Source organism: Streptomyces sp. CNQ329 (assembly GCF_000482585.1).
Window position 1 is genome coordinate 1 of record NZ_AXVU01000012.1, and the last position, 57,671, is coordinate 57,671.

A 57,671-nucleotide genomic window follows, 5' to 3' on the forward strand; every position below is an offset into this window, starting at 1 on the left:
GTGTTACTCACCCGTTCGCCACTAATCCCCGGCCGAAACCGGATCATCGTTCGACTTGCATGTGTTAAGCACGCCGCCAGCGTTCGTCCTGAGCCAGGATCAAACTCTCCGTAAATGCATACATAAGGACCCAGAAAAACCAGGCCCCCGTAGCAGCATCACAGAAACGAGTCTGCCTCGCTTACTGCTGTGTCACTACATCAAACACTTGGCATCGACTACTTGGCACACTGTTGAGTTCTCAAAGAACGGACACTTCCATCAAAACCCTCACCGGGCTTCTCCGGGCGTTTCCCTTCGGTGTGTTCCAACCCTAACAGCTTCTCCGGGTTGAAATGACCGCCCCTCGGGCCCAGTTGAGTGGGCACGAAAGCCCTCGGGCTCATCGGGCGGTGACGTCAACCTACTGGACCGTCCGCCCCTCGTGCAAATCGGCCCGGCCCCAACCCCCGCCTGGGGCAACGTCCGAGGCGGGAGTGGGGGCCGGGGCGGGGGGGTCGGGCCCGGTCGGGGCGGCGTCAGACCTCGACGACGACCGGGAGGATCATCGGACGACGGCGGAAGGTGTCAGAGACCCACTTGCCGACGGTGCGCCGGACCAACTGCTGGAGCTGGTGTGTCTCGGCGACGCCGTCCGAAGCGGACTTGGCGAGGGCTTCCTCCAGCTTCGGGATGACGTCCCGGAACGCCGCGTCCTCGATGCCCGAGCCGCGGCTTTGGACATGAGGACCGCCGACGATCTTGCCCGTGGTGCTGTCCACGACGACGAAGACGCTGATGATGCCCTCCTCGCCGAGGATCCTGCGGTCCTTGAGCGAGGACTCCGTCACGTCGCCGACGGACAGGCCGTCGACGTACACGTATCCCGCCTGGACCTTGCCGGAGATCTTCGCGACCCCGTCGACCAGGTCGACGGCCACGCCGTCCTCGGCGATGACGATGCGGTCGGCGCGGACGCCGGTCGCCGCCGCGAGTTCGGCGTTCGCGCGCAGGTGGCGCCATTCGCCGTGGACCGGCATCACGTTGCGGGGCTTGCAGATGTTGTAGAAGTACAGGAGTTCACCGGCCGAGGCGTGACCCGAGACGTGCACCTTGGCGTTGCCCTTGTGGACGACGTTGGCGCCCCAGCGGGTAAGGCCGTTGATCACGCGGTAGACCGCGTTCTCGTTCCCCGGGATCAGGGACGAGGCGAGGATGACCGTGTCGCCGGCGACGATACGGATCTGGTGGTCGCGGTTGGCCATGCGGGACAGGGCGGCCATCGGCTCGCCCTGCGAGCCCGTGCAGACGAGGACGACCTCGTGGTCCGGCAGGTCGTCGAGGGTCTTCACGTCGACGACGAGACCGGCGGGCACGCGCAGGTAGCCGAGGTCGCGGGCGATGCCCATGTTGCGGACCATGGAGCGGCCGACGAAGGCGACCTTGCGGCCGTACGCGTGCGCCGCGTCCAGGACCTGCTGGATGCGGTGCACGTGACTGGCGAAGCTCGCCACGATGATCCTTCGCTGCGCCGCCGCGAACACTCCCCGCAGTACGCCGGAGATGTCCTTCTCCGGTGCGACGAACCCCGGGACCTCGGCGTTGGTGGAGTCGACGAGCAGCAGGTCGATGCCCTCCTCGCCGAGGCGCGCGAAGGCGGGCAGGTCGGTGAGGCGGCCGTCGAGGGGCAGTTGGTCCATCTTGAAGTCGCCGGTGTGCACGACGACGCCCGCGGGGGTGCGGACGGCGACGGCGAGGCTGTCCGGGATGGAGTGGTTGACGGAGACGAACTCGCAGTCGAAGGGCCCGATCCGCTCCCGGCCGCCCTCGGCGACCTGGAGGGTGTACGGGCGGATGCGGTGCTCCTGGAGCTTGGCCTCGATGAGGGCGAGGGTCAGCTTGGAGCCGATCAGGGGGATGTCCGCCTTCTCGCGGAGCAGGTAGGGAACGGCGCCGATGTGGTCCTCGTGCCCGTGCGTGAGGACGATGCCCTCGATGTCGTCGAGGCGGTCCCGGATGGTGGAGAAGTCGGGGAGGATCAGGTCGACCCCGGGCTGTTCCTCCTCGGGGAAGAGGACGCCGCAGTCGACGATCAGCAGACGGCCGCCGTATTCCAGGACGGTCATGTTGCGGCCGATCTCGCCGAGTCCGCCGAGGGGCGTGACGCGCAGCGCGCCCTCCGCGAGGGCGGGGGGCGGGCCGAGTTCGGGATGGGGATGGCTCAAAGGTCTCTCCTCACCATGCGCACCGGCCGGGTCCCGGCGGCGGGCCCGGGCGGGGCGCACATGGATGCGTGCGGCGGCGGCTTCTGCGAAGCCGCGCCGCGGGTTTCTCGGTATGCGGTTGTGACGTCTCTGCGGCGGTGAGGACGGCGGGTGTGCGACGTATACGGCCGGGCGCCTACGGCTATACGTGCACGCCTCCGCCCTTGAGGTCGCGCTTGAGCTGCTCGGTCTCCTCCGGCGAGAGCCCGACGAGCGGCAGCCGCAGCGGACCGCCGGGCATCTGCCGCAGGGCGAGCGCCGCCTTGACGGTGATGACGCCCTGGGTGCGGAACATGCCGGTGTAGACCGGGAGCAGTTGCTGGTGCAGTTCGGTCGCCTTGGTCACGTCGCCGCCCGTGTACGCCTCGACGAGGGCGACCAGTTCGGGGGTGACGAGGTGGCCGACGACGGAGACGAAGCCGACGCCGCCGACGGACAGCAGCGGCAGGTTCAGCATGTCGTCACCGGAGTACCAGGCGAGGCCGGTCTGGGCGATGGCCCAGCTCGCACGGCCGAGGTCGCCCTTGGCGTCCTTGTTGGCGACGATCCGGGGGTGCTCGGCCAGCCGGACCATGGTCTCGGTGTTGATCGGGACGCCGCTGCGGCCGGGGATGTCGTAGAGCATCACGGGCAGGTCGGTGGCGTCGGCGATGGCCTTGAAGTGGGCGTAGAGGCCCTGCTGCGGCGGCTTGCTGTAGTACGGGGTGACGGTCAGCAGGCCGTGGGCGCCGGCGTCCTGGGCGGCGCGGGCCAGCTCGATGCTGTGCCGGGTGTCGTTCGTCGAGGCTCCGGCGACGATGTGGGCCCGGTCGCCGACGGCGTCCACCACGGCCCGGACGAGCTGGGCTTTCTCCGCATCGCTGGTGGTGGGGGACTCACCGGTGGTGCCGTTGAGTACCAGCCCGTCGTTGCCTGCGTCGACGAGGTGGGCGGCGAGTCGCTGGGCGCCGTCGAGGTCGAGGGCGCCGTCGGGGGTGAACGGCGTGACCATGGCGGTCAGCATCCGTCCGAAGGGCGTCTGCGGGGTGGATGTCGGAGCCATGAGTGACACGCTACTCGTAAGAATGCCCGGAGTGCGCGCTTGGGTGGCCTGCGGTGCGGCAGGCACGGGAGAACCCGGCACTGCCTGCTCGGGGGTTCAAGCAGTACCGGGTTCGTCTCCTCAGCCTAGGCGAACATCGCAATAACCACCATTCCAGACATTTCACGGCGGTTTCCGCGTGCCCGGCGACCGCACCGGCACCCCGGGTGCCGTCGGCGCCTTGGTACCTTTGAGGGGTATTCAGCACATGGCCCTGGATCTGGGCACTTTGCGGGACGTTCCGACGTTGACCGGACGGCAGGAGCCAAGTCGACAAACCCCAGGAGCCCCGAGGTGGTGGACCAGCATGCTTCGCCGTCGGCGTGAGCCCGTTCCGTTCGCCTTCATAGCGGAGGCCGACCGCTTCCGCAGCGACGTCCCCGTGCCGCCGCCCGTGCCGCGCGCCGGGATCGGGGAGATCGCCGGGCGCGTGCTGGTGGGCGTGCTGATAGTGGCGGGGCTGGTCGGCGCCGTGGTGTTCGGCGTCCCGGCGATGCAGCTCACCGACGACCCGGGGTCCGCGCAGGACAAGGAGACCGTGCAGACCCCCTGACGCCGCGCGTGTCAGGGGTCACAGCAGTCTCGGGTGCCTCGTCCGCACCCCCGGGGTGGTGGCCGCGCCGGGGCCTCGCTAGCCTCGCAGGCGTGCCACTGCCCTTTCTGACCGCCGACCGCGACTTCGGAGACGTCGCCGGCGACGCCCCCCTCCCCTACGCCGACCGTGACCGCTGGCGCCGGCCGTACCGCCCGGGGCCCTGGCGGGTGCTCATGGCCGCCGTCGAGCTGCTGCTGGCCTCGTATCTCCTCTTCGCGACGGTCATCATGCTGCTCGCCGACTCGGTCACGGGCGCGCTGACGTGCGCGGGCGTGGCGGTGGCCTTCATCGCGGCGGCGCTGCGGCTGCTGCGCGTCGGGGTGTGGGTGAGTGCGCACGGGCTGCGGCAGGTGCATCTGTTCCACACCGTCACGCTGGCGTGGGACGAGATCGCCGCCGTACAGACCGTGCAGCAGCCGGTGAAGTGGCTCGGTATGCCGCGTACGGTCCAGGGGCAGGCGCTCCTGGTGACCCCGGGGGCGCGGCGGCGCGGGCGGGGCGGCGCGCCGGCGCCGCTGCGGCCGCTGCTGACGGACAGCAACGCCGACTTCCTCAGCCGTCCCGAGGCGTTCGACCGGGCGGCCGACACCGTCGAGGCCTGGGCGACGGAGCTGCGCTGACACGCCCGGTGCGCTGCCCGGGCGTGTGCCCGGCTAGCCCGCCGCCTTGTGCAGCGTGATCGCCCGCTGCATCGCCTTGCGGGCCCGCGGGGTGTCGCGCGCGTCGTGGTACGCGACCGCCAGCCGGAACCAGCACCGCCAGTCCTCGGGCGCCGCCTCCGTCTCCGCCTTGCGCCGGTGGAAGACCTCGTCGGCCGAGTCCCGGTCGATACGGCCGCTGGGCATGCGCTTCAGCTCGTCGACCGGCAGGCCGCCCTCGGCGTCCAGCTCCCGCGCCAGCGCGTTCGCGGCGCGCGCGAAGGCGGTGGTCTGCCACAGGAACCAGATGCCGATGGCGGGGAGCACCAGCACGGCGATGCCGAGGGCGACGGTCACCGGTGTGCCCTCGCGCACCAGGTACCAGCCGCGCGTGCCGGCGAGGAAGAAGTAGACGGCCAGCACGGCCGACAGAACGATGTAGGTGATCTTCGAGCGCATCGGCGGGCCCCGGACGGCGTCAGCCGAGGTCGAGGAAGTGTTCCAGGCCGACCGTCAGGCCCGGGGTCTCCCGCACCCGGCGGGCGGCGAGCAGGATGCCCGGCATGAAGCTGCTGTGGTGCAGCGAGTCGTGCCGGATGGTGAGGGTCTCCCCCGTGTCGCCGAGCAGCACCTCCTGGTGGGCGAGGAGCCCCCGCAGCCGTACGGCGTGCACGGGCACTCCGTCGACGTCGGCGCCGCGGGCGCCGGGCAGGGCGGTGGCGGTGGCGTCGGGCTGCGGCGGCAGGCCGGCCTCGCGGCGGGCCTCGGCGATGAGCCGGGCGGTGCGGGTGGCGGTACCGGACGGGGCGTCGGCCTTGTTCGGGTGGTGCAGCTCCACGACCTCGGCGGACTCGTAGAACCGGGCGGCCTGCCGGGCGAAGTGCATGGTCAGGACGGCCCCGAGGGAGAAGTTGGGGGCGATGAGCACGCCGGTGCCGGGGCTGTCGGCGAGCCGGGCGCGCAGGGCGTCGAGCCGCTCGTCGGTCCAGCCGGTGGTGCCGACGACGGCGTGGATTCGGTGGCGTACGCAGAAGTCGACGTTGGCGGGGGCGGAGTCCGGATGGGTCAGCTCGACGGCGACCTCGGCGCCGGCCTTCGTCAGCTCCGCGAGGTCGTCGTCGCGGTCGACGGCGGCGACGAGATCCATGTCGTCGGCGGCCTCGACCGCCCGCGCGGCCTCGGAGCCGATACGGCCGAGGGCGCCGATGACGCCGACCTTGAGCGGGGTGGTCATGCGCGTACTACCTCCGGTGTCGATGGGATGTCGGTCCCGCTCAGGCCACGGCCTCCTGGAGCGCCGTGGCCTGCCGGTCCGTCACCGGCCCGATGACGGAGAGGGACGGGCGGCGGCCCAGGACACTCGCCGCCACCTCACGTACGTCGTCGGGGGTGACGGCGCGGATCCGGGCCAGGATGTCGTCGACGGACATCTGCTCGCCCCAGCACAGCTCGCTCTTGCCGAGGCGGTGCATCAGCGCGCCGGTGTCCTCCAGCCCCAGCACCAGGGAGCCGCACAACTGGCCGACGGCGCGGGAGACCTCGTCGTCGGCCAGGCCGTGCCGGGCGACGTGCGCCAGCTCCTCGCGGCAGAGCTTGAGCACGTCGGCGGCCTGCCCGGGGCGGCAGCCGGCGTAGACGCCGAAGAGGCCGCAGTCGGCGAAGCCGGAGGTGTAGGAGTACACGGAGTAGGCCAGGCCGCGCTTCTCCCTGATCTCCTGGAAGAGCCGGGAGCTCATGCCTCCGCCGAGCGCCGCGGACAGCACGCTGAGCGCCCAGCGGCGCTCGTCGTGCCGGCCGACGCCGGGGGCGCCGAGGACGAGGTGGGTCTGCTCGGTGCGGCGCTCCTGGAGATCGAAGCGGCCCGCGGTACGCAGCGCGCGGCTGCCGGCGCGGGGACCGTGCGGGGCCGCGTCGGCGGCGTCGAGGGCGCCGGCCCGGTCGAAGGCGGCGGCCACGCGGCGTACGACGTCGTCGTGGTCGACGTTGCCCGCGGCGGCGACGACGAGCCGGGTGGGCACGTAGTGGCGCTGGTAGAAGCGGGCGACGCGGTCGCGGGTGAGCCCCGTGACGGTCTCGACGGTGCCGAGGACGGGGCGGCCGAGGGGAGTGTCGCCGAGCATCGTGCGGGCGAAGAGGTCGTGGACGCAGTCGCCGGGGTCGTCCTCCGTCATCGCGATCTCTTCGAGGACGACGCCGCGTTCGGCCTCGACGTCCTCCGCGCGGATGACGGAGCCGGTGAGCATGTCGCAGACGATGTCGATGGCCAGCGGCAGGTCCGTGTCGAGGACCCGCGCGTAGTAGCAGGTGTACTCCTTGGCCGTGAACGCGTTCATCTCGCCGCCGACCGCGTCGATGGGCGCGGAGATGTCGAGGGCGGAGCGCGTCCTGGTGCCCTTGAAGAGCAGGTGCTCCAGGTAGTGCGTGGCACCGCCGAGCGCGGGGGTCTCGTCACGGGAACCGACGTGCGCCCAGATGCCGAAGGTGGCGGAGCGGACGGCCGGGAGGGTCTCGGTGAGCACGCGCAGCCCGCCGGGCAGCACCGTCCTGCGTACGGTGCCGGTGCCGTCGGCGCCGGCGGTGCCCTCCGGGGCCGTCGCTGCGGTGGAGCGCGGACGGGGGACGGCCCGCCCCCGGTACGGGGGGCGGGCCGCCTTCCGCATGCTGCGGGGAAGGGTCACTTCTCGGACTCGTCCCCGGACTTCCCGGCGTCGTCGCCGCCCTTGTCCTCGTCCTCCAGGACGGGGATGAGGGACAGCTTGCCGCGCTGGTCGATCTCGGCGATCTCGACCTGGACCTTCTGGCCGACGCCGAGGACGTCCTCGACGTTCTCGACGCGCTTGCCGCCGGCGAGCTTGCGGATCTGCGAGATGTGCAGCAGACCGTCCTTGCCGGGCAGCAGGGAGACGAAGGCGCCGAAGGAGGTGGTCTTCACGACCGTGCCCAGGTAGCGCTCGCCGACCTCCGGCATCGTCGGGTTGGCGATGCCGTTGATGGTCGTGCGCGCGGCCTCGGCGGCGGGGCCGTCGGCGGCGCCGATGTAGATCGTGCCGTCGTCCTCGATGGTGATCTCGGCGCCGGTGTCCTCCTGGATCTGGTTGATCATCTTGCCCTTGGGGCCGATGACCTCACCGATCTTGTCCACGGGGATCTTGATGGTGATGATCCGCGGGGCGTGCGGGGACATCTCGTCCGGCCGGTCGATGGCCTCCATCATCACGTCGAGGATGTGCAGCCGGGCGTCGCGGGCCTGCGTCAGGGCCGCGGCCAGCACGGAGGCGGGGATGCCGTCGAGCTTGGTGTCGAGCTGCAGGGCGGTGACGAACTCCTTGGTGCCGGCGACCTTGAAGTCCATGTCGCCGAAGGCGTCCTCTGCGCCGAGGATGTCGGTCAGCGTCACGTAGCGCGTCTCGCCCTCGATCTCCTTGGAGATCAGGCCCATGGCGATGCCGGCGACCGGGGCCTTCAGCGGCACACCGGCGTTCAGCAGCGACATCGTCGAGGCGCAGACGGAGCCCATGGACGTCGAGCCGTTGGAGCCGAGGGCCTCGGAGACCTGGCGGATCGCGTACGGGAAGTCCTCGCGGCTGGGCAGCACCGGCAGGATGGCGCGCTCGGCAAGCGCACCGTGGCCGATCTCGCGCCGCTTGGGAGTGCCCACGCGGCCGGTCTCGCCGGTGGAGTACGGCGGGAAGATGTAGTTGTGCATGTAGCGCTTGCGCGTCACCGGGTTGAGGGTGTCGAGCTGCTGCTCCATGCGCAGCATGTTCAGCGTCGTCACGCCCATGATCTGGGTCTCGCCGCGCTCGAAGAGCGCCGAGCCGTGCACCCGCGGGATCGCCTCGACCTCGACGGCCAGCGGCCGGATGTCGGTGACTCCGCGGCCGTCGATGCGGACCTTTTCGCGGATGACGCGCTCGCGCACCAGTTCCTTGGTGAGCGCGCGGTACGCCGCGGAGATCTCCTTCTCGCGGCCCTCGAACTGCGGCAGCAGCTTCTCGGCCGCGACGTCCTTGACGCGGTCCAGCTCGGCCTCACGCTCCAGCTTGTTGCTGATGGTGAGGGCCTGGGCCAGCTCGTCGCGGACGGCCTGGGTGAGCGCCGCCAGCACGTCGTCCTGGTAGTCGAGGAAGACGGGGAACTCGCCGGTGGGCTTGGCGGCCTTGGCGGCGAGGTCGGCCTGCGCCTTGCAGAGGGTCTTGATGAAGGGCTTGGCGGCCTCCAGGCCGGCGGCGACGATCTCCTCGGTCGGCGCGGTGGCGCCCCCCTTGACCAGCTCGACGGTCTGGTCGGTGGCCTCGGCCTCGACCATCATGATCGCGACGTCGCCGTCCTCGAGGACACGGCCGGCGACGACCATGTCGAAGACGGCCTCCTCCAGCTCGGTGTGGGTGGGGAAGGCCACCCACTGGCCGCGGATGAGGGCGACGCGGGTGCCGCCGATGGGGCCGGAGAAGGGCAGGCCCGCCAACTGGGTGGAGGCGGAGGCGGCGTTGATGGCGACCACGTCGTAGAGGTGGTCGGGGTTGAGCGCCTCGATGGTGGCGACGATCTGGATCTCGTTGCGCAGGCCCTTCTTGAACGAGGGGCGCAGCGGGCGGTCGATGAGCCGGCAGGTGAGGATGGCGTCCTCGCTGGGGCGGCCCTCGCGGCGGAAGAAGGAGCCGGGGATCTTGCCGATGGCGTACATGCGCTCTTCCACGTCCACCGTCAGGGGGAAGAAGTCGAGCTGGTCCTTGGGTTGCTTGGAGGCACTGGTCGCCGCGAGAACCATGGTCTCGTCGTCGAGGTAGGCGACGGCGGAGCCCGCGGCCAGCTTGGCGAGCCGGCCGGTCTCGAAGCGGATGGTGCGGGTGCCGAACGAGCCGTTGTCGATGACGGCCTCGCTGTAGTGGGTTTCGTTCTCCACCAGGAAATTCTCCTCGTCTGCACCCACGCCCGTGTGGCGTGGGCAGTGAGCGGTGGAGCACCCGCGCGGCAGGCTCGGGCCGGATGAGCGGCTGTAGGCCGGGCCGGTCTTCGATCGAAGCCACCGGGGTGCGCGCCGTCCGCGTGCTCCGAGGGCCACTACCGAGGACCGGCGCCCGCTGTCGGCACAGGTCCGGCGGCTGCGGGCGGTTGCTCCCCGTATTCACTCTGTGCTGATGTCCTGCCGACCAGAGTACAAGTCACCCCGGCGGCGTCTCGACGGCTGGCTGGCAACCGTTCGGTAAGGGTCCGTACGGACGGACCGGCCCGGCGTCCGGGCGACAACCCGAGCAGTGCGGGCATACGCCGAGGGAGCGGCCCCCTGGGGCGGGGGCCGCTCCCTCGTACGGCGCTAGCGGGCGCCGGCGGCGCCGCGGCGGATGCCGAGGCGCTCGACCAGCGTACGGAAGCGGGCGATGTCCTTCTTCGCCAGGTACTGCAGCAGCCGGCGACGGCGGCCGACGAGCAGGAGCAGACCGCGGCGCGAGTGGTGGTCGTGCTTGTGGGTCTTCAGGTGCTCGGTCAGGTCACTGATGCGCTGGGTGAGCATCGCGACCTGCACCTCGGGGGAGCCGGTGTCGCCTTCCTTCGTGGCGTACTCGGCCATGATCTTCTTCTTGGTCGCGGTGTCGAGCGACATGTCCTACTCCTCGGGTCGGCGCCGCCGAGCGTCCCTGGTTTTGGTCACAGGGAATCTGCGGTGACTCGGCAGGCGGGGCGGTCGCGGCGCCTCACCCGAGGGATACGGGGGCGCTCACGCGAACCGTCCGTCAGCCTATCAGCCGTGCGGCGGCCCGGGGACCGCCGCACGGCGCCGCCCGGCGGAGCCGGGGACGAGGTCAGATCTTGACGCCGTGCTTGTTCAGGAACGCGACCGGGTCGACGGCGGAACCGTAGTCGGGAGTGGTGCGGACCTCGAAGTGCAGGTGCGGGCCGGTGGAGTTACCGGTCGTGCCGATCTTTCCGATCTCTTCCTTGGCGTTGACCGACTCGCCGACCGAGACATCGATCTTGGACAGGTGGCCGTACTGGGTGTACACGCCGTCGCTGTGCTTGATCACGATGTTGTTGCCGTAGGCACCGCCCCAGCCGGCCGTGACCACGGTGCCCTTGCTGGCCGCGTGGACCTTCGTGCCCGTGGGGGCGGCGAAGTCCTGACCGCTGTGCTTCGCGGCCCAGCGGGCACCGCCCTGGTTGTACTTGCCGGTGATGTCGTAGTCGGCCGTGACGGGCTTGACCCAGTCGGGCTTGCTGTCGGCCGTGGCCACCCCCGAGCCGAGGGCGACGACCATGCCGGCGCCGGCGGCGAGCATGGCGGAGGTGGCTATGGGGGCGGTGAGCTTGGCGTGCTTGAACATTCTCGGAATTCCCTCCAGACAAGGTCTCGACCCCGGCTGCGCTCCGAGGTCGCTCCACCTTGGTAACGCGCCGAACCGACGCGGACAAGGACCCTTGGTACGAGCCGGGGTCGTAGTGATGAAATGGTCTTTTCCGCCCCTCGCACACCCCTGCGGACCACCCGCGAGAACCACCCCGGAGGGCACCGAAGAGGACTGAAATCCGTCATATACCCAGGTCAGAGCGGCACGCCTGAGCCGTGTCCATAAGTCCGGCGGAGCCCCCTGCCGAAAGTCCGGCGACCACAGAGGCGAAAGTCCCGGACCCTCGTCCGATGCGCCTACTAATCTGTTTAGGATTCCTTTGGAGGCATGTGGTGGACGCCACTTCCGGATAAGAATGTGCGGCCCTCGCGCGGGGCTTTCTCCTCTGCCGGACGGGACTATTTACCCCCCGCCCGTCCCGGAGCCCCGCTTACCCCCCGCCCGGCCAGGCGCCCCGCTTACCCCCGCCCGGCCCGGACCCCCGCCGTCCCCGGTAGGCTGCGTGCGCCAGTTCCTAGGAGGGGGTATGGAACCGCTGCGACTCGACGACCCCGAGCAGTTCGGGGCGTACCGGCCGGTGGGGCGTCTGGATGCGGACGCCGGCGAGATGCGTGCGCCGGCCGCGCGCTACATCGCGCAGGCGCCGGGGGGTGAACGCACTGTCCTGATCACCGCACCGCGCGCCGAGGCGACGGCCGCCGACCACGGCCACGCCGGGCGCTTCCAGGCCGCCGCCGCAGAGGCCCAGCGCCTCGGCGGCACGGGCGGCCCGTGGCTGGCGCCGGTGAGCGAGCTGTCCACCTTCGGTGCGCCCTGGTGGGCGATGCCGTACCGGCCGGCGCTGCCGCTGCCCGCCGCGCTCGACGCCCAGCAGGGCCCGCTGCCGGAACGCACCGTCCATGCCGTGGGCGCGGCCCTGGCGGAGACGCTGGCGGCGCTGCACGCCGCGGGGGTGGCGCACGGCGGGCTCGACCCGACGGCGGTGCTGCTCACCGGTGACGGCCCGTTGCTGACCGGGTTCGGCACGGTGAGCACGGCGGGCGCCGACGGCAGCCCGCGCGAGAGCCTGGCCGGGCTCCTGCCGGAGTTCCTGCCGCCGGAGCAGGCCGCGGGCGGGCGCCCGCGGCCCCTGGGGGACGTCTACGCGCTGGCCGCGGTGCTCCTGTACGCCGCGACCGGCCGGGTCCCCGGGGACGGCCCGGCGGCGGACCCGCTCACGGGCGATCCCGGGTACGGCGAAGACCCGTACGCCCCGGATCCCTACGCCTCCGACCCCTACGGCGCCCCCGCGAACCCGCTGGACCTCCTCCAGCCCGCGCTCCGCGCCCTCCTGGAGCCCTGCCTCCACCCCGACCCCGCCCGCCGGCCCACCGCCGCCGCGCTGCTGCCGGAGCTGCTCCGCGCCGCCGCGCCCGGCGGCCTTCCCGGGGCAGCGGCTCCGGCCGCCGCCGGGACCGTCCTGGACGCCGCGACGACCCGCTCCGGCGCCGCCCTGGCCCCCGGCTGGCTGCCCCGCCGGGTCAGCGCCGCCCTGGCGCTCCAGGCCGCCGACGTGCTCGCCGCCGAGACCGAGCCGGACCCCGCCTTCCTCGCGGCGCTCGCCGGCGACACCCCCGGCAGCCCGGAGCTGATCGGCGACGCCACCGTCGTCGGCCGCCCGGCCACCCGCCGCGCCCTGCTCGCCGGCATCGCCGGCGGGGCCGTGGGCGTCGCGGCCGGCGGCGCCGCGGCCTGGGCCGCGACCGCCGAGGACCCGCCTCCGCCGCCGACCACCGCGGAGCGGCTGGCCTCCCGCAACACGGGCACGAAGCGGCTGACCGGCGCCCCGCCCTCCGTGCTGTGGGGCAAGGGCCTGGGCAAGGTCGAGCCGGTCGGGCCGCCGGTGGTCGCCGGGGACTCCGCCGCACTGGTCGTCGCGAAGTCCGGCGTCTTCGCGCTGGACCTGCGCACCGGCGACGAGCTGTGGGAGCAGTCCGAGATCGGCCCGGCCGGCCCCGCGGTACCCCTCGGCGACGGCATGGTGCTCGTGCCCGGCAAGGACCTGACGGTGCTCGACGCGACGGACGGCTCGGTCGCCTGGACGGCGGAGAAGTTCCGCCGGGGCGGCAGGACGCCGTACGGCACGCTCCTCGGCGTGGCCGGTGACACCGTGGCGTTCACCGTCGAGGAGGGCGACGAGCTGACCGTCGTCGGCTACGACCTCGCGAAGCGGCGCGAGCTGTGGCGCTCCCCCGGCTCGGCCGCCGCGACCGCCGCGCTCTTCCTCGGCGGCTCGGTCGTCCTGGTGCCCGAGGCCGACGAGGACGCGACGCACCGCGACAAGCCGGTCAGGGTCTCCGCGCTCGACCTCGCCAGCGGCGAGGAGCGGTGGGCACAGGAGTACGCCGGGATGGCGGGCGGCCACTGGGCCGCGGCCGGCAAGGATCTGCTGGTCGCCACCGCCGGCAAGGTCATGCGCGGGTACGACGCGGGCGCCGGCGGCGCCGAGCTGTGGGACCTGACCGCGGAGCCGTGGGACGAGGAGATGGAGAGCACCAACCCGCAGAACTTCGGCCCGCCCACCGTGCAGGGGAAGATGGTCCACGCCCTCGACACGTTCCGTGCCGTGCACACGGTGGCGAGCGACTCGGGTGAGGAGCAGTGGAAGCGCAACCCGGAGCTCTCGTATGTCGGGGTGCTCGTCCAGGCCCCCGCGCTGCACGTCACGCCCGACGAGCGGTTGCTGATCGCGGGCGATGACACGCAGGTGCTGGCGTACGACACGGACGGCGGCGACCTGCTGTGGCGGTTCACCGACATGCGGCCGGGCAAGCCGAAGTACGCTCACCGTCGCCGGGTGGCGGTCGGTAAGAACACGGCCGTGGTCGCGAGCGGGAGCAGCGTGTACGCGCTGCCGCTGGACTGAACGCGCGGCGCCAAGGGGGATTGTTCGTATGCACACGTTGACCGGCTCCGGCGGGCCCCACGGCGGCACGGCCGGCACGGCCGGCGGCCCGCAGCAGAGGGTGGGCCCGCACCGGATCGTCGCGCCGCTGGGCCCGCACGCCCCGGAGGGCGGGCCCGGCGACGACGGGCCGCAGTTCCATCTGGCGTTCAGCGAGCCGCTGGGCCGGGTCGTGGTGCTGATGACGCCGCCCGCGGCGCTCGCCGCCGACCCCGGCTTCCGGGTCCGGTTCGCCTCCGAGGCCGGTACGTCGGCGCGGCTGGCGGGACCGGCCGCCGCGCCGGTGGCCGGAGTGGCGCCGCAGGACGAGGAGCCGTGGGTGGCGTACGACTGCGCGCCCGCGCTGCCGCTGCCCGCGGCGCTGGCGGCGTACGGCGGGCCCCTGCCGGTGCCGTACGTCTGCCGGATGGGGGTGTCGCTGGCCGCCGCGGTGCTGCAGGCGCACGCGCAGGGCCTGGTGTACGCGGGGCTGACGCCCGCCGCCGTGCTGCTGACCTCCGCCGGGCCGCGGCTCGTGGCGTACGGCGCGGTGCGCGCGGCGGCGCCGGGCGACGGCCCGCGTACCGCGGTGCCCGGGCTGCCGCCCGCCTGGCTGCCGCCGGAGCAGCACGCCGGCGGTGTGCCGCGCCCGCTGGGCGACATCTACGCGCTGGGCGTGGTGCTGGCGTACGCGGCCGCCGGCGCCCACTCCCCCGACCCGGGCACGCTGCCGGAGCCGCTGGCCCCGGTCCTGGCCGGCTGTCTGGCGCAGGACCCCGCGCAGCGCCCCCGCGCGGACGCGCTGCTGCAGCAGCTCCAGCAGGCGCAGCAGGCCCTGCCGGCGGAACCGGGGCAGGAGCAGGTGCCCGGGGCCGTCGCCGCGGCGCTGACCACCCAGGTGCCGGCGCTTCCGGCGCAGGGCCCGCTCAGCCCGCCGCCGGGGCCGGGTGCGCCCGGCGGCCCTCCCGCCGGGCAGACGCCGGACACGTCGGCCGGCGCGGGTGCGGGCGAGACCTCCGTGCACCCGCCCCGCCCGGGGCGCCGCGCCCTGCTGCGCGGGCTCGCCTTCGGCGCCGCCGGCCTGGCCGTCGGCGGGGGCGGCGCCTACGCGTACCGCCGTGCGACGAGGGAGGATCCGCCGGTCTACCGCACCACCCCCGCGAAGGGAGCCGCGCCCAAGCCGCTGTGGCACTACCCGCTGCAGGGCCAGGAGGCCAGGGCGGTCGGCCTCATCGGCAGGATCGCCGTGGTGGAGACGATGGGCGCGCTCGTCGCCGTGAACGCGCGCACCGGCAAGAAGGCGTGGGACTCCGACGTGTTCGCGGACGGGGTTCCGCTCGACCTCGGCCGGGGCCAGGCGCTCGTCACGCCGTCGATGGGCGGCATGGAGGTCGTGGACCTCGCCGCCGGCAAGTCGAAGGGTGCCATCGACGACTACACGCTGAACGGCAAGCTGTCCTTCCAGAAGGCCGCCGGTGCCGTCGACGGGATCGTCTACTTCCTGGCCACCGTCGGCTCCGACCTGGAGAAGTTCGCCATGGTCGCGTACGACACCCGCAAGCGCGAAGAGGTGTGGAACAAACCGCTGCCCAAGGGCTACGGCGACCTGAACGACAACCCGCTCAGCGACGGCGAGAGGATGAAGGTCCGCGGTCGCGAACTGCTCATCCCCAGCGCCCCCACCTCCGGCTTCGACTTCGCCTACCTCGCCCTCGACCGGCGCACCGGCGACGAGGCGTGGGAACAGAAGTTCGAGGGGATCGAGGACTACGCCGGCCCCAGCACCTTCCTGACCGGGGCCGGGATGCTCGTCAGCCCGGACAACGACGCCGACACGCTGCGGGGGTTCGAGACACGCGGCGCCAAGAAGGTGTGGGAGCGCCCGATGAAGGACCACTTCTTCGCGGAGCTCACCGACGCCCGGTCGCGCGTGCTGTACGGCACGCAGGGCGCCCAGGTGGCGGCGGTGTCGATACGGAACGGCAAGCCGCTGTGGCGCACCCCGGTCTACTCCGGCGGCCGGTTCGACGTCACCGACGTCGTGCTCAGCGGCACCGGCGGCACCCTCTTCTACAGCAACGACGCCGAGGTGCAGGCGTTCCGCACCCGCGACGGCGCGCCGCTGTGGCGGTTCGCGACGGTCAGCGAGGCCGGCTCGTCGTTCGACGACGGCACCGGCGTCTCCGGCCGGGTGCTCGCCGCCGACGACGGCATCGCCCTCGTCCTGTCCAAGGACGCCCTCTACGCACTCCCGGTGGACTGATCATGGCTACGCCCCTCACCCACGACGATCCGCAGCAACTCGGCCCGTACCGGCTGGTCGCCCGCCTCGGCAGCGGCGGCATGGGCACCGTCTACCTCGCCCGCTCCGCGGGCGGGCGCACTGTGGCGCTGAAGACCATGCACGCCGACCTCGTCAGCGGCGAAGCCGGCACCGCGGGCGCGGAGTTCCGCACCCGCTTCCGGCTGGAGACCGACGCCGCCCGCGTCATCGGCGACCACTACGGGGCCGAGGTCGTCGACGCCGACCCGCTGGCGGAGACGCCGTGGCTGGCGACCGAGTACGTCCTCGGCCCGCCGCTGGACGAGGCGGTGGCGGTGTGCGGCCCGCTGCCGGAGACCACGACCCGGGCGCTGGGCGCCGCGCTCTGCGAGGCGCTGGGCCAACTGCACCGCTCCGGCGTCGTCCACCGCGACCTCAAGCCGTCGAACATCCTGCTGACGTCGGCGGGGCCGAAGGTCATCGACTTCGGCATCGCGCGCGCCGCGGGCGACGATCGTCTGACCCGTACCGGCACCGCCGCGGGCACGCCCGCCTTCATGTCGCCCGAGCAGGCGTCGGGCGTCGAACACACCCCGGTCGGCGACGTGTTCGCGCTGGCCGGCGTGCTGGTCTTCGCCTGTACGGGCCACGGCCCCTTCGGCGGCGGCCAGGCCGCGGACCTGCTCTACCGGGTGCGCTACGGCGAGGCCGACCTGTCCGGCGTGCCCGCGGGGCTGCTGCCGCTGCTGCAGCGCTGCCTGGCCAAGGAGCCGGAGGTCCGCCCGGGCACCGACGAGCTGGCGGGGCTGCTCGCCGAGGGCCTGCCGGGCGGCACGGCCGACTTCGCCGACCATCTCCCGGACGCGCTGCACGCCGACATCCTGCGCCGGGCCGCCGTCGCCTGGCAGCCGCAGCCGCCCCGGCTGCCGTCGCCGGAGCAGGCCGCCATGGAAACGCAGTTCGGCGGGGACAAGGGCCCGTCGCGGCGGAAGGTGCTGGCGCTCGCGGGTGCGGGCGCCGTGGCGGTCGGCGGCGCGGGGGCGGGGGCGTGGGCGTTCCTCCGCGACGACGGCAAGGAGCCGGAGGCCAGGCCCAGGGCGAAGAAGCCGGCCGCGCCGAAGGAGAAGTGGATGCGCCCGGTCGTCGGCGGTGGCGGCGCGTTCAGCCTGGCCATCACCGGCAACTACGTGCTGCTCCTCACGACCACCGGCGGCGGGCAGTTCGTCGACGCGCGCAGCGGCAAGCTGCGGGGCGTCAGCGAACTCCTCTCCCCGACCACCGGCATCATCGGCGACGACTCCGCGTTCTACTCCATCGCCAGCCGCAGCGTCTCGGGCGAGGGCACCCACGCCCTCTTCACCAACGACCCCGAGTCGGGCGAGCAGGAGGAGAGCGTCGTCTTCAACGGCGCGGACATCAAGGGGACGGCCATCGAGGCGGCCGAGAACGGCATCGTGCTGATGCGCGCGACCGCCCGCTGGGTGACCCGCGTCTACCGGGACAAGAAGACGAAGAAGCGCATCGTCGAGAAGACGCCGTGGACCTCGCAGTTCGTGGCCGCGGACATGAAGACCGGCGAGCTGCTGTGGGGGTTCGACAACAAGTCGCCGGACACCGGTCCCTCGTACGCCACTGCGCTGACGAAGAACGAGGCGCTCATCCGCGTGGAGTCGACCCTGACGTGTCTCGACGCCAGGACCGGCGAGGTGCGCTGGACCTGGGAGGCGCCCAAGGCCGACCGCGAGTCGCTCGCCGGGCTGCAGCAGTTCCCCACCGCCAAGGGCCACGTGCTCCTCGGCCTGCGCGACCTGACCGCGCTGAGGCTGTCCGACGGCGAGGTGGGCTGGTCCCTCGGCGAGGACCGCGAGGCCCGCACCGCCCTGGGCCCGGACACCCGCCTGTACGGCACCCCCGCGGTCAAGGACGGCAAGGTCTACGTCGTCGAGAACGGCAACGGGCTCCTCGCCGTCGACGGCGCCAGCGGCGAGGTCGAGTGGGAGGCCGAGGCCGACTGGGCCGGGCCGCAGGCGTTCATCGTCGCACCCGTGATCGGCGAGAAGTACGCCTACGTGGGCACCGGCGGGCGTGACTGGGTGCGGGCCGTCGACTTGAAGGAGCACAAGACGGCCTGGTCGTACCGGGGGCCCGAGGACAACGAGCGCCCCATGGTCCTCGAACAGGAAGACGCCAAGGTCGTCCTCGTCGTCACCGCCGCCGAAGTACGCGGGCTCCCCCTTCAGTAGGAACTTCCACCAGGAGCGGTACGTCCATGAAACCCCTCGGCACCGGAGACCCGCTGCGCCTCGGCCCGTACCGCCTCATCGGCGTGCTCGGCGCGGGCGGCATGGGCAAGGTGTACCTCGGCCGGGACTCCTCCGGCCGCCCCGCCGCGATCAAGGTGCTGCGGCCGGAGCTGGCCCACCAGTCGAACCTGGCGCAGCGCTTCGTCCGCGAGGCGCACGCCGCGCAGGCCGTGCAGAGCCCGGGAGTGGCCCGGGTGCTGGGCGCGGAGACGGAGGGCGGCCGGCCGTGGATCGCCTGCGAGTTCCTCGCCGGGCCGACCCTCGCCGAGGCCGTCGAGCGCTACGGGCCGCTGGACGGCACGGCGCTGCGCGCGGTCGGCGCGGCGCTGGCGCACACGCTCACCGACATCCACGCGGCCGGCCTCGTCCACCGCGACGTCAAGCCGCCCAACATCGTGCTGACCGCGGCGGGACCGCGCATCATCGACTTCGGCATCGCCCGCCCCGAGCACGGCCTCACCCTCACCAGCACCGGCGAGGCCCCCGTCACCCCCGGCTACGGGCCGCCCGAGCAGGTGCTCGGGCGGCGCGTGGGCCCGCCGGCGGACGTCTTCGCGCTGGGCGCCGTGCTCACGCTGGCGGCGACCGGGCGGACGGCGTACCAGGGCAGCCATGTGGCCGCCGTGCAGTACGAGGTGGTGCACGGCGAGCCGCGGCTCGAAGGGCTGCCGCCCGACCTGTACCCGCTGATCGCCCCGTGCCTGGCCAAGGACCCCGCGTACCGGCCCACTCCCCCGCAGATCGCCGCCGCCCTCGCCCCGCCGCCCGGCGCCGAGGCCGTCTGGCGGCAGGGCCCCCTCGCCGAGGACATCTCGGGCCGCGAGCAGGAGGCGGCCCGCCTCGCCGCGCTCCCCGCGGCCGGCGACACCCAGGTGCCGGGGCCCTCCCGGCGGCGGCTGCTGGTCGCGCTCGGCACCGGCGGCGCGGTGGTGGCGGCGAGCGCGGGCACGGCCGCCTGGTGGTGGCTGGGCAAGGACGACGGCGGCACGACCGCGCCGCCCAAGCGCGACCCGTGGGCGGCGCAGCGGCTGAAGGGGTACAGCGCCGACAACGCACCCGCGGCGCTCTGGGGCCCGGTCAGCGGGCTCAACTCCGATGCGCCGCTGGTGCTTCCGCTGCGCCAGACGCTGGTCGTCGCGATGGCCGACGGCAGCATCGCGGGCCTGGACATACGCACCGGCCGGGAGAAGTGGCGCCAGGAGGACGCCGCCGCGGCGGCCCGCGCGGCGGCGCTCGACGAGAACACCTTCGCCGCGGCGGACGCCGACGGCGCCGTGTACGGGCTGCGGGGCCGCGACCGGCGCGAGCAGTGGTCGGCGCCGGGCGCGCGGGCGGCGGTGGTGCTCGCGGGCGACACGGGCGGGGCGTACCTGACGACGAAGGACGGCGAGCTGCGCGCGGTGGACACCGGGGGCAAGGAGCGGTGGACGGTCGAGCTGCCGGTCAAGTCGACCGTCAGCAAGCCCGCGTGGGCCACGACCGCCGACGGCATGCTGGTGCTCTCCGGCTCGGACGGCAAGCTCGCGGTGGTCGACACCGCGGACGGCACGACGGTGTGGGACACCCCGAAGCGCAGTTCCTACGCCATGCCGTGCGCGGTGGGCGGGGGCTTCGTGTACGCGGGCGGGGACGGGCTGACGGCGTACGCCCTGAAGGGCGACGGTGAGCCGGAGTGGAACGAGAAGCCGAAGGGCGAGTACATCTGGTCCGCACCGGCGCTGGACGGCGGCCTGCTCTTCGCCGTGAACGACGCGACGCTCACCGCCATGAACGCGAAGACGAGGGAGGTCGAGTTCACGGCCGACGCCCTGGCGGTCGCCCTGCGGTACCCGCCGGTGGTCCAGGGGAACGCGGTGTGGTGCGGGACCACGTCGAGCGTCGACCCCGACGCGTTGAAGGTCTACGACATCGTCAAGGGCAGGCTGGCGTGGGAGGACCGCCGGACGTCACGGGAGCGGGACGACTGGACCATGGCCGCCGCGAACAACCGCGTGTTCGTCCTCTATACGGGGTCGCTGACCGCAAACCCCGTGTTCTGACCGGCCGTCGGGCGGACGGGCCCGCGTGGGTGCGACGGCCCCCGCGGGGCCGGTGTTCTGAACGGTGACACATCCGTTGCCGATTGCGACAGTCCGGCCTGCCGACGCGCTCCGTCCTCCCCTTAGGGTGGGAGAAGCACACGGCACCGGGCAGGCGCCGGCACGACCGCCGTGGTGCGAGGGGACTCGGGAGGCACAGTGAGCAGCGATCGGGACGAGAACGGCGCGGGCCGGACCAGCCCCGATGTCGAGCGGTCCGGTACGGAACCGGAGGGTACGGGCGAGTTCACCAACAGCCCTGCTCCCGCGGCCTGGTACACGCAGGGAGTGCCGGCCCCGGGCACCAGACAGGATGAGGAGGCGGGCACCGGCTCGCCCCACGCCGGCTCCGCGATGCCCCCGTTGCCCAACGGCTTCACCGCCGCCCACGCACCGGCCCCGGGTCCGGTGCCGGAGTCGATGACGCCGCCGCCGTTCCTGCTGACGCTTCCGGACGAGCCGCCGGAGACGGGGGCGGCCGCGGAGCCCCAGCCGCCGGAGGCGGCGCCGGCGGCCGCCGGACCGGACGCCGGTGAGGACCGGGACGAGGACGAGAGCCGGGACGCGGCGTACACGGACGAGGACCGGGACGACACGTACGCGGACGAGGACGGCTCCTCGCCGCTGACGGCGGCGACGGACCCGGGTGCGGTGGCGTTCGCGGCGGAGACCGGGGAGTTCACGTCGTCCCCGGTGAGCGCCCCGAGTTGGTACGGGGGCGGCGCCGCCGCGACGCCCGCGGACGAGGACCCCGTCTCCGCCGGGCCGGAGACGGACGACGAGCCCGCCGAAGCCGCGGCGCGGTCCGCGGACACGACGGCCGACGCGGACGACGACGGGGAGAGCTCCGAGGGGTCCGGCGACGCCGAGACGGCCGGCGACGACGGTCCCGGGGACGACGCCCTGCCCGAACCGGCGGTTGCCGCGCAGCCGGACGAGGACTCCCTCCCGGAGCCGGACCAGGCCGCGCGGCCGGACGAGGACGACGGGGCCGACGACACCTGGCACAGCACCGACTCGGAGTCGGGGTGGCCCTTCCCGTCCGCGAGCACGCCCGCGGACCGGACGGCGGACGACGACGCACAGACCGCCGCGACCGCGGACATCGAGGAGACCCCCGAGGCGGAGCCGGAGGTGTCCGGCAGCGAGCCGCAGAGCGGCACCGACTGGAACGGCACCGCCGCGCCGGCCGCGGACGCCGGCGAGGGGCCCGCCGCGCAGACGGCGGACGACGACGAGGCCGCCGCGTCGCCGGAGACGACCGGTGCCCCGCCCGGCGGCGACTGGCGGAGCAGCACGGCCGAGGCCGACACCGACGAGTCCGCCGCGTCGGGGTCCGCGTGGCCCGCCTTCGCCGGCACTCCGGAGTCCGCTGACACCGGGACCGGCACGTCGGGCGGCGGCGCCGGGGCGCCCGAGGCCGGCGCCGCCTGGCCGCCCCTGCCCGCGACGCCGACCGCGGCGGAGCCGGACACCGGTGACGCACCAGCGCCCGCCGCGTCCGCCTTCCCCGCACCGCAGTTCGCGCCGCCCCCGCGGCCGGACGCCGACGACGCGGGTACGCCCGCCCCGTACCCGGACGACGCCACGCGCACGCTGACCCCGCTCGTCGCCCACGCGGCGCCCGGCACGGCGCAGGTCGACCGTGAGGAGGACGACGACGCGCAGGGCGAGCCGGACAGGGGCGACGTGGTGAGCGGCGCGACCATGCGCTTCTCGCCCGCCTCGCTGCGCGCCCAGGCCGCCGCGGCCGAGGAGCGTACGCCCGCGGACGACGAGCCGAACGACGCGGTGCCCGCCGCCGCCGAGGTGCAGGACCGGGTGCCGGCCGACGCCGCGCCCGCCCGCGACGACGAGCCGCAGGACGCGCCGCCGCAGGCCAGCCCGTACGTGACGGACCGCGCCCCGGCCGGGGCCAACCCGTGGGCGCCCGCGCCCGCCCCCGGCGAGTCCGCCTCGCCGACGGCGCTGCCGCCGCTGCCCCCGCAGTTCCCCGCCGCCGAGCCGCAGCGCCCCGCGGCGGCGGACCTGCCGTCCGGCCCACCGCCCGCCGCGGGCGCGCCGTGGCAGTCGCCCGGCGAGCCGCCCGCACCCGAGCAGCAGGCGCCGCAGCCGCCCGCGGCTCCCCCGGCGGCGCCCTCCGCCCCGCCTGCCGCCGCGCCGCCCCAGCAGCCGTATCCGGCCCAGCCCGCTCCGGGCGCCCTCCAGCCCGGCGCCGCGGAGGCCCCGGCCTCGCCCGCGCCGGCGACGCCGCCCGGCGCCCCCGGCGCGCAGTCCGTGCCCGGCAGCCGGCTCCCCGCACCGCACACCCCGCCCGCGCCCGGCGCGCCCGGCGAGACGCCCCGTTCCGGGCCCGCCGCGGAGCCGCCGCCCGGCTGGACGGTGGCATCGCCCTCCGGCGTGCCCGTACCGCCGGCCGGCCAGCAGCCCGACGCCCAGGCCCCGCAGGGCGGTTACGGCTGGCCCCAGCCCGGCGCCCAACCCGGCCAGCAGGGGCAGCAGGGCCAGCAGAACCAGCCGGGTCATCAGGGCCACGCGGCACAGCCGGGACACCAGCCCGGACAGCCCGGCGCCTACCCGGGGCCGCCCGGCCAGCCCCCGCAGCAGGCCCAGCCCGGCCAGCAGCCCGGACAGCCGGGCCACCAGCCCCCGGGCCTTCCGCCCGCCGGCGGCTCGCAGCCCGGCGCCCCGGGCCAGGGAGCCCTCTCCCCCGCCACGTCCCCGGCGCCGCCGCCCCAGCCCGGTGGCGACCCGCGGTCCGGTGGCTGGCCCGACGTCACGCCCGAGCAGCGCCGCCAGCCGGTGCACAACGCTCCGCTCGGCTACACCGCCGCGGTCGAGCTGTCCTCCGACCAGCTCCTGCACGACAAGCACAAGCCGCAGCGCAAGTCGGAGCGCGGCGGCCTGTCCCGGTTCAAGCTCGGCGGCAAGGCGGCCGAGGAGGAGCGGCAGCGCAAGATCGCCCTCGTGCGCACGCCGGTGCTGTCCTGCTACCGCATCGCGGTGATCTCCCTCAAGGGCGGCGTCGGCAAGACCACGACCACCACCGCGCTCGGCGCGACCCTCGCCGCCGAGCGGCAGGACAAGGTCATCGCGATCGACGCCAACCCGGACGCCGGCACGCTGGGCCGCCGGGTGCGCCGCGAGACCGGCGCGACGATCCGCGACCTGGTGACGGCGATCCCGTACCTGAACAGCTACATGGACATCCGCCGGTTCACCTCGCAGGCGCCGTCCGGCCTGGAGATCCTGGCCAACGACGTCGACCCGGCGGTCTCCACGACGTTCAACGACGAGGACTACCGGCGCGTCATCGACGTCCTCGGCAAGCAGTACCCGGTGATTCTCACCGACTCGGGCACGGGTCTGCTCTACAGCGCCATGCGCGGGGTGCTCGACCTCGCCGATCAGCTCATCGTCGTGGCAACGCCGTCCGTCGACGGCGCGTCCAGCGCCAGCACCACGCTGGACTGGCTGCACGCCCACGGCTACGCCGACCTGGTGACGCGGAGCATCACGGTCATCTCCGGGGTCCGTGAGACCGCCAAGATGATCAAGATCGACGACATCGTCAACCACTTCAAGCAGCGCACCCGCGCGGTGCAGGTGATCCCGTTCGACGAGCACCTGTCGGCGGGCGCCGAGCTGGACCTGTCGATGATGCGGCCGAAGACCAAGGAGGCCTACTTCAACCTCGCCGCGCTCGTCGCCGAGGACTTCACCCGCGCCCAGCAGGCACAGGGCCTGTGGACCGGCGAGGGCGGCCAGCAGCCGCCGCACGCGATGCCGCCGCTGCCCGGCCAGTCCGGCGGCGGGTACGGCGCGGGCGGGGGATACCCGGGCGGAGGCGGCTATCCGGGTGGCGCGCCCGGCACCGGCCCGTCGCAGGCGCAGTCCGGCCCGAGCCCGTACGGGTGACGCCCTCCGCGCGCCCGTCGGCGGCCCCGGCGGCGGGTCGCCCCGGGGTGCCACCGGCGCAGCGGCCAGCGCAAACGCGCGCGCCCGGCGCGCGCGGCGCCGCCGCGCGCCGGGCCGGCCCCGGACGGCCGCCCGCCCGGCCTGCCGCCATTGGGTTGAACCACTGAGGCCCGCAGCCTTTTTGAAGGCGCGGGCCTCATTCGCGTTTCAGCCGGGTATCGCCCTCGTACATGCCGGTCATGGTCGTTGACATGTTTAGACCAACCTCGCTAGACAGACCCGACCGCCAGGCCGGTCAGCCGGCATCCCGCCCCCCTTCAGCCCGCGAGGTGTCATGCAGCCCATCGACGACAACGCCTTGACGCCCGGTCCACTCCGCCGACCTGTCCCCGCCGCCCGCCCCGGCCGCCGGCTGCGCCGCGCGCTCTGCGCGGGCGTCGCGGCTCTCGCGCTCATCGGCGCCGCCGCAGTCGGCCCGGCGGCGGCCGAGTCCGCCCAGGACGACGACGCCGGCAGCGGCGACAAGAAGGTCCTGACGGCCGCCGTCGCGCAGAGCGTCGACTCCCTCAGCCCTTTCCTCGCGGTCACCCTCGTGGCCACGAGCCTGAACCGGCTCATGTACGACTCCCTCGTCAACTACGACGTCAAGACGCAGGAGCCCATCCCGGGGCTGGCCGAGAAGTGGGAGCCCTCGAACGCGGGCAAGACGTGGACGTACACCATCCGTGACGGGGTGAAGTGGTCCGACGGCGAACCGCTGACCGCCGAGGACGCCCGCTGGACGTTCCACACGATGATGACCGACGAGGCCGCCGGCGCGGCCAACGGCTCGTACGTCGCCAACTTCGCGAAGGTCTCGGCGCCCGACGCGCGCACGCTCGTCGTGGAGCTGAAGGAGCCGCAGGCCACGATGAACTCGATGGACCTGCCGATCGTGCCCAAGCACGTCTGGCAGGACATCGGCGACCTCGGGAAGTTCAACAACGACGAGGACTTCCCGGTCGTCGGCAGCGGCCCGTACGTGCTCACGGCCTTCAAGACCGACTCGCATGTCACCTTCGAGCCCAACGAGAACTTCTGGCGGGGCAAGCCGAAGTTCGACGAGCTGACGTTCAAGTACTACAAGGAGACCGACGCCGCCGTCGCCGCCCTGCGCAAGGGCGAGGTGTCCTTCGTGCCCGACCTGACGCCGGCGCACGCCGCTTCGCTGAAGGGCCGTTCCGACATCAAGGTCAACGACGGCCAGGGCCGGCGCTTCTGGGCCATCGCCACCAACCCCGGGGCGCGGGACACCGAGGGCCGCAGGTTCGGTGACGGCCATCCGGCGCTGCACGACCCGCGGGTGCGCGAGGCGCTGTTCCTCGCCGTGGACCGCACGGAGATCGTGGACAAGGTGCTCCAGGGGCACGGCGTCGAGGGCGAGGGCTACATCCCGCCGCGCTTCGCCGACTACCACTGGAAGCCGTCGGCCGAGCAGAAGAAGGGCTACGACCCCGAGAAGGCGGCGCGACTGCTGGACCGGGCGGGCTACGAGCTCAAGGACGGCAAGCGCGTCGGCAAGGACGGCAAGCCGCTGAACTTCCGCATGCTGTGCCACGCCACCGACCCCAAGGACAAGGCGGCGGGCAAGTTCCTGGAGGAGTGGTGGGGCGCGCTGGGCATCGGCCTGGACCTGCAGTGCCTGGACAACGTCGGCGACCCGTGGGTGGCCGGTGAGTACGACCTCGCCTTCGACGGCTGGTCGGTCAACCCCGACCCGGACTTCGTCCTGGCCATCCACACCTGCGCCGCGCTGCCGGAATCCGAGGACGTCGTCGGGCAGACGGACAACTTCATCTGCAACAAGGAGTACGACCGGCTCTACGCCGAGCAACTCGCCGCGTACGACGACCCGGCCAAGCGCGCGGAGATAGTCCGGGAGATGCAGTCGGTGCTCTACGACACCGGGTACATGAACGTGCTCGCGTACCCGAACTCCGTGGAGGCGTACCGTACCGACCACATCGAGTCGATCACCGCGATGCCCGCCGGCAACGGCAACATCTGGGGCCAGGACGGCTCCTGGAGCTGGGCCACCGCGGTCCCCGCCGCCGAGGCGTCCGACGACGGCGGCTCGGCGACGGGCGTGGTGCTCGGCGGCGGCGCGGCCGTCGTGGTGGCGGTCGCGGCGGGTGTGGTCTTCACGCTGCGCCGCCGGGCCACCGCGGAGGACCGCGAGTAGCCCGTACGCGCCCGCCGCGGGGTGCCCCACCGCCCGAGCCCCATCCCGTCACCGCACGCGACGCACCGCCACGCACCCCCGGACGGCACCCCAGCAAAGCGAGGGCCATGTCTACGGCAGACGCACCCGTCACCCCCGCCGCCGTGAAAACGGCGCCCGGCGCCCGCGGCTCCGCGGGCAGTTCCCGCCGCGCCTACCTCAGCTACGTGGCGGGCAAGCTCGCCGGCGCCGCGGTCTCCCTCTTCGCCATCCTCGTCACCAGCTTCTTCCTCTTCCGGATCATCCCCGGCGATCCGGTCAAGACGATGACGCACGGCCGCAAGGTCGACGCCGAGCAACTCGCCGCGCTGCGCCGGCAGTACGGTCTCGACCTGCCGCTGTGGGAGCAGTTCACGCGCTACGTCGGCGACGCGCTCACCGGTGACCTCGGCGACTCGTACCAGTTCAACGAGCCGGTGCTCGACCTCATCCGGGAGCGTGTGCCGGCCACCCTGCTGCTCACCGGCACCGCCGTGGTGCTCTACAGCGCGCTCGGCCTGTGGCTGGGCACCCGGGCCGCCTGGCGGCACGGCGGGCTCGGCGACAAGGTCAACACGGGCGTCGCGCTCACCCTGTGGTCGGTGCCGCACTTCTGGCTCGGGATGCTGCTCATCATCGTCTTCTCCGTCGGCATCGGCCCCATCCCCGGGCTCTTCCCCACCGGCGGCATGGAGTCGGGCGGCGAGCACGGCATCGCCTACGTCGTGGACGTGATCCACCACATGCTCCTGCCCGTGCTCACCCTCGTGGCCGCGAGCTACGCGCAGACGCTTCTGGTCATGCGCTCCTCGCTGCTCGACGAGATGGGCAGCGACTATCTGACGGCCGCCCGCGCCAAGGGACTGCGCGACGACCTCGTACGCCGCCGGCACGCCGTCCCGAACGCGATGCTCCCGACGATCACGCTGGTCTTCGTCAACCTCGGCTTCATCGCGGCCGGCTCCATCCTGGTGGAGACGGTCTTCTCCTGGCCGGGCCTGGGCGGGCTGTTCTACCACGCGCTGAGCGTCCCCGACCTGCCGCTGATTCAGGGTCTGTTCATCGTCTACGCGGGCTCGATGATCCTGGCGAGCGTGGTCGCCGACCTGATCTATCCGCTGTTCGATCCCCGGGTGGGCCGATGAGTACCGACGCACTGGGCGAGGGGCCGGGCCCGAAGCCCACCGTCCCGCCCGCCGCAGAACCCGCGACCACCGACCCGCGGGCGCTTGCCCGCGCCCGCCGGCGCCGGTCGGCGGCCCGCTTCTGGCGCGCGTACCGCCGGCAGCGCGCGGGGCTCGTGGGTCTGGCCGCGCTCATCGTCATCGGCTGCGTGGCGCTGGCCGCGCCGCTGCTCGTCGGCGCCGACGCCGACAGCGTCACCGACGCGCCGGGCACGGCCCTGGAAAACCCCAGCACGACGTTCCCGCTGGGCACCGACCAGTTCGGCCGCCCGGTGCTCGACCTCTTGGTCCACGGGGCACGCATCTCGCTCACCGTCGGGCTGCTGGCCGCCGCGCTGACCGTCGGCATCGGCACCCTCGTCGGGATGATCGCCGGCCACTACGGCGGCTGGCTGTCCGGCGTGATCATGCGCGTCACGGACTTCTTCCTCGTCATGCCGACGCTGGTGCTGGCGATCGTGCTGGCGACGGTGATGTCCCGGTCGGTCACCACCGTCATCATCGCCATCGGCGTGGCCGCCTGGCCCAAGACCGCCCGGCTGGTCCGGGCGCAGACGCTGGCCATCGAGGCGCGCCCGTACGTCGAACGCGCCCGGGCCCTCGGCGGCGGACACCTCCACATCATGCTCCGGCACGTGCTGCCGAACGTGATGCCGCTGGTCCTCGCCCAGACCACGCTGGTCATCTCCGAGGCCATCCTCACCGAGGCCACACTGGCGTTCCTCGGCCTCGGCGACCCGCAGGTCGTCTCGTGGGGCGGCATGCTCCAGGACGCCCGCGAGGCGGGCGCGATCAGCTCCGGGCACTGGTCGTTCCTGGTGCCCCCGGGCATCGCCATCGCAGTGGTCGCCCTTAGCTTCACGCTGTCCGGCCGGGCGCTGGAGTCCGTGCTCAACCCGAAGCTGGGGGTGGCGAAGTGACGCTCCTCGACGTGCGCGACCTGCACGTGACGTACGGTACGGGCACCGGGGCCGTCCCCGCGGTACGCGGTGTCGACCTCAGCCTGGCCGCCGGACAGAAGCTCGGCCTCGCCGGTGAGTCGGGCTGCGGCAAGTCGACCCTGGCGCTGGCGCTGCTGCGGCTGCTGCCGCGTTCGGCGCGGCTGAGCGGGGAGATCCTGCTCGACGGAGAGGACGTGCTCACCATGTCGTGGGGACGGCTGCGCGCGGTGCGCTGGGCGGGCGCCTCGATCGTCTTCCAGGGCGCGATGCACTCCCTGAACGCCGTCCACCGCGTACGCGACCAGATCGCCGAGCCGATCCTGCTGCACCGGCTGGAGACCTCCCAGGCAGCGGCCCGGCGGCGGGCCGAAGGGCTGCTGGAGCAGGTCGGGCTGCCGGCCGCCCGCGGCGGCGCGTACCCGCACGAACTGTCCGGCGGGCAGCGGCAGCGGGTGATGATCGCGATGGCGCTGGCGTGCGACCCGCGGCTGATCGTCGCCGACGAGCCGACGACGGCGCTGGACGTGATGATCCAGGCCCAGATCCTGCGGCTCATCGAGCGGCTCGTCGCCGACCAGGGCATCAGCCTGCTGATGATCAGCCACGACCTGGCGGTGCTCTCCGACACCTGCGACCGGCTCGCCGTCATGTACGCGGGCCGGATCGTCGAGGAGGGCCCGGCGCATCGGGTGTTCGCGGCGGCGGAGCACCCGTACAGCGGCGCGCTGGCGGCGGCGTTCCCGGCCGTCGGCCGCGCCTCGGACCGCCGCGCGCCCCAGGGGCTGCCCGGCGACCCGCCGGACCCGGCCCGGCTGCCGCCGGGCTGCGCGTTCCACCCGCGCTGCCCGGTGGCGCTGGAGACGTGCGCGGCGGACGACCCGCGGCTGCGGGAGGCGGGACCGGGTCGGCGGGCGGCGTGCGTACACGTGGACAGCGTCAAGGAGGCACGGTGAACGGGGAGTCGGCGGAGACGGCGAAGGACGCGGGGGCGGAGGCCGTACGGGCGGACGAGCCGGCGGCGGTACGGGGCGAGGGAGAGGCGCGCGCACGCAGGGACGCGCCGGACGCGGCGGACGGGGGCGTCGCCCAGGACGGCGGCGGCGCGGACGGGGGCGTGGCCAAGGACACCGTCGTGCGCAAGGACCCGGCCGAGGCGCCCGTACCCGGCGACGGCGCCGCCGCCGAGCCGCTGCTCGCCGCCTCCGGGCTGCGGATCGTCTTCCCCGGGCGGCACGGCGCGCCCGCCGCGCGGGCGGTCGACGGCGTGAACCTGGCTCTCGGCGCGGGCGAGATCGTCGCCCTCGTCGGCGAGTCCGGCTGCGGCAAGACCACCCTGGCCCGGGCGCTTCTCGGCCTCGTCCGCCCCACGGCCGGCGAGGTGTCGTTCCGCGGCTCGCCCCTGTCGTACGGCAGCAGGGCGCTCAAGGCGTACCGGCGGCGCGCGCAGCTCGTGCTCCAGGACCCCAGCGGATCGCTCAACCCGCGGCACACCGTCTACGACGCCGTCGCCGAGGGCCTGCGCATCCACGGCCACCGCGGCGACGAACGCGCCGTCGTGGCCTCCGCGCTCTCCCGCGCCGGGCTGCGCCCGCCGGAGCGGTTCTTCCTGCGCTACCCCCACGAGCTGTCCGGCGGGCAGCGGCAGCGCGTCGTCATCGCCGGCGCGCTCGTCCTCGACCCGGAACTGATCGTCGCCGACGAGCCGGTGGCGTCGCTCGACGCCTCGGTGCGCGGCGAGATCCTGGCGCTGCTGCTGCGGCTCCGCGACCAACTGGGGCTGTCCGCGCTCGTCGTCACGCACGACCTGGGGCTGGCGTGGAACATCGCGGACCGGGTGGCGGTCATGTACCTGGGCCGGATCGTGGAGGCGGGACCGGTGGAGGAGGTGCTGACCGCGCCGCGGCACCCGTACACGAAGGCGCTGCTGTCGGTGCTGCCGGAGTCGGGGACGGCGCCGGTGGTGCTCACCGGCGAGCCGCCGGACCCGGCGCGGATCCCGGACGGCTGCCGCTTCCACGCCCGCTGCCAGCACCTCGCCTCCGGCGAGGCGGCCTCGGCGGGCGTCGCCGACGCCTGCCGCGCCACGGACCTGCCGGTACTGGACGGCACCCGCCCGGGGGTGGCCTGCCACCTCACCGCGACGACGACCTCGCCGACGTGACACCGCCTACGGGCCGCCGCCCCTGACCGGCCCAAAACGGACGCCGCCACCGGCCGGACCGGTGTCAGTCGCAGCCGACGCCGTCACCGTCCCGGTCGAGGCCGTGGGGGTCGCTGCCCCCGACCCACACGGGCCCCGGCAGATCCGCGCAGTCGAGGTCGGGGCCGGGCGGCGGGCCGTCCGGGTACCCGGAGTCGTTGCCGCCGTCCCCGGCCGGGTCCGAGCGGGCGCCGCCGTCCTGCGGCGGATCGGCGGTGACGGTCTCCGTCTCGGTCACCTCCACCTCGACCGTCCTGGTCTTGGTGACCGTGGGCGCGGGCTCCGGCCGGGCGGTGACCGTTGCGGTCGACTCGACCGTGGCCGTCGCGGTCGGCGCCGCTCCCGCGCCGTCCGCTTCGCCGGAGCCGCCGCCGACGGCGGCTCCGGCGCCGAAGACGGCGACGACACCGACCGCGACGACGGCGATCCGGATCCTGCGGTGCTGCCGGGACGGGCCCGGGGCCGGCGCGGGCCGGTAAGGGCCGTCGGGCTGGTGCGGATATGGCGAGTTACTCATCGTCCCCCCTGCAGATGTGTGCGGGCGGGGACAGTAACGGCGTTCTACGCGTGTCCGGCAGGGGCCGGACGGCCCCATACCCTCACCGGCCGGAGGTCATGTCGCGGCAGGCGTTCACGTCGCGGCGCATCTGGGTCTTCAGGTCCTCGACCGTCTCGAAGCGTTCCTGGCCGCGGACGAAGGCGAAGAAGTCGACCGCCACGTGCATCCCGTACAGGTCGAGGTCGTCGCGGTCCAGCGCGTACGCCTCCACCGTCCGGTCCGTGCCGTCGAACTGCGGGTTCGTGCCCACCGAGATCGCCGCCGGCATCCGTTCGCCGGCGGCGTCCAGCCAGCCCGCGTACACCCCGTCCGCGGGGATCGCGGTATGCGGGAGGGTCTCCAGATTGGCCGTCGGGAAGCCCAGTTCCCGGCCGCGTTGCGCGCCCCGTACGACGATGCCCTCGACCCGGTGCGGGCGGCCCAGCACCTCCGCCGCCCCCTCGACGTCGCCCTCGGCGATCAGCCGGCGGGCGAGGGTGGAGGAGAACGGCTCGCCGCCGCCCGCCGCGCCGCTGACCTGGAGGTCGACGACGTCCACCGTGTAGTCGTAGGTCTCGCCGAGCGAGGCGAGGAACGCGACGTCGCCGGCGGCCTTGTGGCCGAAGCGGAAGTTGGGTCCCTCCACCACGCACGTCGCGTGCAGCTTGTCGACCAGCACCTTGACCACGAAGTCCGCCGGCGACAGCTTCGAGAACTCCGCGGTGAACGGCAGGATCAGCAGCGCGTCCACGCCGAGCTCCGCCATCAGCTCCGCCCGCCGGTGGTGCGCGGCCAGCAGCGGCGGGTGACTGCCGGGGCGTACGACCTCCATCGGATGCGGGTCGAAGGTCACGACGACCGCCTGCACGCCCAGCTCCCGGGCTCGCTCCACCGTCCGGCCGATGATGAGCTGGTGGCCGCGGTGCACGCCGTCGAACGAGCCGATGGTGACGACGCTGCGCCCCCACCCCTCGGGGATGTCCTCCAAGCCATGCCAGCGCTGCACTGTGCCCGCTCCTCGGTCCGCCGTTGTCATGCCTGCCCCGTGCAGGATCGTGGAAGACAAGACTGCCATGCTCGGGCCCCGGTGGAGGACCCGGGCGCCGGTCGGCCCGGCGGGACGGCCGGTTTCGTGCCGCGGGGCGCGGGGTGCGTACCGGCGCCGCCGTCTCCGGCACTCGCGCGCCCCGCACGTCCGCGTGTTCAGCACGCGCGCCGCGGGTGGGACGTCCCCACGGCGAGCTGCGCGCTCGGGCCCAGCAGCACGGCCCAGGTGTCCGGGTCCGCGGCCAGCCAGCCGCGCAGGTGCTCCGCGAACGCGGGCAGCTCGGCGGCGAGCGCCACCAGCCGCCGGTCGAAGACCGCCGCCCCCTCGGGGGTACTGGACAGCAGCAGTCCGATGCGCTGGACGAGGTCGCGTGTGCCCCGCTCCGCGCGCCCGGCCGCCGTACGGCCCACCGCGGCGAGCAGGGCGTCGAGCACGGCGGGTTCGCGCTCGCGGTCCAGCAGGAGGGCCAGCAGTTCGCGGCGCGGCGCGCACGAGGTGCGGGTGCCGGGGTCCGCGGCGACCGGCGCGAGTGCGCGGCGTACCACCGGCGAGTACGCGGTCAGCAGTTCCACGGCGAGCGGCAGGAGGACGGCGTGGTCGTCCTGCCCGTGTTCCAGCCGGCGGTCGACGAAGTCGGCGGCGGCCACGGCGCCTTCGGGGTGGTGGCCGACGTACTCGCGGACGAGGTCCGCGGCGCTGCGCGCCAGCTCCGGGGCGGGCGTGCGGACGTGCGCGAGGGTGTGCAGCACGTCGGCGGCGTTGCTGCCGGCCCGGTGGAGACGCGCCCGGAAGGCGTCGAGCACGGGGCCGGGATGGGTGGCGAGCGCGGGGGCGAAGTCGGCGGGGGCGAGATGCGGGTCGTCGGCGGCGAACAGGTCCAGGGCGCGGGCGAGGTGCGCGGTGCGGACGGCGGGATCGCGGAGGAGGACGGCGAGGGCGGGGCCGTGGAGGGTGTCGTCGGTCCGGGCGAGCAGGGCCTGCGCGGCGCCGCGCAGCAGCGCGCGGTCGGCGGCGTCACGGGCGTGCCGGGCGGTCGCCGGGGCGTACGTGGCGGCGGCGGCCCGCCGTGTCGCGCGGGGGTCGCGTGCCCAGCGTTCCACGGCGCGGCACAGGGCGGACGGCTCGTCCTCGGCGAGCGCGGCGAGGAGTTCGCCGGCGCGCGGGTGGGGGGCGGCGACGAGGGCGTCGGCGAGATCCTCGGCGGCGCGGGCGCGGTGGGTGTGGAGGAGCGCCTGCGCGGCGTCGGCGACGGTGGCCCCCTCGGCGGCAAGGGCGCGTTCGTCGTGGAACCAGGTGATGAGGAGCGGCTGTGCGGCGGCCGGCTCGGCGTGCAGCAGCTCTCCCGCGGCGGTCAGGTACGCGGACGGGCGGCGGGGGTCCGCCGGCACGAGGCGGCGCAGCAGGTCCAGGCGGTCGGCGAGCGGGAGGGGCAGCCGGGTGAGGAACGACGGGCCGAAGGGGGCGAGCACACCGGGAAGCAGGGCGATCCCGCCGACGCGGGCGGCGTGGCCGGCGACGCGGGCGGCGAGGCGCCGGAGCACCTGCCGGTACGGGCGGGCGTCGGGCACGCGCAGCAGGATCCCGGCGAGCAGGTGGGCGGCCCACCAGCCGCCGTCGGCCTCGGTGTGCGGGCCGTCCCCGGCCTCCGGGAACGCCGGGCGGCGGCCGGCCGCGGCGTCGGCGACGGCCAGCAGGTCCGTCAGCCGCCGGCCCAGCTCCGTGCACCCGTGCCGCCGCTCCAGCAGGAGCAGCGCCTCGACGCACGCACCGATCCGGTGCGGCGGCACCGGCAGTGCGCGCCGGCCGGCGCCGCCGTCCGCGGCGGACGGCAGGTCACCGGGGCGCCAGCGCTCGGACGTGCGGTGCACGAGCACGGCGAGGGCGGCGTCGACGTCAAGGTGCGCGCCCTGCAGCCAGTCGGCGAACTCCTCGTACGCGAAGCGGTACCCGGCGCCCGCGGGCACCAGCAGCCCTTCGTCGAGCACCGCGGAGGCCCATCCGGTGAGCCCGGCGAGACGGTCGGGCACCCGCCACGGGAACAGCTCCTCGAACGCCGCCCGCTCCAACTCCCCCTGCCCGGGCCCCAGACACCGCCGCGCCGCCTCGTGCACCTGTCCCGCGACGTACGCGGCCAGCCGCCCGACGGCGGCACCCCGGGGAGCGGCGGGACCGGCGTTGCGGGCGAGCCGCTCGGCGATGCGCAGGCAGACGAGCGCGAGAAAGGACTCGTACACCTCCCACCGCCGCGGCGTCCCGCCGCGTCCGCAGCGGGCGGAGGCCGCCGGGCCCGGACCCGGTGCACACGGCTTGGGCCCGGACGGCACCGGGCTCCCGGCAGCGGCCTGGTCCGCGGTCTCTGCCGAACCCGCGCGGATTGCCGCGGGCTCCGCCCCGGGCCGGCCCGGCGCCGGCGTCCCGTCCGCCTCACGGGCCGAGGCAATCGAAGCAGCGTCCGCTCCCGGCGCCGGGTCCCCCGCCGGCCGGCCCGGTCCGTCCCCGTCCGGCTCCCCTCTTCCGGCCGTGCCGCTCTCCTCCTCCCCGCTCTCCCGCGGCAGCGCTCCGCGTACCTCCGCCAGCAGCCGCAGCGTCAGCGGATGACGGGCGTCCGCCGGGTGGAGGGCGGTGGCGGGAATGTCGTAGCGGGTGCGGGCCTGGGCCGCCTCCGCCGGGGTGAAGTCCCCCAGCGGTACGCACGGCGGCAGCGTGTCCGGCGCCCGCCGCCCCGCGTGCAGCATCCCCGCCGGGAACAGTGCGCCCGCCCGCTCCCAGAACTCCGGCCGGCACGCCAGCACCAGCCGTACGCCGTGCTCGTCCAGCCACTGCGCCGTGTGCGCCGTCCAGTCCCCCAGCGCCTGCGCGAGTACCGGCGGCATCTCCTCCGGGGCGTCGAGCATGACCAGCAACGGCCGCCCGGCGTCGTGTGCTTGCGCGGCGACCGCCTCCGGCGTCGCCGTCGCCGGGTCACCGGCGCACCCGTCGGTGCCCGCCGCCGCGGTCACCACCCGGGCGGCGGCGCGCAGCGCCCGCGCCACGGCATCCCGTACACCCGCGTCCGCGACCTTCAGATCCGCGCCGCGCAGCCGCACCGAGGGCGCCGGGGCCGCACCGGCGGCGCGGCGGGCGGCGAGCCCGGCGAGTTCGGTGGACCGTCCGGTGCCGGGCTCGCCGACGAGGGCGAGGACAGGCGCGGCGCCGGCGGAGAACCGCCCCCACTCCACGCCCACCTCGCGCCGCTCCACGGGCGGCCCCCACGCGGGCGCCCGAAGGCCCCCGGCGCCCGCGCCGGCAGGGACATTCCGCGCTTCCGCGACACCACCCGCGCGGGCGGCTCGCCCGCCGTCACCCGCGACAACCGCTCCCCCCGCTCCCGCGGCACCGCGGAGGAACCCGGCGGCTCCCGCACCCCGGTCCGCAGCCGCGGCTCCCCCGCCTCCCCCGAAACCCCCGGCGCCCGCGACCGCACAGGCACCCGCCACCCCCAGCTCGACCGCCCCCGCCGGGTTCAGGTCCCGCCCGTACGCCGCCACCTGCGCCCCGCTCCGGTCCAGGGCGCCCGCCAGCGTCCCCGCCGCGTCGTCCGCCGCCCCGCGCAGCGGTACCGCGTGGGCCACCCCGCCGCGGTCCGCGTGCAGCGCGGTGCCGACCACGGCGACCACCGCGCCGCTCGCGGCGTCCAGCACCGGCGCACCGCTCCCCTCACCGCCCACGTGCAGCGACTCGTGCGAGGCGAGAGCGAGTTGCAGCACCCCCTCGACGAGGTGGTAGCGGTCGGTGGCGGTGTACGTGGCCGTGGTCGCGGCCACCGTCCGCCCCGGCACCCGCGCGCGGGGCAGCGCGACGGCCACCTCCGTGCCGTCGTCGGGCACCGCGGCGGCGAGCGCGAACGGCCGGGCGCCGGCCAGCCCCCGGGCCCGTACGACCGCGAGGTCGGCGCCCGGCAGCGACGTGACGTCCCAGGACTCGATCAGCCAGGTGTGCACGTCACCGGGGGCGTGGAGGACCAGCCGGGCGAGCCCGTCCACGGCCTCGTGGCTGGTGAGCACGGTGCCCTCGGCGTCCACGAGAAATCCGGTGCCCCGCGGGCGGCCGGCGAGGTCGCGGATGCGTACGACGGTGCCGGGCGCGCGCGGTGGCGGTGATGAATGCGGCAACGGCCAGCCTCCCCGGGTGAGCCCCAGGGCATGGCTTGCCACCGGCTGATCACCGGAAACGAGGAGGGCCGCGATGCGCCCCCGAGGGCCACCCGTTCGGCCTAACGCGGGGCACCGCGGGACGGCGCACCCGCCTCGTGGCTCCGCGGACTACGCGAACACCGCCAGGGCCCTGGCCCGTCCCCCGTCCGGCTCCACCAAGGCCAGGAACCGCCCGTCGGGACCGAACACCGCGTTCGGGCCCTCCGCCAGCCCCGCCGGCGCCGCCACCCGCACGCCGTGCGACAGCAGCCGTGCCTGCTCGGCGTCGACGTCCCAGCGCGGGAAGGCCGCCGCCGCGGCGTCGCCGATCGGCAGTACGTCGAGCCGCTCCTCCAACTGCTCCAGCGTGCGGGCCCCGTCCAGCCCGTACGGGCCGACGCGGGTGCGGCGCAGCGCCGTGAGGTGGCCGCCGACGCCCAGGCCGGCGCCGAGGTCCCGGGCGAGGGCGCGGATGTACGTGCCCGAGGAGCACGCCACCGTGACGTCCAGGTCCGTCACCCGCGTGCCGTCCCCGGCCGTCGCCGCCCGCACCTCGTGCAGCACGAACGTGCTGACGGTCACCGGCCGGGCGGGCAGCTCCACGGCCTCGCCGTCCAGCACCCGCTTGTACGACCGCTTGCCGTCCACCTTGATCGCGCTGACGGCCGACGGGACCTGCATGATGTCGCCGGTCAGCCCGGCGATCGCGGCGTCGACGGCGCCGGGCGGAAGGTCACCGGCGTCGGCACCGGCGGTGACGTCGCCCTCGGCGTCGTCGGTGACCGTCGTCTGACCGAGCCGGATCGTGGCCCGGTACTCCTTGTCGGTGAGCGCGAGATGGCCCAGCAGCCGGGTCGCCTTCTCCACGCCGACGACGAGCACGCCCGTCGCCATCGGGTCCAGCGTCCCGGCGTGGCCGACGCGCCGGGTACGGGCCAGCCGGCGCAGCAGGCCGACCACGTCGTGCGAGGTCAGCCCGGCCGGCTTGTCGACGATGACGAGGCCGTCCGGACCTGTCGGCTTTCCCTTCATGCCCCCGCCGGGCCCCCGTCCGCACCGCCGCGCACCGCGCCGGAGCCGGCCTCGCCGGCGTCCGGGCCGGACTCGTCGTCGTCCGCGTCGTCCTCGTCCCGGTCCCGCTTGTACGGATCCGCCCCCGCCGCGTACTCCGCGCCCGCGGCGACGCTGCGCACCTTCTCGTCCTGGAGCCGGGCGCGCTCCAGGACGTCGTCGATGTTCTTGGCGTTCTCGGGCAGCGCGTCCGGCACGAACGCCAGCGTGGGGGTGAACTTCACCCCGGCGGCGGCGCCGACGGCGGAGCGCAGCACGCCCTTGGCGCTCTCCAGCCCCTGCGCCGCCTGCGCCCGCTCCTCGTCGTCGCCGTACACCGTGTAGAAGACGGTCGCCTCCCGCAGGTCACCGGTGACGCGCGTGTCGGTGATGGTCACCCGGGAGCCGAGCCGCGGGTCCTTGATCCCCCGCTGCAGCTTCTCGGCCACGACCTCACGGATGAGGTCCGCCAAGCGCTTCGCCCGTGCGTTGTCGGCCACTGGTCCGTCTCCTTGCCCAGTCGTTCTACTCGTCGTCTTCGTGGTGGATCCGCCGCCGTACGGTCAGCAGTTCCACCTCCGGCCGGGCGGCGAGCATCCGCTCGCACCGGTCCAGCGTCTCGGTGAGGTGCCCGGCGTCCCCGGAGACCGTCGCCAGACCGATCACGGTCCGGCGGTACAGATCCTGGTGCCCGACCTCCGCGGCGGTCACCGCGTACTTGCGGATCAGCTCCGCGACGATCGGGCGGACGACGGAGCGCTTCTCCTTCAGCGACCGTACGTCGCCGAGGAGGAAGTCGCAGGAAAGCGTCCCTACGTACACGTGTGTCCGGATCACCCGCCGGTACGGGATATACGGGATGGAGTGGCGGCGAGGGGGCGGCCCTTCGCGAAGGGCCGCCCCCTGCCGACGGTGCTGCTGATCAGGCGCGCGGCTTCTCGCGCATCTCGTACGTCGCGATGACGTCGTCCACCTTGATGTCGTTGTAGTTTCCGAGGTTGATACCGCCCTCGAAGCCTTCGCGGATCTCGGTGACGTCGTCCTTGAAGCGGCGCAGACCCTCGATGTTGAGGTTCTCCGCGACCACCTTGCCGTCGCGGATGACCCGGGCCTTGGTGTTGCGCCTGACCTCGCCGGAGCGGATGAGCACACCGGCGATGTTGCCCAGCTTGGAGGAGCGGAAGACCTCGCGGATCTCGGCGGTGCCGAGCTCCACCTCCTCGTACTCCGGCTTGAGCATGCCCTTCAGCGCGGCCTCGATCTCCTCGATGACCTGGTAGATCACCGAGTAGTACCGGACGTCGACGCCCTCGCGCTCGGCCATCTGCGTCGCCCGGCCCTCGGCGCGGACGTTGAAGCCGATCACGATCGCATCCGAGCCCGTGGCCAGGTCGATGTCGGTCTCGGTGACCGCACCCACACCGCGGTGCAGCACGCGCAGGTCGACCTCTTCACCGACGTCCAGCTGCATGAGCGAGGACTCCAGCGCCTCGACGGAACCCGCCGCGTCGCCCTTGATGATGAGGTTGAGCTGCTGCACTTCGCCGGCCTTGAGCACCTTGTCCAGGTCCTCCAGCGACACCCGGCGGGTGCGCTTGGCGAAGGCGGCGTTGCGCTCGCGCGCGGCGCGCTTCTCGGCGATCTGGCGGGCCGTACGGTCCTCCTCGACCACCAGGAAGTTGTCCCCGGCGCCGGGGACGCTGGTCAGACCGAGCACCTGGGCGGGGGTCGAGGGACCGGCCTCGTCCAGGGGGTTGCCCAGGTCGTCGAGCATGGCCCGCACGCGGCCGTAGGCGTCGCCGACGACCATCGTGTCCCCGACCCGCAGCGTGCCGCGCTGGACCAGCACGGTGGCCACGGCGCCGCGACCGCGGTCGAGGTGTGCCTCGATCGCGATGCCCTCGGCGTCCTGCTTCGGGTTCGCGCGCAGGTCCAGGCTGGCGTCCGCGGTGAGGACGACGGCCTCCAGCAGGTCCTCGATGTGCAGGCCCTGCTTGGCGGAGATGTCGACGAACATCGTCTCGCCGCCGTACTCCTCGGCCACCAGCCCGTACTCGGTGAGCTGGCCGCGCACCTTCGACGGGTCCGCGCCCTCGACGTCGATCTTGTTGACCGCGACGACGATCGGCACGTCGGCCGCCTTGGCGTGGTTCAGCGCCTCGACCGTCTGCGGCATCACGCCGTCGTTGGCCGCGACCACGAGGATCGCGATGTCGGTCGCCTTCGCACCGCGGGCACGCATGGCGGTGAACGCCTCGTGACCCGGGGTGTCGATGAAGGTGATCCGGCGCTCCTCGCCGTTGACGTCGGTCGCCACCTGGTACGCGCCGATGTGCTGGGTGATGCCGCCGGCCTCGCCCTCCAGGACGTTGGTCTTGCGGATCGCGTCCAGCAGGCGCGTCTTGCCGTGGTCGACGTGACCCATGACGGTGACCACCGGGGGCCGCGCCACGAGCGCTTCCTCGCCGCCCTCGTCCTCGCCGAACTCGATGTCGAAGGACTCGAGCAGCTCGCGGTCCTCCTCCTCCGGGCTGACGACCTGGACGGTGTAGTTCATCTCCTCGCCCAGGAGGTGCAGCGTCTCGTCGGAGACGGACTGCGTGGCGGTGACCATCTCGCCCAGGTTGAACATCACCTGGACCAGGGACGCCGGGTTGGCGTTGATCTTCTCCGCGAAGTCGGTGAGCGACGCGCCGCGGGAGAGACGAACCGTCTCGCCCTTGCCGCGCGGAAGCATCACGCCGCCGATGGACGGCGCCTGCATCTGCTCGTACTCCTGGCGGCGCTGCCGCTTCGACTTGCGACCGCGGCGCGCCGGACCGCCCGGACGCCCGAAGGCACCCTGCGTGCCGCCGCGGCCACCGGGACCGCCGGGACGGCCGCCGAAGCCGGGACGGCCACCGCCGCCACCGCCGGGACGACCGCCGAAGCCGCCGCCACCGCCGCCGCCACCGGGACGGCCGCCGAAGCCGCCGCCACCGCCGGGACGACCGCCGCCACCGCCGCCGCCCGGACGACCGCCGGGACCGCCGCCCGGACGGCCACCGCCGCCGGGACGACCGCCGGCCGGGGCGCCGGGGCGCCCGCCGGGGGCGGGACGCTGCGGCATCATGCCGGGGTTCGGGCGCGGCCCGCCGGGACGCGGACCGCCGCCCTGGCCGCCCTGCGGCCGGGGCATGCCGCCCGGGGTGGGCCGGGAGCCGCCCGGCGCCTGCGGACGCGGGCCGGCACCCTGCGCGCCGCCCTGGCCGCCACCGGGGCGGGGGGCCTGCGGACGCGGGGCCTGCGGGCGGGCCATGCCGGTGGAGCCGCTGGACGTGAACGGGTTGTTCCCCGGGCGCGGGCCCGCGGGCCGGCCGCCGGGGCGCGGGCCGGGCGCACCGGTGCGCCCGCCGCCGGGACGGCCGCCGCCACCGGGCTGGCCACCGCCCTGGGCGCCGCCGCCACGCGCGGGGGCGGGCGGGCGCGGACCCGGCTTCGCGCCGGGCTTCGGGGCGCCGCCGCGGTCCGCGGCGGGAGGCGCGGTGAACTCCGGAGCCTCGGGCGCCGGGGCCTTCTGGGCCGGCGGGGTCGGGCCCGGAGCCGGACGGGGCGCCGGGGTGGGCGCGGGCCTGCCGGCGTCGGCCCCGGGGCGCGGCGCGGGCTTGCGCTCCGCGGCCTGCTCGGGCCTGACGGGGGCGGGCTTCGCCGCGGGTGCGCCGGGGACGCCGGGCTTGGCGGCGGCCTTCTTCTTCGGCGCGGCGGGCTTGCCGGCGGGCTTGGCCGCAGCCGAGCCGTTGCCGGACTGGAATGCATCAGTCAGTTTGCGTACGACCGGCGCCTCGATGGTCGAGGACGCCGAGCGGACGAATTCGCCAAGCTCTTGGAGCTTGGCCATGACGACCTTGCTCTCAACTCCGAACTCCTTGGCGAGTTCGTATACCCGGACCTTAGCCACTTCGCTCCTTCTGGTCCGGGGGTGTCCGCCGGACCGTCGCTACTTCTGCATGGGCGTACTCATCGCGTACTCATCGAGTGCTCATCGCAATCTCGACCCACTTCCGACTCGCGAGGTACCTGGCCGCGCGGGGTTCCGCGCGGCGCTCGTGTTCTTCGTGCTCATGTCTGCCTCCACGGCCTGCTGCTCCACGAAACGGTCCACGTCCTCGGTGCCGAGCGGGCCCCGGGCCCGCAGGGCCCGGGCGAACGCCCGGCGGCGGACCGCCAGGTCGAGGCATGCCTTGACGGGGTGCAGATATGCACCCCGGCCGGGCAGCGTACCGCGGGGATCGGGGACGCACGCGCCGCCGACCTCCACCACACGCAGCAGATCGCCTTTGGTCGCACGCACCCGGCACCCCACGCAGGTGCGCTCGGGGCAGCCCCGGGCGCGCGTCCGGCCAGACACGCTCAAGTCTACCTCCACGACCGACGGACACCCGCCTCGGGGGCCAATCGAACGGCTGTTTTCACCCAGGGCGGCGCGCACCCCGCGGCGGGGCCGACGATACGTGATCTAGGCCCGGCGATGCGACCCGGTTTTCCGGGACGCCCACCGGCCCGGAGGGCGCGGAGGCGGGCCGCCCGGGCCCGCGCACGGACGCCTGCCGCGGACCGCCCGGCGGGCGGGGGTCCGGCCGGCGGAGCCGGGGTCACACCGGCGTGGGGGCGAGCGGCGCCCCGCACCGCCGGGCCGCCGCACCGGGGGAGCGCATCCAGAGGGCGCATCCGGGGCCGCCGGGCGCCGTGCCGTCGGCCCGCACGCGAGCGGCGTGAGAGCCGGGGCACGCCGGCGCGGGTCTCAGCCCGCCGACGGCTCCGTGTCCGGGCGGATGTCGATGCGCCAGCCGGTCAGCCGGGCCGCCAGCCGGGCGTTCTGGCCTTCCTTGCCGATCGCCAGCGAGAGCTGGTAATCCGGCACCGTCACCCGCGCCGAGCGGGCCGCCAGGTCCACGATGTCGACCTTGGTCACCCGGGCCGGCGACAGCGCGTTGGCGACCAGATCCGCCGGGTCGTCGGACCAGTCGACGATGTCGATCTTCTCGCCGCCCAGCTCGGCCATCACGTTGCGCACCCGGCCGCCCATCGGCCCGATGCAGGCGCCCTTCGCGTTCAGCCCGGAGCGCGTGGACCGTACCGCGATCTTCGTGCGGTGCCCGGCCTCGCGGGCGATGGCGGCGATCTCCACCGAGCCGTCGCCGATCTCCGGCACCTCCAGCGCGAAGAGCTTCTTCACCAGGTTCGGGTGGGTGCGCGAGAGGGTCACCGACGGGCCGCGTACGCCCTTGGTCACCCGCACCACGTAGGTGCGCAGCCGGGTGCCGTGCGAGTAGTCCTCGCCCGGCACCTGCTCCTGCACCGGCAGGATGGCCTCCAGCCGGCCGATGTCGACCAGCACGTTGTTCGGGTCCTTGCCCTGCTGCACGACTCCCGTGACGATGTCGCCCTCACGGCCCGCGTACTCACCGAAGGTGACCTCCTCCTCGGCATCCCGCAACCGCTGCAGGATGACCTGCTTCGCCGTGGTGGCGGCGATCCGGCCGAAACCCGACGGGGTGTCGTCGAACTCCCGCGCCTCCCCGCCCTCCGGCACGTCCTCCGGGTCCTCCTTGGCCCATACCGTCACGTGCCCGGTGTCCCGGTTCAGCTCCACGCGGGCCTGCTGGCGGCTGCCCTCGGTGCGGTGGTAGGCGATGAGGAGGGCCGACTCGATGGCCTCGACCAGCAGGTCGAAGGAGATCTCCTTCTCCCGCACCAAGCCGCGCAGGGCGCTCATGTCGATGTCCACGGCTACGAGCCCTCCTCGTCCTTCGTCACCTTGCGGTTGAACTCGATCTCGACCCGGGCCCCGGCGATCTCGCCGAACTCCAGCCGCCGGGTGACGGGCTTGCGCCCCTTCACCCCCGGCACCTGGAGGTCGACTCCCGCGTCGTCCACCGCGGTGATGCGTCCCACGACCTCGCCGCCCTCCCGTAGCCGCACCTTGACCAAACGGTCCGCGGCACGACGGTAGTGGCGCGGCTGCGTCAGCGGGCGGTCGGCACCCGGAGACGTGACTTCCAGGACATACGGCCGATCGCCCATGGCGTCGGAGGCGTCAAGCTCCTCCGCGACACGCCGGCTCAACTCCGCACAGGTGTCCAGTCCGACGCCGCCGTCGGCGTCGACCACGACCCGCAGGACACGCCGCCTTCCCGCCGGGGTCAGCACGATCTCCTCCAAATCGAGGTCGCGCTCCTTGACGAGCGGCTCCAGGAGATCCCGCAGCCTCTCGTTCTGGGTGGTGCTCATCCGGGTGACTCCTCGGCCGCGTGTGCTGTTGTGTGACGTCACGTGTCCGGTCAAAGCGTATCCGCTCCGCGACCTGTGCGTTGCCCACCGGTACGCTCGGCTCGTGCGGATCAAGGGACTCCCGGCGAGAAGGACCGTGCTGGCCGGTGCCGCCGTGCTGGCGGCGACAGGCACCACCGCAGGCTGTTCCGGAGCCGGCGGCGACGGCGAGGACGCCGACGCCGCGGGTACCGAACGGCTCCGGCGCCGCGCCGCGGACGAGTCGCGCAGGCTGCTGCGCCGCTACGACGCGACGACCGCGGCGCACCCCGCCCTGGCCGCGGCGCTCGAACCGCTGCGCACGGACGTGGCGCGGCACGTGGCCGCGCTGGCCCGCGGCCTGGCTCCGGACACCCGCGCCGCGTCGCCGGGCCCGGGCGCGGGCGCCGAGGGAGGGGAGGAAGCCGGCGACCGCGCCGACGCCGCGCCGCCGCCGGCGAAGAAGCGCGGCGAGGCGGTGCCCGCCGACCCGGCGCAGGCCGTCGCCGCGCTGGTCACCGCGGAGAAGCGCACCGCCGGCTCCCACACCGCCGCCCTGACCGCGGCCCCGGGCGAGTTCGCGGGCCTGCTGGCGTCGGTCGCCGCCGCGGGCGCGGCCCACGTCTACCTCCTCGGGGAAATGGCGTGAACGTTCCGGCCGTGATCCGGCGCCGCGGCGGGAGCGCCCCGGGCGGGCCGGCCGCCTCGCGCCGGGTCCCCGGCGGCGACATGAGCCGTACGAAGCACGGCGGCCGGCCCGCGGGCCGTGCCCGTCCGGTACCCCAGGAGGCACCGTGAGCGAACCGTCCGACGAGGCCCGCGCCGCGGCGCAGCGCGCGCTGGCCGCCGAGCACGCCGCCGTCTACGGCTACGGCGTCGTCGGCGCCCACGCCGGCGGCCTGGCCGGCCAGGCGCGCGCCGGCTACGACGCCCACCGCGCCCGCCGCGACGCCCTCAGCCGCGTCGTCACCGACCTCGGTGACCGGCCGCAGCCCGCCGCCGCCGCCTACGCACTGCCCTTCACGGTGCCCGACGAGGCCGCCGCCGTACGCCTGGCCACCGAGCTGGAGGACCGGATCGCGGGCAGCTACGCCGACCTCGTACGGGCCACGGAGGGCGATCTGCGCCGCGACGCGGCGGCGGCGCTGCGCGAGGCGGCGGTCCGGGCGGCACGCTGGCGCGGCGGGAGCGTAGCCTTCCCTGGGCTGACCGAACGCACGCCCGACACCGCACCCGCGGGCCGGCAGGAGGGCACCGGCCGCACGGACTGACCCGCCCGCCCCGGACTGACGCAGCAAGAGGACACCGCCCGTATGGCAACTGCACCGCAGTACCGGCCCGAGCCGCCGGAGCGCCTGGTGCGCCACGTCTCCGCCCACGGCGACCCGGGCCGCGCCTGGCTCGCGGGGCTGTCCGGGCTGGTGGACGGCCTGCTGCGGCGCTGGGGACTGACCGCGGAGCGGGTGCACGCCCCCGGCGGCCGGACCAGCATCCTCGTCCTCGTACGGCAGGAGGACGGTACGCCGGCCGCGCTCAAGGTCGCCTACGAGCCGGAGCGCATCGCGGCGGAGCAGTGCGCGCTGGAGCACTGGAACGGCGTCGGAGCCGCCCGGTTGCTGCGCGCCGACGCCGCCTCGGGGGCGCTGCTGCTCGAACGGCTGCAGGCGGACGTCAGCCTCCGCTCGCTGGCGGAGGCCAAGGCGCAGTTGGAGGCGGCGGCGACGCTGCAGCGGCTGTGGACCGTGCCGCCCGCGGGGCACCCGCTGCCGACGGTGGCGGAGCACACCGGGCGGCTCGCGGAGCACCTGCGTGAGCTGCGCGACGAGGCGTACGCCGGGCTGGTCGACGCGGCGCTGGAGCGTCGCGAGGCACTGCTCGGCGACCGGGCGGCGGCGGGGCCGGACGTACTGCTGCACGGCGACTACCACCAGGGGCACGTGCTGGCCGCCGAGCGGATGCCGTGGCTCGCGGTCGGGCCGCGCCCGCTGGTGGGCGAGCGGGCGTACGACCTGGCCTGGCCGGCCCGCGACCGCGTCGACACCCTCGTGGCCGCGCCGGGCGCGGCGGCGGCGACGCGGCGGCGGCTGACGAAGCTGGCGGACTCCCTGGACGTGGACCGCGACCGGCTGCGGGACTGGACGCTGTTCCGCTGCGTCGCGACGGGCGTGACGGCCCTGGCCCGCGGCGACCGCAACGGCGGCGAACTCCACCTGGAGTACGCGGGCTGGCTCTGACCGCTCCGGCACCGCCGGCAGCGGCCGACCGCCGTTCACGGAGGGCCTGTTGGCGTCCCCGCTGCGGTGCGCGGACGGCCTAGGATGCCCGCATGGATCTGGCTCCGCCCTCGCGCATACGGTCCCGCTGGGCCCTGATCGCCGGGGCCGTCGTGGTCGCGGCCGGGGTACTGGCCGGAAGCATCGCGTACGTGACGGGCGGCGGCGACGACGCCGCCGATGCGCGGGAAGCGGTACGTGCGTACACCGCCGCCTGGGCACGCGGCGCCGAGGAGGAGGCCGCGGGCCGCACCGACCGCCCCAGGGCCGCCGCCGACCTGCTGGACTCCGTCCGCCGCGGGCTGGAACCCCGGGACGTGCGGGTGTCCCTGGAGGACGCGGAGAAGGGTGCGAAGGGCACGTACACCGTGCCGTTCTCCGTACGGATGCGGCTGCCCGGCTTCGGTGCCTGGGAGTACGAGACCCGCGCGGTGGCCCTGCCCCCGGACGGCGCATCCGCCGACGGCTGGCGGGTGCGCTGGCAGCCCCGGCTCGTCCACCCCGCGCTGCGCCGCCACCAGACCCTCGTCACGACCGAGCAGCGCGCGGAGCGCGCGCCGATACTCGCGGCCGACGGCTCCGAACTGGCCGGCGACGCCACGGTGTGGGCCGTCTCGATCTGGCCCGCCAAGCTGTCCGACCCCGACCGCGCGTACGCCGTCCTGGCCGACCCCGGGCTCGGTGCGGACCTCGACGTCCCGCGGCTGGAGAAGCGCGTGGCCGCCGCGGAACCGGACGAGTCCGTTCCTGTGGTGACGCTGCGGGATGAGGTCTACCGCAAGCACCGCGAGAGGCTGCTGGCCGTCCCCGGGCTGCAGTTCGTCGACTCCGAGCAGCCCGTCGCCCATCTGGCCCGCTCCCTGGTGGGCGCGGTCTCGCCGGACACCGACAAGGGCTCCTCTGCGCTGCAGGCGCGCTACGACAAGCGGCTGTACGCCGCGCCCGGCGGCGAGGTCGTGATCGCCGACCGGGCCACCGGCGCGCCGGTGCGCACGCTGGCCCGCAAGAAGCCGGGCACGGGCAAGCCGGTGCGCACGACGATCGACCCGGGGATGCAGCGCGCCGCGGAGGAGGCGGTCGCCGGGCTCGGCAAGAGCGCCTCGATCGTCGCACTCGACCCCCGTACGGGCCGGGTACTGGCCGTCGCCGACAGCCCGGACTCCGGCGAGAGCCGCGCGCTGACCGGCCGCTTCCCGCCCGGCTCCACGTTCAAGACGGTCACCGCCGCCGCGCTCATCGACGGCGGCCTCGCCCCCGGGGACCGCGTGGGCTGCCCGGCGACGGCGAACGTCGCGGGGCAGCGCTTCGAGAACCAGGACGAGTTCGACCTGCCCTCCGGCAGCACCTTCGCCGAGGCGTTCGCGCAGTCCTGCAACACCGCCTTCGTCGGGCTGCGCGACGAACTCGGCGAACAGACCCTGACCCGGACGGCACGCGCCTTCGGCATCGGCGGCACGTGGCAGGTCGGCGCGGCGACCTTCGACGGCAGCGTGCCCCCGGCCGAGGGCGACAACGACAAGGCGGCGGCCATGATCGGTCAGGGCCGGGTGGAGGCGAGCCCGCTGGTGATGGCGTCGGTGGCGGCGACCGTCAAGGACGGCCGGTTCCGGCAGCCGGTCCTGGTGCCGGACGCGGTCGACGAGCCGTACGAGGCGCCGGAGAAGCTCGACGCGCGCACCTACGAACGGCTGCGCGGGCTGATGCGCGACGTCGTCACCGAGGGCTCCGGCTCGGCGCTCCGCGGCCTTCCCGGCCTGCCGCACGCCAAGACGGGCACCGCCGAATTCGGCACGGAGAGCCCGCCTCGCACCCATGCGTGGATGATCGGCTATCTGGAGGGCGCCGACCTCGCCTTCAGCGTCCTCCTGGAGGACGGCGGGTCGGGCGGCAAGGACGCGGGCCCGGTGGCCGCGGACTTCCTGCGCGCCGTGACCGACGCCGGCTAGCGCCCGGGCCCGTACCCCGCCGTCAGCCGCGCCAGCGCCTCGTCCACCGGCAGCTCCTCGCGCTCCCCGGTGCGGCGGTCCTTCAGCTCCACCACGCCGTCGCCCGCGCGCCGCCCCGCGACCAGGATCTGCGGCACCCCGATCAGCTCGGCGTCGGTGAACTTCACGCCCGGCGACACCGAGGCCCGGTCGTCCACCAGCACCCGCACGCCCGCCGCGCCCAGCTTCTCCGCCAACTCAAGCGCCAGCTCCGTCTGCTTGGCCTTGCCCGCGGCGACGATGTGCACGTCCGCCGGGGCCACCTCGCGCGGCCAGCACAGCCCCAGCTCGTCGTGCGTCTGCTCGGCGAGCGCGGCGACGGCCCGGGAGACCCCGATCCCGTACGACCCCATGGTCACCCGCACCGGCTTGCCGTCCTGGCCGAGGACGTCCAGCTCGAAGGCGTCGGCGTACTTCCGGCCGAGCTGGAAGATGTGGCCGATCTCGATGGCCCGGTCCAGCTCGATACCCGAGCCGCAGCGCGGGCAGGGGTCGCCGGGCTCGACGACGACCACGTCGAGATAGCGGTCGACCTCGAAGTCGCGGCCGCACACCACGTTGCGCGCGTGCGAGTCGGGCTTGTTGGAGCCGGTCACCCACGACGTGCCCGGGGCGACACGGGGGTCCGCAAGGTAGCGGAACGCCTTGCCGGCCATGCCCTGCGGGCCGACGTACCCGCGCACGAGGTCGGGGCGGCCGGCGAAGTCCTCGGCGGTGACGACCTCGACCTCGGCCGGGGCCAGTTGCTCGGCGAGCTTGCCGAGGTCCACCTCGCGGTCCCCGGGCACGCCTACCGCGGTAATCTCGCCGTCGACCTTCACCAGCAGGTTCTTCAGCGTCGCGGACGCGGGGACGCCCAGGTACGCGGCGAGGGACTCGATCGTCGGCGTGTCCGGCGTGTCCAGCTCCTCGACCGGTGGGTGCGCGTCGGCGTCCGCCGGCACCACCGTCGTCGTCAGCGCCTCGGTGTTCGCCGCGTACCCGCAGGAGGGGCACTGCACATACGTGTCCTCGCCCGCGGCGGCGGGGGCGAGGAACTCCTCGCTGGCCGAGCCGCCCATGGCACCGGAGACGGCGGAGACGATCCGGAAGTCGAAGCCGAGCCGCTCGAAGATCCGCTGGTACGCCTCGCGGTGCAGCCCGTAGGAGGCCGCCAGGCCCTCGTCGGAGGTGTCGAAGGAGTACGAGTCCTTCATGTGGAACTCGCGGCCGCGCAGCACGCCCGAACGGGGCCGGGCCTCGTCCCGGTACTTGATCTGGATCTGGTAAAGGATCACGGGCATGTCCTTGTAGGACGAGCACTGGTCCTTGACCACCTGGGCGAACAGCTCCTCGTGCGTGGGACCCAGCACGTAGTCGACGCCCTTGCGGTCCTTGAGCGCGAAGAGCAGGTCGCCGTACTCCTCGGCGCGGCCCGTCGTCTCGTACAGCTCGCGGGGCAGCAGCGCCGGCAGCAGCACCTCCTGGCCGCCGATCGCGTCCATCTCCTCGCAGACGACCCGCGCCACGTTCTCCAGGACCCGCTTGCCGAGCGGGAGCCACGTCCACACCCCGGCCGACGAGCGGCGGACATAGCCCGCGCGGACGAGCAGCTTGTGGCTCGCGGTCTCGGCGTCGGCGGGGTCGTCGCGCAGCGTCTTGAGCATCATCCGGGACATGCGCTGAACATGGCTGTGCTGGCTCATGCCCCGGACTCTAGCGCCGTCCGCGGGCCCGCCGGAAATTCGTCCGCGGAAGCTGTGGACAACTCGCCGGTTGTGGACAACTCAGCGCAGCAGCGGCAGCTCCGCCCCCATCACCACGTACGGGCTGGGAGCGCCGGGGAAGAGCACGCGGCGGGCGAGGTCGCGGTAGCCGAGCTGCCGGTACAGGTGGCGTGCGGGACTCTCCACGTCGATCGCCGAGAGCAGGCTCCTGGGCTCCGCGGCGGTGTCGGTGATGCGGGTGATCAGCTCGCGGCCGATGCCGCGCTTCTGGAAGGCGGGATGCACGTGGAGTTCGGTGATGACGAAGCTGTCGTCGAGCCAGCGGTCCTCGCCGACGGCGCGCAGATACGGCTGGACGACGGTGGACCACCAGTAGACGCGGTTGTTCGGCATGCCGTAGACGAATCCGGCCAGCCGGCCCGTGCCGGTGGTGGCGCCCAGCGCGCGGGCGCCCGCGTTGGTCATGTGCCGCAGCACGACGTGGCGGCGGACGGCGATCTCGTCGTCGGTGAGCCCGAAGGCGACGGCCTGTACGGCGAGCGCGTCGTCCACGCGGGCGGCGAGGTCGAGGGGGCCGACGACGACGTCATCCATGGCTGCGCACCCTACCCTGCGCCGCCGGGCCGCCGGTCCACTCCCGCGGCCACGCCCCCGGCACGATCCCGAACGCCGCGGGCACGACGCCGTACGAACCCCCGCCGGGCGCGCCCGGCCCCGCGGACAGAGCGCTCAGAACAGCACGCTCATGAACGCCCCGACCTCGCGGAAGCCCACCCTGCGGTAGGCCGCGCGGGCCACCGTGTTGAAGTCGTTCACGTACAGGCTGACCACCGGCGCCACCTCGCGCAGCGCGTACCGCAGGACCGCCGCGAGACCCGTTTCCGACAGCCCGCGCCCACGGTGCTCCGGCGCCACCCACACGCCCTGGATCTGGCACGCCTGCGCCGTCGCCGCGCCGATCTCCGCCTTGAAGACGACCTCGCCGTCCTCCACGCGCGCGAAGGACCGGCCGCCGCCGACCAGTTCGGCGACCCGCGCCTGGTACAGCAGCCCGCCGTCGCCGGCGAGGGGCGAGATGCCGACCTCTTCGGTGAACATCGCCACGCACGCCGGCATGATCAGGTCCATCTCGTCCTTGCGGATGCGGCGGACCAGAGGGTCGGGCTCGACGTCCGCGGGCACCGAGGTGGTGACCATCAGGGGCTGCCGGGCCCGCACCTCGCGTGCGGGCCCCCAGACGGGCTCCAGCAGGGACCACAGCTCGCCGGTGGGTCCGGCGGGGCCGACGATCGAGGAGCAGCGCCGGCCGGCGCGCCGGGCGCGCTCCGCGAAGCCGCGCACGGCCTCGGGGGTGGCACAGACGGGCACGAGGTTGGCGCCGGCGTAGCAGAGGGACTCCAGCCGCCCGCCCGCGTACCAGCCCCACAGCTCGCCGCCGAGCCGCCAGGGGTCGAGCCCCGCGACGGCGACGCGGGAGGCGACGAACGCGTTGGCGACCGGTTCGCGGTCGAGCACGGCGCGCGCGGCGTCGAGCTCCGCGGGCTCCAGCAGCCGTGTGGTGGTGGTCGTCAACACAGCGGCACTGTACCTGTGTGCGCGCCCGCCCGCTTCCTGCGGGTACGTACCGTGCCCGGTGGTCAGCCGACGGTGACCTCCGGCTCGCCGGAGGCGGCGCCGTCGGCCTCCATCCGGTCGGCGATCTTCATCGCCTCCTCGATCAGCGTCTCGACGATCTTCGACTCGGGCACGGTCTTGATGACCTCTCCCTTGACGAAGATCTGGCCCTTGCCGTTGCCGGAAGCGACGCCGAGGTCGGCCTCGCGGGCCTCGCCCGGGCCGTTGACGACGCAGCCCATGACGGCGACGCGAAGCGGCACCTCCATGCCGTCCAGGCCGGCGGTGACCTCGTCCGCGAGCTTGTAGACGTCGACCTGGGCGCGGCCGCAGGACGGGCAGGAGACGATCTCCAGCCGGCGCTCGCGCAGCCCGAGGGACTCCAGGATCTGGATGCCGACCTTGACCTCCTCCACCGGCGGGGCGGAGAGGGAGACGCGGATGGTGTCGCCGATGCCGTCGCCGAGCAGCGAGCCGAAGGCGACGGCCGATTTGATGGTGCCCTGGAAGGCGGGGCCCGCCTCGGTGACGCCGAGGTGCAGCGGGTAGTCGCACTGGGCGGCAAGCTGCCGGTAGGCGTTGACCATGACGACCGGGTCGTTGTGCTTCACCGAGATCTTGATGTCCGTGAAGCCGTGCTCCTCGAACAGCGAGCACTCCCACAGCGCGGACTCGACCAGCGCCTCCGGGGTGGCCTTGCCGTACTTCGCGAGCAGCCGCCGGTCGAGCGAGCCGGCGTTGACCCCGATCCGGATGGGGGTTCCGGCGGCGGAGGCCGCCTGGGCGATCTGCTTCACCTGGTCGTCGAACTTCTTGATGTTGCCCGGGTTCACCCGGACCGCGGCGCAGCCGGCGTCGATCGCGGCGTAGACGTACTTCGGCTGGAAGTGGATGTCCGCGATGACGGGGATCTGCGACTTCTCGGCGATCACGGGCAGGGCGTCGGCGTCGTCCTGCGTGGGGCAGGCCACCCGGACGATCTGGCAGCCGGAGGCCGTCAGCTCGGCGATCTGCTGGAGGGTGGCGCCGATGTCGGAGGTGCGGGTGGTGGTCATCGACTGCACGGAGACCGGTGCCTCGCCGCCGACAGCGACGGTCCCGACCTGCAGCCTGCGACTCGCCCTGCGCTCGGCCATCTTCAGCGGAACGGACGGCATACCCAGCGAAACGGCAGTCATCTGGCGGCAACCCCTGTTGTACGGATCATGGCCCCCACCGGATGAGGGCCCGGCTACCGAGATTACGGCACCCCCGCGCCGCGCCGCGGCCGGTCCCGCGATGGCCACCGGAAGTGTCGACAAACCGGCACCGGACGTTTACCGCGGGCTCCCGGCTCCTCGACCCCGCGTGGGGCGGGCCCGGGCAGGCGGCGGGGCGGGCGCGTACGCGGTGGCACGCGCCGGGCTCCGCCGCCCCGGTCAGCCCGTGAGCTTCACCGGGTTCACCACGTCCGCGACGAGCACCAGCAGGGTGAAGCAGATGAACATCCCCGCGACGACGTACGCCACCGGCATCAGCTTCGCGACGTCGAACGGCCCCGGGTCGGGTCGCCGGAAGACCCGCGCGAACGCGCGCCGCACCGACTCCCACAGCGCCCCCGCGATGTGCCCGCCGTCCAGGGGCAGCAGCGGCAGCATGTTGAACAGGAACAGCGACAGGTTGAAGCCGGCCACCAGCAGCAGCATCGACGCCACCCGCTGCTCCGGCGGGATGTCGAGGTTCAGCACCTCGCCGCCGACCCGGGCCGCGCCGACGACCCCGACCGGCGAGTCCTCCTGGCGCTCCTCGCCCTGGAACGCCGCGTTCCACAGGTCGGGGACCTTCGACGGCAGCGCAATGAGCGCGTCGAAGCCGTTGACCACCATGTCGCCCATGCGGTCGACGGACTGGCCGAAGTCCTGCCTGACCACGCCGGTGGCCGGCGTGAAGCCGAGGAAGCCGGCCTTGACGTACTCGCCGTCGACGTAGCCACCGTCGCCGTCGCTCTTGCTGACGGTGTTCTCGGTGAGCGTGGGGTGCAGGTCGACGCGCTTGCCGTCGCGCTCGACGGTGACGGTGGCCGGGCCGATGGTCTCGCGGATGCTGTTCTGCAGGGTCTCCCAGTCGTCGACCGGGCGGCCGTTGAACGCCACGATCTCGTCACCGCGCTCCAGGCCGGCCTTCTTCGCGGGCGCGGTGGGGTCGCCCTCCCGGCACTTGCGGTCCGGGTTCTGGGCGACCGACTCGGCCTTGATCACGCAGTCGGACACCGAGCCGACGGTCGTGGTCTGGGTGGCGATACCGAACGTCATCATCACGCCGACGAACACCACGACGGCCAGCACCAGGTTCATGAACGGCCCGGCGAACATCACGATGACCCGCTTCCACGGGGCCCGGGTGTAGAACAGCCGCTTCTCGTCGCCGGGCTTCAGCTCCTCGTACGCCGCCTGCCGCGCGTCCTCGATCATCCCGCGGAACGGCGAGGTGGAGCGCTGCTGCACCCGCCCGTCCTCGCCGGGCGGGAACATCCCGATCATGCGGATGTAGCCGCCGAGCGGGATCCACTTGACGCCGTACTCCGTCTCCCCCTTCTTGCGGGACCACATCGTCGGGCCGAAGCCGACCATGTACTGCGGGACGCGGATGCCGAACATCTTGGCCGTGCTGAGGTGGCCGAGTTCGTGCCAGGCGATGGAGACCAGGAGCCCGAAGGCGAAGACGACGATGCCGAGGATCGTCATGAGTGTCGTCATGGGCGCACCTTCGTCATCAGTTGTCCGTCGTCACTTGTCGTGCTGGTCGGCCGGCAGCCCGGCCAGCTCCCTGGCCCGGGCACGGGCCCAGGTCTCGGCTTCAAGGACGTCCGCGACCGTCAGCCGGGTTCCCGGACCCTCCGTGCCGTGTTCCGCGACGACCTGGCTGACCGTGTCCATGATGCCAAGGAACGGGAGCCCGCCGGTGAGGAAGCCGTCGACGCACTCCTCGTTCGCCGCGTTGAAGACGGCCGGGGCGGTGCCGCCCAGGGCGCCGACATGGCAGGCGAGCGGCACGGACGGGAAAGCCTTCTCGTCGAGGGGGAAGAACTCCCAGGTGGCGGCGGCCGACCAGTCGAAGGCGGGGGCCGCGTCCGGTACCCGGTCCGGCCAGCCCAGCGCCAGCGCGATCGGCATCCGCATGTCGGGCGGGCCGGCCTGGGCCAGCGTGGAGCCGTCGGTGAACTCGACCATGGAGTGCACGGAGGACTGCGGGTGGACGACGACCTCGATGCGGTCGAAGGGCACGTCGTACAGCAGGTGTGCCTCGATGACCTCCAGGCCCTTGTTGACCAGGGTGGCGGAGTTGACGGTGACGACAGGGCCCATGTCCCACGTGGGGTGGGCGAGGGCCTGCTCCGGGGTGATGTCCGTCAGCTCCTCGCGGGTACGGCCGCGGAACGGGCCGCCGGAGGCGGTGACGAGGAGCTTGCGCACCTCCCCGCGGGCGCCGCCGAGCAGGGCCTGGTAGAGAGCGGAGTGCTCGGAGTCCACGGGCACGATCTGGCCGTGCCGGGCCACTTCCCTGACCAGCGGGCCGCCGACGATCAGCGACTCCTTGTTGGCCAGCGCCAGCGTCCGGCCGGCCCTGAGGGCGGCGAGCGTGGGCGCGAGGCCGATGGAGCCGGTGATGCCGTTGAGTACGGTGTGGCACTCCCCGGCGGCGAGCTCGGTGGCGGCGTCGGGACCCGCCAGCACCTCCGGCAGCGGTTCCCCGGGCCCGTACCGTGCCTTCAGCGCGTCGCGCAGCTCGCCGGCCTTGTCGGCACGGGCCACCGCGACGCGGCGTACCCGGAGCCTGTGCGCCTGCTCGGCCAGCAGCTCCACCCTCCCGCCCGCCGCGGACAGGGCGGTGACCCGGAACCGGTCGGGGTTGCGCACCACGATGTCGACGGCCTGGGTGCCGATCGAGCCGGTCGAGCCGAGGACGACGATGTCTCGGGGGCCGTCGGCGGCGGGCGCGGGACGCAGGTGCGGATCGGCCAGCGGAGCGGCAGGGGTGTCGGTCATCGCCCTATTGTGACCGCTCAGTGTCGCCGTGGAGCAGACGCCCTCTCGATACCGTCCGCCGGCGGCTCGCCCCCCGGTTCGCCGTCCACCGCCGGGGCACCTGCCGGGGCGGCCGCGGGCTGCGGGCCGCGGGTGCGGCTGCTGAGCACGGCGTACCCGGCGAGCACGACGCAGGCGGGGACGATGACGGTTTCGGGCACGTGCACCAGGGACAGCCCGGTGGCCAGCAGGATGATCGCCAGCACCCAGCGCAGCACGGCGCCGGGGGCGCGGGTGGAGAGCACGGCGCCGACGAGTACGCCGGGGATGGCGCCGAGGAGCAGCACGACGGCGAGCCCGAGGCTGGCGTCGCCGACGATGAAGTGGCCGGCCGCGGCGGCGGCGACGATCGGGATGGCCTGGACGAGGTCGGTGCCGACGAGGTGGTTGGCCTTGAGCCGGGGGTGCACGAGCATCAGCATCACGATGATCAGCGAGCCCGAGCCGACCGACGTCATGCCGACGACGAGGCCGCCGACGAGCCCGATGAGCAGCGTGGCCACGGGCCGTACCGGGACGTGGGCGTCCTCGGTGTCCTCGCCGTCGCGCGCGGCGCGCCGCCGGTCCAGCCACATCCGGGCGAGCATGCCGGTGACGGCGAGCAGCAGGGCCGCGCCGATGACGATCTTCACCCGGCTCTGCAGGTCCTCGCCCTCGCCGAGGAACTGCAGCAGAAAGGCGCCGCAGAACGCGGCCGGCACCCCGGTGGGCAAGAGCCAGCGCACCACGTCCCAGCGGACGGTGCCGGCCTTCTGGTGCACGGCTGCGCCGAACGGCTTCATGAACACCGAGGTGGTGAGGTCGCTGCCGATGGCCTGCGTGGGGTTGACCCCGAAGACCGTCACCATGATGGGGGTCATGAGTGCGCCGCCGCCCATGCCCGTGAGGCCGACCATGCAGCCAACGAGGGCTCCGGCCACGACCATCGACCACGAAAAGTCCATAGACATCGATACTAGGGATTTCCTATCGGGATGCTAGGGATAGCCTTCTGCCATTTTCGCCCGCGGACGGTGAGCTGCGCCACTCGACGGATCCGCCTTGACAGGCAACCAAATGGTTGCCAATCTGACGGGCAGAGGTGGTGACCGTGGACGACGTCTTCCGGGCGCTCGCCGACGGCAGCCGCAGAGAGCTGCTGGACCGCCTCAACGAGCGGAACGGCCAGACCCTGCGGGAGTTGTGCACGGGGCTGGAGATGAGCCGGCAGGCGGTGAGCAAGCACCTGGCGGTGCTGGAGTCCGCCGGTCTGGTCACCGCCGCACGGCACGGCCGGGAGAAGCTGCACTACCTCAACCCCGTGCCGATCCACGAGCTGGCCGACCGCTGGATCGGCCGGTACGAGCGTGGGCGCCTCACGGCGCTGTCCACGCTCAGACAAGCGTTGGAAGGACACCCTGTGAACAAGCCCGCGTTCGTCTACACGATCTACATCAACACCACCGCCGAGCGGCTCTACGAGGCGCTGACGACGCCCGAGTTCCTGAAGCAGTACCACGGCGGCTGGGCGCCCCGCTCCGACTGGCGGGCCGGTTCCACCGTCTACTGGCCCCTTGAGGAGAACGGCGAGCCCCAGGACCTGGGCCAGCGCGTCCTGGTGGCCGAGCCCGGCAAGCGGCTGGTGTACACCTGGCACACGCTCCAGCCCATGCACCAGGAGATGCTGGGCATGTCCGACGCGGAGTTCGCGGAGGCCCGCACGGAACGCTCGCAGGTCGCCTTCGACATCGAGCCGGCGGAGATCCCGCAGTTGGGCGTGAAGCTGACCATCACGCATGACCACTTCGACAGCCCCGAAAGCAAGATGCTGGAGAGCGTCGGCGGCGGCTGGATCATGCTCGCCTCGCAGCTCAAGTCGATCCTGGAGCGGCAGCCTGCCTGACGGCCGGGCACGGGCGAGCGCACCGGCACGGGTGCCGGTGCGCTCGCCCGTGCGGCGCTAGCGGATGGGCCGGTGCAGGTTGGGCTTCTTGGCCGGGC

The 57,671-nt window shown here is 74.0% G+C and carries 42 protein-coding genes, 1 rRNA gene and 1 pseudogene (1 of these 44 running past the window's edge); 17 read left to right on the forward strand and 27 right to left on the reverse strand.

From position 1 onward, the window contains the following. The 3 genes from I003_RS0110280 to dapA all read right to left on the reverse strand — a co-directional run. Nucleotides 1-115, reverse strand: a 16S ribosomal RNA gene (locus I003_RS0110280); the annotation flags it as partial. 403 nt (nt 116-518) lie between these two features. After that, nucleotides 519-2,204: a ribonuclease J gene (locus I003_RS0110285; RefSeq protein WP_027771443.1), complete on the reverse strand. Its 1,686-nt coding sequence runs from the start codon at nt 2,202-2,204 to the stop codon at nt 519-521. A gap of 181 nt (nt 2,205-2,385) precedes the next feature. Then, complete coding sequence (gene dapA / locus I003_RS0110290) at nt 2,386-3,285, reverse strand: 4-hydroxy-tetrahydrodipicolinate synthase (RefSeq protein ID WP_027771444.1); 900 nt, start codon at nt 3,283-3,285, stop codon at nt 2,386-2,388. Between the two features lie 346 nt (nt 3,286-3,631). Here dapA and I003_RS0110295 point away from each other — a divergent pair, with 346 nt between their 5' ends. Both I003_RS0110295 and I003_RS0110300 read left to right on the forward strand, forming a co-directional pair. Next, on the forward strand, nt 3,632-3,877 hold the full coding sequence (locus I003_RS0110295) for a hypothetical protein (RefSeq protein WP_027771445.1): 246 nt from the start codon (nt 3,632-3,634) through the stop codon (nt 3,875-3,877). Between the two features lie 92 nt (nt 3,878-3,969). Then, nucleotides 3,970-4,539, forward strand: a complete 570-nt coding sequence (locus I003_RS0110300; RefSeq protein WP_027771446.1) for a hypothetical protein — start codon at nt 3,970-3,972, stop codon at nt 4,537-4,539. Between the two features lie 33 nt (nt 4,540-4,572). Here I003_RS0110300 and I003_RS0110305 read toward each other — a convergent pair whose 3' ends face one another. From I003_RS0110305 to I003_RS0110330, 6 genes are all read right to left on the reverse strand, one after another. Further along, nucleotides 4,573-5,016: a hypothetical protein gene (locus tag I003_RS0110305; protein WP_027771447.1), complete on the reverse strand. Its 444-nt coding sequence runs from the start codon at nt 5,014-5,016 to the stop codon at nt 4,573-4,575. A 19-nt stretch (nt 5,017-5,035) separates the two neighbouring features. Next, the gene (gene dapB / locus I003_RS0110310) at nt 5,036-5,791 is read right to left on the reverse strand and encodes a 4-hydroxy-tetrahydrodipicolinate reductase (RefSeq protein ID WP_027771448.1); all 756 of its coding nucleotides are present in this window, start codon (nt 5,789-5,791) and stop codon (nt 5,036-5,038) included. 40 nt (nt 5,792-5,831) lie between these two features. Continuing rightward, nucleotides 5,832-7,217 carry a M16 family metallopeptidase gene (locus tag I003_RS0110315; RefSeq protein WP_027771449.1) on the reverse strand — a complete coding sequence of 462 codons (1,386 nt, stop codon included), beginning with the start codon at nt 7,215-7,217 and terminating at the stop codon, nt 5,832-5,834. 14 nt (nt 7,218-7,231) lie between these two features. After that, the gene (locus I003_RS0110320; protein WP_027771450.1) at nt 7,232-9,463 is read right to left on the reverse strand and encodes a polyribonucleotide nucleotidyltransferase; all 2,232 of its coding nucleotides are present in this window, start codon (nt 9,461-9,463) and stop codon (nt 7,232-7,234) included. 411 nt (nt 9,464-9,874) lie between these two features. Further along, on the reverse strand, nt 9,875-10,162 hold the full coding sequence (rpsO, locus tag I003_RS0110325; protein ID WP_027771451.1) for a 30S ribosomal protein S15: 288 nt from the start codon (nt 10,160-10,162) through the stop codon (nt 9,875-9,877). Between the two features lie 199 nt (nt 10,163-10,361). Further along, nucleotides 10,362-10,880, reverse strand: a complete 519-nt coding sequence (locus I003_RS0110330; protein WP_027771452.1) for a M23 family metallopeptidase — start codon at nt 10,878-10,880, stop codon at nt 10,362-10,364. Between the two features lie 550 nt (nt 10,881-11,430). Here I003_RS0110330 and I003_RS0110335 point away from each other — a divergent pair. From I003_RS0110335 to I003_RS0110380, 10 genes are all read left to right on the forward strand, one after another. After that, nucleotides 11,431-13,809: an outer membrane protein assembly factor BamB family protein gene (locus I003_RS0110335; protein ID WP_027771453.1), complete on the forward strand. Its 2,379-nt coding sequence runs from the start codon at nt 11,431-11,433 to the stop codon at nt 13,807-13,809. 28 nt (nt 13,810-13,837) lie between these two features. Beyond that, entirely contained in the window at nt 13,838-16,090 is a 2,253-nt protein-coding gene (locus tag I003_RS0110340; protein ID WP_027771454.1) for an outer membrane protein assembly factor BamB family protein, read from the forward strand. Between the two features lie 2 nt (nt 16,091-16,092). Then, nucleotides 16,093-18,333 carry a protein kinase domain-containing protein gene (locus I003_RS31905; protein ID WP_051368177.1) on the forward strand — a complete coding sequence of 747 codons (2,241 nt, stop codon included), beginning with the start codon at nt 16,093-16,095 and terminating at the stop codon, nt 18,331-18,333. 26 nt (nt 18,334-18,359) lie between these two features. Beyond that, the gene (locus I003_RS0110350) at nt 18,360-20,432 is read left to right on the forward strand and encodes a protein kinase domain-containing protein (protein WP_027771455.1); all 2,073 of its coding nucleotides are present in this window, start codon (nt 18,360-18,362) and stop codon (nt 20,430-20,432) included. Nucleotides 20,433-20,630: 198 nt separating this feature from the next. Continuing rightward, complete coding sequence (locus I003_RS0110355; RefSeq protein WP_027771456.1) at nt 20,631-24,389, forward strand: SCO5717 family growth-regulating ATPase; 3,759 nt, start codon at nt 20,631-20,633, stop codon at nt 24,387-24,389. Between the two features lie 334 nt (nt 24,390-24,723). Next, nucleotides 24,724-26,610, forward strand: coding sequence for an ABC transporter substrate-binding protein (locus I003_RS0110360; protein ID WP_027771457.1), 1,887 nt, complete (start codon nt 24,724-24,726; stop codon nt 26,608-26,610). 107 nt (nt 26,611-26,717) lie between these two features. Further along, entirely contained in the window at nt 26,718-27,773 is a 1,056-nt protein-coding gene (locus I003_RS0110365; protein ID WP_027771458.1) for an ABC transporter permease, read from the forward strand. Further along, nucleotides 27,770-28,732, forward strand: a complete 963-nt coding sequence (locus tag I003_RS0110370; RefSeq protein ID WP_027771459.1) for an ABC transporter permease — start codon at nt 27,770-27,772, stop codon at nt 28,730-28,732. Before I003_RS0110365 ends, I003_RS0110370 begins: the two co-directional genes overlap by 4 nt. After that, a complete protein-coding gene (locus tag I003_RS0110375; RefSeq protein ID WP_027771460.1) occupies nt 28,729-29,706 on the forward strand; it encodes an ABC transporter ATP-binding protein in 978 nt (325 codons plus the stop codon). Before I003_RS0110370 ends, I003_RS0110375 begins: the two co-directional genes overlap by 4 nt. Continuing rightward, the gene (locus I003_RS0110380; protein WP_106966271.1) at nt 29,703-30,914 is read left to right on the forward strand and encodes an ABC transporter ATP-binding protein; all 1,212 of its coding nucleotides are present in this window, start codon (nt 29,703-29,705) and stop codon (nt 30,912-30,914) included. The genes I003_RS0110375 and I003_RS0110380 overlap by 4 nt, the downstream gene beginning before the upstream one ends. A 64-nt stretch (nt 30,915-30,978) precedes the next feature. Here I003_RS0110380 and I003_RS36400 read toward each other — a convergent pair whose 3' ends face one another. The 10 genes and pseudogenes from I003_RS36400 to rimP all read right to left on the reverse strand — a co-directional run bounded on the left by I003_RS36400 (nt 30,979) and on the right by rimP (nt 44,031). Continuing rightward, on the reverse strand, nt 30,979-31,470 hold the full coding sequence (locus tag I003_RS36400; RefSeq protein WP_051368178.1) for a hypothetical protein: 492 nt from the start codon (nt 31,468-31,470) through the stop codon (nt 30,979-30,981). Nucleotides 31,471-31,552: 82 nt separating this feature from the next. Continuing rightward, nucleotides 31,553-32,497, reverse strand: a complete 945-nt coding sequence (locus I003_RS0110390) for a bifunctional riboflavin kinase/FAD synthetase (RefSeq protein WP_027771462.1) — start codon at nt 32,495-32,497, stop codon at nt 31,553-31,555. A 197-nt stretch (nt 32,498-32,694) separates the two neighbouring features. Further along, entirely contained in the window at nt 32,695-36,690 is a 3,996-nt protein-coding gene (locus tag I003_RS34685) for a trypsin-like peptidase domain-containing protein (protein ID WP_027771463.1), read from the reverse strand. 150 nt (nt 36,691-36,840) lie between these two features. Then, nucleotides 36,841-37,743, reverse strand: a complete 903-nt coding sequence (gene truB / locus I003_RS0110400) for a tRNA pseudouridine(55) synthase TruB (protein ID WP_027771464.1) — start codon at nt 37,741-37,743, stop codon at nt 36,841-36,843. Continuing rightward, a complete protein-coding gene (gene rbfA, locus I003_RS0110405; RefSeq protein ID WP_027771465.1) occupies nt 37,740-38,261 on the reverse strand; it encodes a 30S ribosome-binding factor RbfA in 522 nt (173 codons plus the stop codon). Before rbfA ends, truB begins: the two co-directional genes overlap by 4 nt. A gap of 25 nt (nt 38,262-38,286) precedes the next feature. After that, nucleotides 38,287-38,583: a DUF503 domain-containing protein gene (locus tag I003_RS0110410; protein ID WP_027771466.1), complete on the reverse strand. Its 297-nt coding sequence runs from the start codon at nt 38,581-38,583 to the stop codon at nt 38,287-38,289. Between the two features lie 100 nt (nt 38,584-38,683). Then, on the reverse strand, nt 38,684-41,698 hold the full coding sequence (infB, locus tag I003_RS0110415) for a translation initiation factor IF-2 (protein ID WP_027771467.1): 3,015 nt from the start codon (nt 41,696-41,698) through the stop codon (nt 38,684-38,686). A gap of 183 nt (nt 41,699-41,881) precedes the next feature. Beyond that, nucleotides 41,882-42,148 (reverse strand): annotated as a pseudogene (locus I003_RS34695) (YlxR family protein); the annotation flags it as partial. 393 nt (nt 42,149-42,541) lie between these two features. Next, nucleotides 42,542-43,528 carry a transcription termination factor NusA gene (gene nusA / locus I003_RS0110420; protein ID WP_027771468.1) on the reverse strand — a complete coding sequence of 329 codons (987 nt, stop codon included), beginning with the start codon at nt 43,526-43,528 and terminating at the stop codon, nt 42,542-42,544. Between the two features lie 2 nt (nt 43,529-43,530). Then, entirely contained in the window at nt 43,531-44,031 is a 501-nt protein-coding gene (gene rimP, locus I003_RS0110425; RefSeq protein WP_027771469.1) for a ribosome maturation factor RimP, read from the reverse strand. Nucleotides 44,032-44,134: 103 nt separating this feature from the next. Here rimP and I003_RS0110430 point away from each other — a divergent pair, with 103 nt between their 5' ends. The 4 genes from I003_RS0110430 (at nt 44,135) to I003_RS0110450 (ending at nt 48,268) form a co-directional block, all read left to right on the forward strand. After that, entirely contained in the window at nt 44,135-44,698 is a 564-nt protein-coding gene (locus tag I003_RS0110430; protein WP_486584170.1) for a hypothetical protein, read from the forward strand. A gap of 145 nt (nt 44,699-44,843) precedes the next feature. Beyond that, complete coding sequence (locus I003_RS0110440; RefSeq protein WP_027771471.1) at nt 44,844-45,320, forward strand: ferritin-like domain-containing protein; 477 nt, start codon at nt 44,844-44,846, stop codon at nt 45,318-45,320. A gap of 42 nt (nt 45,321-45,362) precedes the next feature. Continuing rightward, on the forward strand, nt 45,363-46,283 hold the full coding sequence (locus I003_RS0110445) for an aminoglycoside phosphotransferase family protein (RefSeq protein WP_027771472.1): 921 nt from the start codon (nt 45,363-45,365) through the stop codon (nt 46,281-46,283). 92 nt (nt 46,284-46,375) lie between these two features. Beyond that, a complete protein-coding gene (locus tag I003_RS0110450; protein WP_027771473.1) occupies nt 46,376-48,268 on the forward strand; it encodes a penicillin-binding transpeptidase domain-containing protein in 1,893 nt (630 codons plus the stop codon). Here I003_RS0110450 and I003_RS0110455 read toward each other — a convergent pair. The 7 genes from I003_RS0110455 to I003_RS0110485 all read right to left on the reverse strand — a co-directional run bounded on the left by I003_RS0110455 (nt 48,265) and on the right by I003_RS0110485 (nt 56,635). Next, nucleotides 48,265-49,992 (reverse strand): proline--tRNA ligase, encoded by a 1,728-nt coding sequence (locus I003_RS0110455; protein WP_027771474.1) that lies wholly within the window; start codon nt 49,990-49,992, stop codon nt 48,265-48,267. The genes I003_RS0110450 and I003_RS0110455 overlap by 4 nt on opposite strands. Nucleotides 49,993-50,073: 81 nt before the next feature. After that, the gene (locus I003_RS0110460) at nt 50,074-50,607 is read right to left on the reverse strand and encodes a GNAT family N-acetyltransferase (protein WP_027771475.1); all 534 of its coding nucleotides are present in this window, start codon (nt 50,605-50,607) and stop codon (nt 50,074-50,076) included. 135 nt (nt 50,608-50,742) lie between these two features. Beyond that, nucleotides 50,743-51,588 carry a GNAT family N-acetyltransferase gene (locus tag I003_RS0110465; RefSeq protein WP_027771476.1) on the reverse strand — a complete coding sequence of 282 codons (846 nt, stop codon included), beginning with the start codon at nt 51,586-51,588 and terminating at the stop codon, nt 50,743-50,745. Between the two features lie 62 nt (nt 51,589-51,650). Continuing rightward, nucleotides 51,651-52,805: a flavodoxin-dependent (E)-4-hydroxy-3-methylbut-2-enyl-diphosphate synthase gene (ispG, locus tag I003_RS0110470; protein ID WP_037720583.1), complete on the reverse strand. Its 1,155-nt coding sequence runs from the start codon at nt 52,803-52,805 to the stop codon at nt 51,651-51,653. 240 nt (nt 52,806-53,045) lie between these two features. Further along, nucleotides 53,046-54,362, reverse strand: coding sequence for a site-2 protease family protein (locus I003_RS0110475; protein ID WP_027771478.1), 1,317 nt, complete (start codon nt 54,360-54,362; stop codon nt 53,046-53,048). 30 nt (nt 54,363-54,392) lie between these two features. Continuing rightward, nucleotides 54,393-55,652, reverse strand: a complete 1,260-nt coding sequence (gene dxr / locus I003_RS0110480; RefSeq protein WP_027771479.1) for a 1-deoxy-D-xylulose-5-phosphate reductoisomerase — start codon at nt 55,650-55,652, stop codon at nt 54,393-54,395. Nucleotides 55,653-55,669: 17 nt separating this feature from the next. Next, nucleotides 55,670-56,635 (reverse strand): sulfite exporter TauE/SafE family protein, encoded by a 966-nt coding sequence (locus I003_RS0110485; RefSeq protein WP_486584171.1) that lies wholly within the window; start codon nt 56,633-56,635, stop codon nt 55,670-55,672. Nucleotides 56,636-56,781: 146 nt separating this feature from the next. Here I003_RS0110485 and I003_RS0110490 point away from each other — a divergent pair, with 146 nt between their 5' ends. Continuing rightward, nucleotides 56,782-57,573 carry a metalloregulator ArsR/SmtB family transcription factor gene (locus I003_RS0110490; RefSeq protein ID WP_027771481.1) on the forward strand — a complete coding sequence of 264 codons (792 nt, stop codon included), beginning with the start codon at nt 56,782-56,784 and terminating at the stop codon, nt 57,571-57,573. 57 nt (nt 57,574-57,630) lie between these two features. Here I003_RS0110490 and I003_RS0110495 read toward each other — a convergent pair whose 3' ends face one another. Then, a protein-coding gene (locus tag I003_RS0110495; protein WP_027771482.1) for an acyl-CoA dehydrogenase family protein crosses the window boundary here: on the reverse strand, nt 57,631-57,671 show its 3' portion. The gene runs 1,918 nt beyond the window's last position; the window shows 41 of its 1,959 coding nt (coding positions 1,919-1,959); its start codon lies off the right edge, out of view; it ends in the stop codon at nt 57,631-57,633.

What these genes read in the sequence shown, in the direction of transcription:
- dapB (WP_027771448.1), bottom strand. Translation starts at nt 5,791, where the DNA reads ATGACCACCCCGCTCAAGGTCGGCGTCATCGGCGCCCTCGGCCGTATC.
- dapA (WP_027771444.1), bottom strand. Translation starts at nt 3,285, where the DNA reads ATGGCTCCGACATCCACCCCGCAGACGCCCTTCGGACGGATGCTGACC.
- I003_RS0110330 (WP_027771452.1), bottom strand. Translation starts at nt 10,880, where the DNA reads ATGTTCAAGCACGCCAAGCTCACCGCCCCCATAGCCACCTCCGCCATG.
- I003_RS0110450 (WP_027771473.1), top strand. Translation starts at nt 46,376, where the DNA reads ATGGATCTGGCTCCGCCCTCGCGCATACGGTCCCGCTGGGCCCTGATC.
- rpsO (WP_027771451.1), bottom strand. Translation starts at nt 10,162, where the DNA reads ATGTCGCTCGACACCGCGACCAAGAAGAAGATCATGGCCGAGTACGCC.
- I003_RS31905 (WP_051368177.1), top strand. Translation starts at nt 16,093, where the DNA reads ATGGCTACGCCCCTCACCCACGACGATCCGCAGCAACTCGGCCCGTAC.
- I003_RS0110445 (WP_027771472.1), top strand. Translation starts at nt 45,363, where the DNA reads ATGGCAACTGCACCGCAGTACCGGCCCGAGCCGCCGGAGCGCCTGGTG.
- ispG (WP_037720583.1), bottom strand. Translation starts at nt 52,805, where the DNA reads ATGACTGCCGTTTCGCTGGGTATGCCGTCCGTTCCGCTGAAGATGGCC.
- I003_RS36400 (WP_051368178.1), bottom strand. Translation starts at nt 31,470, where the DNA reads ATGAGTAACTCGCCATATCCGCACCAGCCCGACGGCCCTTACCGGCCC.
- I003_RS0110460 (WP_027771475.1), bottom strand. Translation starts at nt 50,607, where the DNA reads ATGGATGACGTCGTCGTCGGCCCCCTCGACCTCGCCGCCCGCGTGGAC.
- I003_RS0110295 (WP_027771445.1), top strand. Translation starts at nt 3,632, where the DNA reads ATGCTTCGCCGTCGGCGTGAGCCCGTTCCGTTCGCCTTCATAGCGGAG.
- dxr (WP_027771479.1), bottom strand. Translation starts at nt 55,652, where the DNA reads ATGACCGACACCCCTGCCGCTCCGCTGGCCGATCCGCACCTGCGTCCC.
- I003_RS0110350 (WP_027771455.1), top strand. Translation starts at nt 18,360, where the DNA reads ATGAAACCCCTCGGCACCGGAGACCCGCTGCGCCTCGGCCCGTACCGC.
- truB (WP_027771464.1), bottom strand. Translation starts at nt 37,743, where the DNA reads ATGAAGGGAAAGCCGACAGGTCCGGACGGCCTCGTCATCGTCGACAAG.
- I003_RS0110455 (WP_027771474.1), bottom strand. Translation starts at nt 49,992, where the DNA reads ATGAGCCAGCACAGCCATGTTCAGCGCATGTCCCGGATGATGCTCAAG.
- I003_RS0110340 (WP_027771454.1), top strand. Translation starts at nt 13,838, where the DNA reads ATGCACACGTTGACCGGCTCCGGCGGGCCCCACGGCGGCACGGCCGGC.
- I003_RS0110365 (WP_027771458.1), top strand. Translation starts at nt 26,718, where the DNA reads ATGTCTACGGCAGACGCACCCGTCACCCCCGCCGCCGTGAAAACGGCG.
- I003_RS0110335 (WP_027771453.1), top strand. Translation starts at nt 11,431, where the DNA reads ATGGAACCGCTGCGACTCGACGACCCCGAGCAGTTCGGGGCGTACCGG.
- rimP (WP_027771469.1), bottom strand. Translation starts at nt 44,031, where the DNA reads ATGAGCACCACCCAGAACGAGAGGCTGCGGGATCTCCTGGAGCCGCTC.
- I003_RS0110485 (WP_486584171.1), bottom strand. Translation starts at nt 56,635, where the DNA reads ATGGACTTTTCGTGGTCGATGGTCGTGGCCGGAGCCCTCGTTGGCTGC.
- I003_RS0110305 (WP_027771447.1), bottom strand. Translation starts at nt 5,016, where the DNA reads ATGCGCTCGAAGATCACCTACATCGTTCTGTCGGCCGTGCTGGCCGTC.
- I003_RS0110370 (WP_027771459.1), top strand. Translation starts at nt 27,770, where the DNA reads ATGAGTACCGACGCACTGGGCGAGGGGCCGGGCCCGAAGCCCACCGTC.
- I003_RS0110475 (WP_027771478.1), bottom strand. Translation starts at nt 54,362, where the DNA reads ATGACGACACTCATGACGATCCTCGGCATCGTCGTCTTCGCCTTCGGG.
- I003_RS0110360 (WP_027771457.1), top strand. Translation starts at nt 24,724, where the DNA reads ATGCAGCCCATCGACGACAACGCCTTGACGCCCGGTCCACTCCGCCGA.
- I003_RS0110315 (WP_027771449.1), bottom strand. Translation starts at nt 7,217, where the DNA reads ATGCGGAAGGCGGCCCGCCCCCCGTACCGGGGGCGGGCCGTCCCCCGT.